This window comes from Pseudomonas sp. NPDC079367, assembly GCF_044542195.1.
In the GTDB taxonomy this organism is placed as follows: Bacteria; Pseudomonadota; Gammaproteobacteria; order Pseudomonadales; family Pseudomonadaceae; genus Aquipseudomonas.
Genome location: NZ_JBITTW010000002.1, coordinates 26835 through 83114, shown reverse-complemented (window position 1 = coordinate 83114; position 56280 = coordinate 26835). Strand labels below are relative to the sequence as shown.

The window sequence follows — 56280 nt, the reverse complement described above, 5'->3', positions numbered from 1 at the left end:
GAGCGGGCTTGGATGAAGTCAGGTGCACCATTTCGCGCCGAATATCGCCGCCTTCTCCATACATACCGCGCATTGCCATTGATTGGCACGACCGCTGCAACCCTCCCGCGTCTTCTCCCTTCCAGCAAGGACTGCCCCATGACGCAGAACACCTCCGGCAACGATTACCCGCTCAGTGAAGTCCCGATGCACGCGCGCAAAGGCCTGGCTTCGACGGCGATGGTGTTACTCGGCTTCACCTTTTTCACCGCGACCATGTTTGCCGGCGGCAAGCTGGGGGTGGCGTTCGGCTTTGCCGAGATGATGGCGGTGATCATCGTCGGCAACCTGTTGCTCGGTCTGTACGCGGCAGGCCTGGGTTACATCGCCTTCAAAAGCGGCCTCAACTCGGTGCTGATGGGCCGTTTCTGTTTTGGCGAAGTGGGCAGCAAGCTCAGCGACCTGATCCTCGGCTTCACCCAGATTGGCTGGTACGCCTGGGGCACGGCGACGGCGGCAGTGGTGATCGGCAAGTATTTCAGCCTCGATGAGGCCACGGTGCTCGGCCTGATGGTGCTGTTCGGGCTGGGCTTTTGCGCTACGGCGTACATCGGTTATCGCGGACTGGAAATTCTCTCGTACGTTGCGGTGCCAGCGATGATGTTGCTGCTGATGCTGTCGATGTGGGCAGCGACCGTGAAAGTCGGCGGCTTCGAAGGCTTGCTCAGCGTGGTGCCGAGCGGCTCGCTGGACTGGTCGACGGCGATCACGCTGGTATTCGGCACCTTTGTCAGCGGCGCAACGCAAGCCACCAACTGGACGCGATTTTCGCGCTCGGCAAAAGTGGCAGTGCTGGCCAGCCTGATCGGTTTTTTCATCGGCAACGGCCTGATGGTGCTGATCGGCGCGTACGGCGCGATCGTCTATCAGCAACCGGATGTGGTCGAAGTGCTGCTGTTGCAGGGCTTCGCCATGGCCGCGATGGCCATGCTGCTGCTGAACATCTGGAGTACGCAGGACAACACCATCTACAACTTCGCCGTCGCCGGTTGCAACCTGCTGCGCACCGGCCGGCGCAGAACCGTGACCCTGGGTGGCGCGGTGATCGGCACGGTGCTCGCCTTGCTCGGCATGTACGACATGCTGGTGCCCTATCTGATTTTGCTCGGCACGGTGATCCCGCCGATTGGCGGGGTGATCATGGCGGACTTTTTCTACCGCTGGCGCGGGCACTATCCGCGTCTGGCCGACGCACGGTTGCCGGCGTTCAACTGGCCGGGGCTCGGGGCCTACGGGGTGGGCACCATTGCTGCGTTCAGTTCGCCGTGGGTCGCGCCGCTGGTAGGGATCGCCGCTGCCGCGCTAACGTATGTCATCGTCACCGGTCTGCTCGGCGCCCGTCGCGTCAGCGCACCACTACAAGATCTATAAAAGGATTCGCCTGATGCACATCATCAACGCCCGCCTGCGCAACCAGGAAGGCCTGCACGAATTGCACCTGGAAAACGGTCTGATCCACAGCATCGCCCGGCAGACCGAAGCGCCGACCCTCGGCCCGGACGACCTCGACGCCGGTGGCAATCTGGTGGTGCCGCCCTTCGTCGAGCCGCACATTCACCTCGACGCCACCCTCACCGCCGGCGAGCCGCGCTGGAACATGAGCGGCACACTGTTCGAAGGCATCGAGTGCTGGGGCGAACGCAAGGTCACCATCACCGAAGAAGACACCAAGACCCGCGCCAAGAAGACCATTCAGGCGCTGGCCGCCCACGGCATCCAGCACGTGCGCACCCATGTCGACGTCACCGACCCGCAACTCACTGCGCTCAAGGCCATGCTTGAAGTGCGCGAGGAAAGCCGCCACCTGATCGACCTGCAAATCGTCGCGTTCCCGCAGGAAGGCATCGAGTCGTTCCGCAACGGCCGCGAGTTGATGGAAGAAGCAATCCGCATGGGCGCCGATGTGGTCGGCGGGATTCCGCATTTCGAGTACACGCGCGATCAGGGCGTCAGCTCGGTGAAGTTCCTGATGGACCTGGCCGAGCGTACCGGGTGCCTGGTCGACGTGCATTGCGATGAGACCGACGACCCACACTCGCGCTTCCTCGAAGTGCTCGCCGAAGAAGCGCGCAGCCGCGACATGGGCGCCCGCGTCACCGCCAGCCACACCACGGCGATGGGCTCTTACGACAACGCCTACTGCGCCAAACTGTTCCGCCTGCTCGGCCATTCCGGGATCAGTTTCGTCTCCTGCCCGACCGAAAGCATTCACCTGCAAGGACGCTTCGACAACTTCCCCAAACGCCGCGGCGTGACCCGCGTCAACGAACTGCTCGAAGCCGGAATGAACGTCTGTTTCGGTCAGGACTCGATCGTCGACCCGTGGTATCCGCTGGGCAACGGCAACATCCTGCGCGTGCTCGAAGCCGGCCTGCACATCTGCCACATGCTCGGCTATCGCAACCTGCAAAGTGCCCTGGACCTGGTCACCGACAACAGCGCCAAGGCCATGCACCTGGGCGAGCGTTATGGCCTTGAACAGGGCCGCCCGGCGAACCTGCTGATTCTTTCGGCGGACAGCGATTACGAAGTGATCCGCAGCCAGGGCCTGCCGCTGTACTCGATTCGTGGCGCCAAGGTGTTGATGAAACGGCAGATGCCGGTGGTGGAGTTCAGCTGAGATTTCGCGCGGGGCTGATGGCCTTATCGCTGGCAAGCCAGGCTCCGACAGGTTTTGTGTTGAACACATGATTGCGCCCGAATGCAAAACCCGTGGGAGCCTGCCTTGGCAGCGATGGCGTCGACCGAGTCAATCCATCAACCGCGCCGTGCCGAACAATTTCACTCGCAGCAACTCCCCTTCCGAAACCTCAAGCAAAACCGGTGCCGTGCCACCCGGCATGACCACCCGCACCTCCCCTGCCTCGACCCAACCCACCCGCCACGCAGCACACGCGACCGCACTGGCGCTGGTACCGGATGATGCGGTTGGTCCTTCGCCACGCTCGAATACCCGGGCGAGGACTTGCTGCGGCGACGCCAGCACAGCCCATTGAAGATTGACGCCCGCAGGGCAGGGATTTCCGGCACCGGTGGGCATGGCGTAGGCAATTGCCGTCAGCCGTTCGTTCAGGGGCGATTCACCCATCTGTTCGTTGCTCGGCAAAGCGGACGCATCGCCGAGCAGCGTTACACAGTGCGGATTGCCGATACGGACGAATTGGCTGTAGCTCCAGTCAGAATCGAGTTCCGCCAGGGGCTGGACATGGCTGACGTCGCGATTGTTGAACTGAACGTTTGCAACCGTCTGCGCACCCACAGCCTCCGGGCCGAAGCCAGGCTGACCGAGGTCGAGCCAGAAACCGCGCACGCCTTCGACTTCGGCCGGTGTCACCGCGGTTTCCAGCGCTTCGCCCTTGTCATGATGAACGCGCAGCACGGCGCCCTGCTCCGGCAGCAAGCCTTGCTCGATCAATGCCTGAGAAAAAATCGTCAGACCGTTACCGCTGCGCTCGGCTAGGCTGCCGTCGGTGTTGACGATTAGCACATCGAACGGCGCCAATGCCTGGAACGGGCCGATCAGCAGGCCATCGCTGCGGTGAGGCTTGCTGTTGGCCGGGCGCTGGCCGTCGGGCCAATGGCAGCACAGGGCGATGGCGGCTTCGCTCCATTGCTGCCGAGACCCGGCGCACTCGGCGGCGCTGACCGGCAAAGCAATCCCGGCCTCGCGCAAGGCTTGGGGTGAGACCACAGCGTAGATATTGCCGCGTGCGTCGTAGAAGCTCGTCATTGCCTGCCCTTTGCCTTCGTATGGATGAACACCACTCTAATGATTAATACACACCCTGTGGGAGCGGGCTTGCTCGCGAAAGCGGTGAGCCAGTCAAATATTCTTCGCCTGACATACCGCCTTCGCGAGCCAGCCCGCTCCCACAGGGTAGGATGTTCACCGTTACGCCCCGAAAGGCCTGAGATCGAACCTCAACGCCAGCAGAATGTCACTCGGGATGCAGTTGTTTTTTTGCCAAGGATCGATATGACCAGCCTCAACCCCCAAGACACGTTCGTCCCCGGACGTCTGCAACAGATGTCCACCCGCGTCGCTTTTTTCATCGCTGGCCTCGGCATCGCCGCGTGGGCGCCGCTGGTGCCGTATGCCAAGGCGCGGGCCGGGCTGGATGAGGGCACGCTGGGATTACTGCTGCTGTGCCTGGGTGTCGGCTCGATTCTGGCGATGCCGCTGGCGGGGATTCTCGCCACGCGTTTTGGTTGCCGACGCGTAGCCACTGGCGGCACCTTGCTGATCTGCGCGGCACTGCCGTTGCTGGCGACGGTGTCGTCGATTCCGGCGCTGATCGCCACGCTGTTCATGTTCGGCGCAGGCCTGGGCACGGTGGATTCGACGGTGAACCTGCAAGCGGTGATCGTCGAGCGCGCCAGCGGCAAGCACATGATGTCGGGGTTCCACGGTTTGTTCAGCCTGGGCGGCATCGTCGGCGCGGCAGGCGTCAGCGCCCTGCTCGGCCTCGGCCTGACTCCACTGGCGGCGATGCTGGTGGTCGTGGTGTTGCTGATCGGCGCCTTGCTCAAGTGTGTGCCGCACATGTTGCCCTATGGCAGCGAAAGCTCGGGGCCGGCGTTTGCCATCCCTCACGGCATCGTGCTGTTTATCGGCGGCATGTGCTTTATCGTTTTCCTCACCGAAGGCGCGGCGCTGGACTGGAGCGCGGTATTCCTGGCCCAGGAACGGGGCATCGACACGGCTTACGCGGGAATGGGCTACGCAGCGTTTGCCCTGACGATGACGGTGGGACGTCTGCTGGGCGACCGCATCGTGCGCAAGCTTGGGGCCACGCGGATCATTTTGTTTGGTGGTCTGTTGGCGGCGGCGGGATTGTTTCTCGCCACCTTCGCGCCGAGCTGGCAAGCGGCGCTGGTCGGGTACGCGCTGGTCGGTGCCGGTTGTTCCAACATCGTGCCGGTGCTGTACACCGCGGTGGGCAAGCAGACGGTGATGCCGGAAAGCATCGCGGTGCCGGCGATTACCACGCTCGGTTATGCCGGGATTCTCGCCGGGCCGGCGGTGATCGGTTTCGTTGCGCATGCCAGTAGCCTGAGTTTTGCCTTTGGGCTGATGGCGGTGTTGCTGGTGGCTGTGGCGATTGGCGGCAAAGTCCTCAAGGTCTAAAGCAAAAGATCGCAGCCTTCGGCAGCTCCTGCATGGGTTTGCGTTCCCCTGTAGGAGCTGCTGAAGGCTGCGATCTTTTGATCTTGTGTTTTAAAAACCGACGCTGGCCTGCACGAAGAACGTGCGTGGCGCACCGACATACATCCCTGAGTTGTTGTCGCTTGAGCGGGTGAAGTACTGCTTGTCGAAGATGTTTTTCACCCCGGCGCCGAGCTTGAGATTCGACACCTGCGCGCCGAAGTCATAGCCTCCGCGCACGTTCCAGGTCACGTAACCCGGAATGTCGCCGTACTGCCCGTCTGCCGTGCCTTCGGTAATGTAGTTGCCATTGAAGCTGCCATCCGCATTCACCCCCGTGCCCGGTGAACGCTGTTTCGATTGAGCGAAGCCGTCGATGTTGTAAGTCCAGCGATTGATGTCGTATCGCAAACCGACCGTGGCCACCTGCCGCGAATAGAACGGCAGATCGCGGCCCTTGAAGCCGGGGATCTCGCCTTCATACGTCGCGCGGGTATAAGTGAAGCCAGCGTTGGCCGTCAGGCCATCGAGGCGCGGGTCGAGGGCAGCCATGTCGTAGTGCATCGAAGCTTCGATGCCCTGGTGTTTGGTCGCGCCAAGGTTGGTCCAGCCGACGTCGTTGCTGATGTATTGCAGTTCGTCATCGAAGTCGATGTAGAACAGCGTCACTTCACCGCCCCACACATCATCGTTGTAGCGCGTGCCGATCTCGTAGGTCTTGGCCTTTTCCGGCTCCAGACCATTGGCGGTGCTGTCACCGGAACCGCCCTGGCCGAGCTGGAAATATTGCAGGCTGCCAAACGAGGTTTCGTAGTTGGCGAACAGCTTCCAGGCATCGGACAGGTGATACATCACGCTCAGCGCCGGCAGCGGTTCGTTGCTTTCGATACTGCGATTTTTTTCCGGGACCGGCCGGCCAGCCGTGTCGAGCACGGCGCGGTCATGCCAATCGGTGCTGATGTGTTCGAAGCGAATGCCCGGGGTGATGGTCCAGCTACCGACGTCGATCTTGTTGTCGACATACACCGAGTTGGCTTCAGTGCCGCCGGTGCGATCCTGGAACACATGACCGTCGGAGGTGGGCGTGGTCACCGGCTGATTGTTGACCAGCGCCAGACGGCTCGACTCCTCGTGCATGGCCTCTTTCAGATAGCGATAACCGACGCTGACTTCCTGCGTGGTCGGACCGACATCGAAAACCCGCGACACGCGCGGCTCGATGCCCAGGGTGTAGTAAGAACGGGGGTAGGAGCTGAGGGTGCGCTGATCGCGCGCGGCGATGGTACTGCCGCGAAAGCTGTCGGTGTAGTAGGTGAGGATTTCTGCTTGTGTGCGCTCGTCGATCTGACGAATCCACTTGAACGACACGTCCTTGCGTCGGCCTGTGAACTGGTCGTAGTCACGCACCGATTCGTACGGTTTGTCGTCGTACTGACGTTGGGTCAGACCGCCGGGCATGTCGGCGCTGGCGTCGTAATAGTGGAAATTGAGACTGAAATCGTCCTGATCGGTCGGCGCCCAGTGCGTCTTGAGCAGCACGTCGTCGATGTCATTGCCGTTGTTGCGCTCGCGATACCCGTGGCCGTTGACGCCGGAGTACAGCAGCGCGACGCCCATGCCGTTGTCGGCGGTACCGCCGAGGAACGCCGTGTCGATGTGTTTCCAGCCGCCGTACTGAGTCGTTTCCAGGGTGGTACCGATTTCGCCGGTGGTTTTCTCCGGGATCGCGCGGGTCACGAAGTTGATCACGCCACCCACGTTCTGCGGCCCGTAACGCACGGAACCGGCGCCACGCACCACGTCGATGCTGTCGAGGTTGCCCGAAGAAATCGGCGCCATTGACAATTGGGGCTGGCCATAGGGGGCAAACGCGGCAGGTATGCCGTCGATCAGCACGGTCGAGCGTGGCGACAGGCGCGAAGTCAGACCGCGCACGCCGACGTTGAGGGAAATATCACTGCCGCCAGTGCCATTGGCGTCCTGCACTTGCACGCCGGGCACACGTTTGAGCACGTCGCTGACGTTCATCGCGCCCTGCTCGACCATGGCTTCGCGGCGGATCACGGTTCGCGCGCCCGGGTGGTTTTGCACCACCGCTGCGTCGGCGTCACCGAGCCAGTCGCCGACCACTTTGATGTCGGTCACGCCGAGCTCCAGCGGACCATTGCCGGTTGCAGAGGTGGATGCTGGTGCAAGCGTCACCGAGCCTTCGTTGATCTGATAGTCGAGGCCGCTGCCTTGCAACAACTGGCGCAAGGCCTGCTCCGGTGAGAGGTCGCCGTCGACCGCAGACGCCTGTTTGCCGGCCACCAGCTCGGGGTTGAAGAACACCTGCAGCGAGGTTTGCTGGCCCAGTTCGCTCAGCGCCTGGCCCAGCGGTTGCGCGCGGATATGAATGGCTTCAGCGGCAAACGCCAACGGCATCGCTGCATTGACCGCGAGCGCCAGCGCCAGGGGCAACCAAGGGGATTTTTTATTGTGATGGGTGGTGATGTTCACGTCGTACGGAGTCCTGTGGATCGCAAGAGTGTGCGGCTGTTAATGCAAACCAGTTGCAGTTGACCAGGAAGACGATGAACTCGGAAAAAACCTGAATGCTATCTGGAAATTATTTCCTGACTGCCGTCGGCGAGGGTGCGCACGGCCACCGGCAAAATGGTCGGCAGGGCCTTGAGCAACGCGTCGGTGTCGTCGGTTTTGAACACGCTGGTCAGGCGCAGGCTGGCCACGTCCGGTTGGGACACGACCAGCGGCTTGTCGCGATAGCGCGATACTTCGGCCGCCACTTCGCTGAGGCTGGCGTTGTTGAACACCAGTTTGCCGTTACGCCACGCGCTCAGCTGCGCCGGGTCGACCGCGTAGGCCGGCAGGACGTTGCCTTGGGCATCAACCGCGGTGCCGAGGCCGGCGGTCAGGTTGACGAACTTGTCGTGCGGGGCATCACTCCCCTGCACTTTCACCGTACCCTGCTCCACCGCCACGCGAGTTTGATTGGCATCGCGGCGTACATCGAAACGCGTACCGGTGACCGTGACCTTGCCGCTGCCGGCCTCGACAATAAAAGGCCGCGAGGCGTCATGTGCAACGCTGAACATCGCCTCGCCCGCGCTCAACTCGATTACCCGTCGATGCTGCTCATAACGCACCTGCAAGCAGCTGCGACTGTTCAGATCGATCACCGAACCGTCCGGCAACGCCACGTGTTTGCGCTCGCCAAGCGTTGTGGCGAATTCGGCGCGGTAACCGCCCAAATGATTCAGTCCACTGAACAGGCCCAGTCCCAGCGCAACGGCGAGGACGCTCGCGGCCACGCCATAACGCAACAACGGACGGCGTTCGCGACGAGTCGGCGCAGGTACAACCATTGCTTGGAGGCGCGAGGTCGGCAGCAGATCAGCCGCCATCCACAAGCCCTGCAGCAGCTGAAACTCTTCGTGGTGCTGCGGATGCTCGTTCAGCCAGGCGTCGAAGCGCTGCTGTTCTTCGACGCTGACATTCGGCTCCTGCAAACGCACGAACCACGCCGCCGCCTCGTCACGCACCGCCGCTTGCCCACAGGCGCAATCACGAGTTTCCATCATGGAATGTCCTGTCCGGCTGAGAATGAAAAGGTGCGAGCGCTCATGATTGCAAGCCATCCAGCCGCTCACGCAGATGCCGCAGGGTGCGGATCATATACTTTTCGACCATGTTCTTGGACAGCCCCAGGCGTTCGGCAATTTCCGCCTGCGTCAGGCCTTCGATCTTCTGCCAGACAAAGATCTTGCGGCAGTTGAGCGGCAACTCGGTGAGCGCGCGTTCGATGGAATCGGCCAACTGGATCGCGTGCATGTAATGCTCCGGATCGCCCGCGAACGACGCACTGTCGTCAGCCGCCTCCGACTCCATGACGCCCCGCCGGTCCTCCCGCCGATAACCATCGACCGCGATATTACGCGCCGTCTGGTGCAGATAAGCGCGCGGCTGCTGCACCTTCGCCGAATCCGCCTCAAGTACCCGCACAAAGGTGTCGTGCGCCAGATCCTCGGCTTGCGCGCGATTGCGCAAGCGACGAGTCCAGGTACCGATCAACTCTTCGTAATGCTCGAAAAAGCCGGATCTGCGGGAGCGCATGAGGGATGGACGGCGTGGTGAGGAAAGGGCGTGAATAGTAATGCTTCGTATTAAGACCGGCAATTCATTCCTTTGGATGCAAATACAGTCAGCAACAATGCCACACCATTGCACGCGATCAACGTCGCTCCCAATGCCTGAAACCAGCCGGCCAGCATCAATCCTGCGCCTATCAGCCAGTAATACATCAAACCCAGCAAGGCGCCTGCGGTACCCAGGCGATCGGTGTAATCCACCAGCGCCTGGCCAAGAATGTTGGGGATGGCCATGCCGAACGCCAGCACGATCAGCAGCATCGGCACCACAAACGCGGCGCTGTCCTGCAGTAACCAGACGCCAATGCCACCGGCCAGCCCACACACCGCTGCGAGCCGGATCAATGGCACCGCTGCGAACCCGGCCAACAAAAGCCGCTTGTTGCACCACGCACCAACACCCGAACCCAGCGCAAGCAACACGCCGCTGTATCCGAACCAGGCCTCGCTCAAGCCCAAGCGCTGGAACATGAACGGTGCGAGGCTGTAGTAACTGAACAGCGCAATGTTGAACGAGGCAATCCACGCCGCCGAGCGCCAAATCCCGAGGTCGCGCAGCATGCGCCAGAGGGTCTCGGAAAGACTGACAACCGGGGTCTGTTGCGGGCGGGATTCCGCCAGGCCGTACCAACTCCACAGCCATAAACACGTAGCCAGCAATACCAGCGCGCCCAGCACACCGCGATAACCGAACGCCTGCACCAGGCTGGCCCCGCTGAACAATCCTATCGCCGGGCTGGCCGCCAGAGCGATGCCCACCAGTGAGAAAACCTGCGCCAGCTCGGCACCCTTGAACCGATCACGCAATACGGTTTGCGTGACCACCGAACCCACCGCCGCTCCAAACGCTGCCAGTCCTTGAACCCACAGCAAAGCGTTGAAACTGCTGACCCGCAGGCCGATCAGCATAGCAACGGCATACAGCGCCAACCCTGCCAGCATCACTGGTCGTCGTCCGAAGCGATCACACGCCCGGCCCCACACCACTACGCCAAATGCAAACGCCAGAAAGTACACCGACAAGGTCTGCGCTACCGCTTGCGGACCGACAGCAAAGACGCTTCCGATATCCCCCAACGCCGGGCTGTACAGTGTTTGGGCGATTTGTGGAAACATCAGCAAGGCGATGGCCAGCGCCAGAAAATTCCGTTTATACATCCCTCAAAACTCCTCTCCCAAAGTCGAGAAGCTTAAAATCCAACGCGTGGCGTATTATCCAGATCCCGCCAAATAATCGCTTGAATCGGACAAATCCATGGCCTGGCTCGATGCCCACTCGACGTTTGATGCGGACAGTTTTACCGCTCCGGTCATCGGCCTCGCCTCGATTTTGGCTGAACACGATTCAGGCATGCATCGCCATCGGCGCGGGCAATTGCTGTACACGCGACAGGGCTGCATCCGGATTACCCTGGCGCAGCAGTTGTGCCTGTTGCCTCCCTCGCGGGCAGCCTGGATCCCGGCCGGGATCAGCCACCGCGCGGTCATGCAGCAGAGCGTCGATTACCGTTCGATCTATCTGGTCGATGACTTATGTGATGAGTTGCCGCCGCAGGTCTGTGTCATTGAGGTCAGCCCGCTGCTGCGCGCGGTGCTCGAGCCGATGGCGACGGCGCCCTTTGACACTGACTGGCGACGAGGCAAATTTGCCCACTTGCTCGGGCTGTGTCTTAGCGAAATTCAGGATGCGGTGCAGCAACCGATGCTGTTGCCATTGCCGCAGGACAAGCGCCTGAAACCTCTCCTGGCGGTGCCAGAATGCCTGCCACCCGCACTTAATGTGTTGGAACATCAGATCGGCGCCAGCAGCCGCACCATCGGCCGCATCTTCCAGCGCGAGACCGGCTTGAGCTATCAGCAATGGCGCCAGCAGTGGCGCCTGATGCGCGCCATCGAACTGCTCGCCACCGGACGAAGCCTGAGTTACTGCGCCTTTGAGCTGGGGTTTGCCAGCGACAGCGCGTTCATCGCCTTTTTCAAATCAATGACCGGTAGCACGCCGGGCCAGTGGCTCAAGTAAGTGGACAATCAGACGCAGCACCGGCGGCACCGAGTGCGCAGGGGCATTGAAAATGCCCCTGTGATGCCGGCAGCTCAGGCCTGCGGCAGCTTACGGAAGCCTACGGCAAGGCGATTCCAGCCGTTGATGGTGTTGATCGCCACGGTCAGGTCAACCAGCTCCTTCGGTGAAAACTGCGCGGCGACCACGTCGTAGTCCTCGTCCGGGGCGTGGGTCAGGCTCAGTTGCGTCAGCGATTCGGTCCACAGCAGCGCGGCGCGCTCACGCTCGCTGAAAAACGGCGCTTCCCGCCATGCCGTCACGGCGAACAGGCGGCGTGGGGTTTCGCCGTCCTTGATCGCGTCGGCGGTGTGCATGTCGATACAGAAGGCGCAGCCATTGATCTGCGAGGCGCGCAGCTTGACCAGTTCGATGAGGCTTTTTTCCAGCGGCAGTTTCGAGACGGCATTTTCCAGCGCCATCATCGCTTTCAGGGCATCGGGGGAAGCGGTGTAGAAATCGGCACGAGGTTGCATGGTGGGACTCCGGGGTAGCGATTGAATGTGTGGCTACGTTAGTCCCCGTGGATGGTTCGGCAAATAGCCAATAGTGCCGAAGAACAGTAGGCCACTTGGCGCAGCAGCTAGACCGCTCGTCACTCGACCGGCACCAAGACTTGGGCGCGCGAGACCAATATCAGGTAATCCCCTTTATCAGGAGACGTACCATGATGACGCGCACATTCACTTCGCTGTTGTTGGCCGGCCTGCTCGCCACGGCATCCGCCGCCAGCTTCGCCGCCAATGACAGCACCGATGCCACCGGCACCAAATCCGGCGCCACCAGCGGCTCGACCATGCCACCGGATAACACCCCGGGCGCGCCGTCGGGCGGCAACAGTTCGGGAACCTCGGGCGGCAGCACGGGTAGCGGAGCTGGCGGTGGCACGGGTACCAATGGCGGCGCCAGCGGTTCGGGTTCCGGCGCGGGCGGCGGCACCGGTTCGGCCGGCGGCGGCACAGGGGGTGCGGGTGGTGGCACGGGCGGCTGAACGAACAAGAGCCATCCCAGATAAAGAAACGCTGATTAACTGTGGGAGCGAGCTGGCTCTCGAAGGCATTGTGTCAGTCGACTGATTGAGTGACTGGTGCGCTGCTTTCGCGAGCAAGCTCGCTCCCACATTTGTTCGATAGTGTGATTGAGATCAGCGATCCGAACGCATCAATTCGGCAAAGTCTTCTTGCACCGCAAACACCGCCGCGCGATTGCGTCCGGCATTTTTCGCCTGATACAACGCCGCATCGGCGCGCTGTATAAATACCTGCGGGCTGTCGTGGCCATGCGGAATAAATGAATAACAGCCCAGGCTCACGGTGAGATAACCGGTCGGCGAGCCACTGTGAATGATGTGTTTGTCGATCACGCTGCGGCGAATTTGCCCGGCGATTGCCAGTGCACCGTTGATGTCGGTGTCCGGTAACAGCACGGCGAATTCTTCACCACCGTAACGCACCGCCAGATCCGACTTGCGCTGGCAGCAGGCCTTCACCGCTTGCGCCACCTGCGCCAGGCATTGGTCGCCGGCGACGTGGCCATAAGCATCGTTGTAGCGCTTGAAGAAATCGATATCGAGCATGATCAGGCTGACCGGACTGACCTGGCGCGCGCCACGGGCAAATTCAATATCCAGCGAGCGCTCGAACAAGCGGCGATTGGCCAACCCGGTGAGGCTGTCGTGGGTGGCGATCTGTTCCAGCGCCAGTTGCGCCTTGCGCAGGTTCTTCTCGATGCGCTCGCCGTCGCGCACCTGATGAATGAATACCCAACCGAACAGGCCAATGCCGAGAATCACCAGCGCGACAATCACGCTGGACTGGAATGCGCGCTCGTGCCAGCCCTGCAGGATCGTCTCTTGCGAAGTGGCGGCGGACACCACCAGCGGATACGAGGCCAGCTGGCGATAGCCATACAGGCGGGTCACGCCATCGACCACGGAATTGAGCATCGCCGTACCCGCATTCGCGTTGGGCAACAGGGTTTGATAGATCTCGCCGTGGGCTACAGAGGTATTGATCAGCGACTCGTCGAAGGGCCGTCGCGCCAGCAAGGTGCCGTCGGTCAGCGCCATGAACATGATGCCGCTGTCATCGAGGCTGAAGCTTTTGAAGAACTGATCGAAGTACGACATTCGGATGCCGGCCATCAACACGCCCTGAAAATTGCCGAGCTGGTCGTTGACGCGTCTGGAAATCGGAATGATCCACTCGCCGTTTTCGCGGCTGCGAATCGCCGGGCCGATGTGCGCAACCGTCGAGGCATTCTGCTGGTGGAACTTGAAATATTCGCGATCGGCCACGCCGTTGCCACGGGGCAGATCGGCGAACGAAGTAATGACCCACTGCCCTTCGCGGTCAAAGAGAAAAATGCCGTGCAACTGATCCAGCTGCTGCGCGCGGCGCACGAAGATCCTTTTTAACCGGGGTCGCTGCGTCGCCCCATAGCCATCGTCCTGAATCCAGTCGACGAGGCTGGTCATCACCAGATCCGCTGCACGCACAGTGTCTTCAGCCTGCTGGGCCATGGCTCGGGTCAGGTTGCCCGAAGCCATCTTCGCCACCGCGAGGTCCTGACGCCGCGACTGCTCCAGTTGCAGGTAGAGAAGACCGCACAGGCACAGGCTCACCGCAACGATGAACAGCACCGCCGCTTTGCGAAGCGGCAGGCGCTTGAGCGTGCCGGGAGCTTGATGCGGATCGTGAACGGGAATTGGCAAAAGCATGTCCTGGGCAGGTACGACAGGGGCGCGAGCCCGAAACCCTTGTGTTCGTGAGCGTAGCCCACCGGGATGCACGGAGCAAACGCCCGCCTCCCGCCCAGTTATCGGCGCCTCGCGAGTTTGGATGATCGCTGATCGTCGATTTATTTTCGATTGCTGCTTTACGGTTAATCAGTTGTGCAGGGCCAGCCGCCGCATCGCTGGGTGGCCATGGCCAGCAGCTGCACCTGTGCGGCGCGTTCCAGGTAATACGGATCGTCCCAGGCTTCGGCAATGGTCGGCGCGACGACGATCACGCCGTGGTTCTTCAAAAAAAGGATATCGGCCTCGCCCATGACGCTGGCGATGCGGTCGTCTTCGGATACATCAGCGCGAAGCCGTTGTCATCCTCGTCCACCGCCGTGCGCCCGCAAAACTTCAGCGCGGTCTGCCCCAGCCACGGCAGCGGCGGGCCTTGCCACAGACACAATGCAGTGACGTGCGGCCTGTGCGTGTGAAATGCGACTGTTACCCGTGGCCACTGTTTATGCAGTCGCGCATGGGTGTAGAGGCGCGCAGCACGAACGAATTTTGCCAAGAACCACAAATCTTCAGGCACAAAAAGGCGCTCATGCGAGCGCCTTTTTTCATAGGCCGCTACAGATGCTTACCGTACCGGCGGCACCCGAATATCCCCCGCCCGACACTGAGTGTTAACCCCTTTGCCACACGCGCCGAACTGCAAATCCTTGTCCATGCACACCCGCACTTCCGACAACTGCGGGCCGCTGCAGACCACTGCAATGCCGTCAGCCGGAATTCGCGGATTGGCCTTGCGAAACAGATCGACGATTTCCTGCGCTTCGAAGTAGTACGACGTCGAGCCGAAAGGTTGCAGCTCCGGCGGAATCTTCACAGCGCCAAGGGCCTGATCAGACTTGTCGAGATAGCCCATTGCGCCGAGACCGCTGCAGGTGCCGTGCTTGGACCATTCGTGATCGAGCAGTTTTTTCGTTGGGAACAGTGTCAGGCCCTTCTCCGTCTGCGCAGCCGATAGCGCGACGAGCGGCGGACAGGATTGCGGCCAGCCGCCCTTGGCGTATTGCGGCCACAAGCCGTGCAGGACAAAACCATAACCCTTGCCGGTGCACTGCGCGTCGTCCTTGTGCGTCAGACAAAAAGTCGGCGACCAGGACAGCGCCAGCAGGTAGTAATCGAACACCCCCGCCACCGATTCCGCCTGGGCTTTGCTCGATGACGACTGACGCGCCGAACTCATGCCGATGCTACCGGCCGTCAGCGCGATCAGTGCCAGAATTGTAAACAGCTTTTTCATTGACCCGTTCCTTGGGACGCCTGCGTCCGTGATTTTCATTGTTGGCCAGGCTTGGCCATTGCTGATTTCGACACGCTTGTATTGCAAGCGCATGACGCAAGGCAAAGCCCTGCGTCGTTCAAAGGTCTACGCTGAACAGGCAGACATCCAACAAGGGAACCGACATGAGTAAAGCAGACGAACTCGCCGCCAGACTCAAGCAGACCCGGCACACCCAGGCTGACGACATCAGCTGCGCTGCACTTGAGATCGATTGCTGGCCCGCTCAGGTGTACGACTTGTACCACCGCATCGAGGGCTGGCTGCAGCCAGTGACGGAAGTAGGACTCAAGATTCGGCGAAATCCTACGCACGTTTGCGAAAGTTCGCCGGATGGCGAAACCCACGACTACGCCATCGACCAATTGGTGATCGAGGCCAATCATCACAGCCTGACGTTCGATCCGATTGCGCGGTTTACCGAGGATGGTTGCGGACGTGTGGAGATCAAGGTCCCGGGCCGCGATCAGTCGTTGCTGCGCACGGTTGACGAGCATGGCGAAAGCCACTGGTGGTTGCAGACTATCGAGACTGGTCAGGAGCTGGATGCGATTGCATTGACGGAAAACAACCTGCTGCAGGTGGTGCAGCAAGGGCTGGGTCTGTAGCGAATCAACGCTGACGCACACTGTCGGACTGGATCAATGGTGAGAACGTGTTTAACTTCGAACACGTCCTTTCCGTCCATCCCAGAGAAAATTCCGACAGATGCCAACGACAAAAACCACAATCCTGCTCGGTGCATTGCTCGCGTTGCCCTTTACTGCTCAGGCCGCCGACACCACAACCCACCTCGACAGCATCCAACAACAAGGCCAGTTGCGCGTCTGCACCACCGGCGACTACAAGCCCTACACCTTCAAGCGCAGCGACGGCGACTTCGAAGGCATCGACATCAGCATGGCCCGCTCCCTGGCCGACAGCCTCGGCGTCAAGGTGCAATGGGTGCAGACCACCTGGAAAACCCTGATGCCCGACATGCAGGCCGGCAAATGCGACATCGGCATGGGCGGTATCTCGGTCACGCTCGAACGGCAGAAAAAAGCCTATTTCAGCAACACTCTCGACACCGACGGCAAAATCCCGCTGGTGCGTTGCGCCGATCAAGCGAAATACCAGACCATCGACCAGATCAACCAGCCCAATGTGCGCCTGGTGGAACCTGCCGGCGGCACCAACGAAGCCTTCGTCCACGCCTTCCTGCCCAAGGCGCAACTGGCCCTGCACGACAACGTGACGATCTTCCAGCAACTGCTCGACAACAAAGCCGACGTGATGATCACCGACGCCTCGGAAGCGCTGTATCAGCAGAAACTCAAACCGGGGTTGTGCGCAGTGAATCCGCATCAGTACATGCAGTACGGTGAGAAGGCTTACTTGCTGCCACGCGATGACATCAGCTGGAAACTGTATGTCGATCAGTGGCTGCATTTGAGCAAGGTCACTGGCAAGTATCAGCAGACGTTGAGCGAATGGATTGCGGTGCCGGGGAAGTAACGGTCAATCGTCGTGCAGCGGTGACAGCGACTGTTCAGCTAACCATTTAGCCTAGCGGTGACGGATAACCGCTCCGTCACCGCTAGGTTCGCTTCAAGCCTTCACTTCAACTTTATCCAACGCCTGATTCACCGCGATCTCACCCAGCATCACTACCTGGGCGATGCCCAATAAGGTCTTGCGCTGCGAATTTTCCAGTAACGCTGCGAAGTCATTGAGCATAACGCTGGCCGAACCCAGCGATTCGCTGGCATTGGCCAACAGGGATTCGCTGTCGTACGCCGGATTGGCGAGGAACATGCGTTCGGGCTGGTTGGTGGAGGCTTTGATGTGACTGGCGGGGGGCAGGTAATAATCCAGCGCACGCTCGGCGGCGTCGTGGAGTTTTTTTGAGTCTGGGGATTTGTAAGGGGATGCGGGATCGGTGTCCGGCGGATTGGGCGTGACTTTGAACATGGATGAATCCTCTAGCGCGATTACCAAAAGGCGACATCACCCTCGCTACCAAACGAAGGGTGGCGGCCATACGCGGGTTGGTAGACCGGTCGCACTAGAACCCGGCGCCCACGAATGGGCCCCACGCATGACCACCATAAACTCGAACGCTGAGAAGCGCCTGAATCAGGTGACGCAATGCATCTAGACACGAAGCGGGCTACCAAACCCGATCACTGAGATCAGTGACCCAGGGACGATAGAGCCCGCAGGCTAGACGCACAAGCCGGCGGATTCTGTCTTAGGTGTAGGGGGAGGCGCAAGACAACGTAGGCTTCGGATGACTTTCACCGGTCAGATTTAAACAAGCGCCTGCGCAACCGTTTAAACGGATACTGAAGGACAGACAACAGGCAGAAATACACTTCCTCCCATCAGGCCGAGCGCCTCAGAGCCCTGTTCAAACCACAAACAGCGCCTCGCAAGCCTTTGCCTGTTCGCAGACCTGATAAACTCCTGACCCTTCGCCTTCTTGATCCAGATTCCTCACATGTCCCTACAGCCCACCCCACTCTCCCGCCGCTTTTCCGTCGCCCCGATGATGGATTGGACGGACCGCCATTGCCGGTACTTCCTGCGCCTGTTGTCCAAGCACGCCCTGCTCTACACCGAAATGGTCACCACTGGCGCACTGCTCAACGGCGATCACGAACGTTTCCTGCGTCACAACGAAGCCGAGCACCCTCTCGCCCTACAACTAGGCGGCAGCGTTCCACTGGATCTCGCCGCCTGCGCGCGCATGGCCGAGGAGCACGGCTACGACGAAGTGAATTTGAACGTAGGCTGCCCAAGCGATCGTGTGCAGAACAACATGATCGGGGCGTGCCTGATGGGGCACCCGCAGTTGGTCGCCGATTGTGTGAAGGCGATGCGTGATGCGGTGTCGATTCCGGTGACGGTGAAGCATCGGATCGGGATCAACGGGCGTGACAGTTATGCCGAGCTGTGTGATTTCGTCGGTACGGTGCGGGATGCCGGGTGCACGAGTTTTACCGTGCATGCGCGGATTGCGATTCTGGAGGGGTTGTCGCCGAAGGAAAATCGCGACATTCCGCCGTTGCGCTATGACGTGGCGGCGCAGCTGAAGACGGATTTTCCGACGTTGGAGATTGTGCTGAATGGCGGGATCAAGACGATGGAGGCCTGTCACGAGCATCTGCAGACGTTCGACGGTGTGATGTTGGGGCGTGAGGCTTATCACAATCCGTATTTGCTGGCGGAGGTGGATCAGCAGTTGTTTGGCAGTTCGGCGCCGGTGATCAGTCGGGCTGAGGCGTTGGCGCAGTTGCGTCCTTATATAGCCGAGCATTTGCTGGCGGGTGGTGCGATGCATCACATCACGCGGCATGTGCTGGGTTTGGGCACGGGATTCCCCGGGGCGCGCAAATTTCGGCAGCTGTTGTCGGTGGATATTCACAAGGCCAATGATCCGCTGGCGTTGCTGGATCAGGCGGCTGAGTTGCTTGCAGGTCGTTGATTGATGGTTTGAGTGTGCGGGCGACGCATGAGCGTTGCCCGTTTTTTTGATGTACTGACAGGATGTCTTTCGTTTATGCCCGCATTTACTTTTTCTCGTTTCAAGCGTTTCACCCTCCTCGCCTTGTTCAGCTTCACTTCCAACGTTTATGCGCACTGCGATGGCTTTTGCATGGGCCGTACCGATACGCCGTGGGAGGTGACGCAGTTTTCCGGCTTCACTTTGGTGTCTTTGATCCTCGCACCTATTTCGTCTAGCCAGGAAACGACCGACAGTCACAAGCGTGTTTACTCCGCCGAGGAGCAAGAAGACGCGCGACTCTATCTGGCCAGCAACGGCATGCTGCAGGCCGCGTATTTCACCTCGGCCTTGCAGCGCTTTCGTCAGGAGTCGTCGGATTCGACGTTAAACGATCTCGCCGTGGCTGCGTTGATCAGCGCTCAGTGATCAGGCTGCCGCTGCGGCGGTCCAGTTGACCCAGCCAAACAGCCACGTCGCCAGAATCAACAATCCAAAACCGATCCGGTACCACGCGAACGCGGCGTAGCTGTGGTTGGCGATAAATTTGAGCAGGCCACGCACGGCGATCATGGCGAAGATGAAGGCGGTGACGAAACCGAGGGCGAAGACAGGCAGGTCGTTGGGCTGGAACAGGTCGCGGTATTTGTAGCCGGAGTACACCGCGGCACCAACCATGGTGGGCATGGCGAGGAAGAACGAGAATTCGGTGGCGGCTTTACGTGAAAGGCCGAAGAGCAGCCCGCCGATGATGGTCGAGCCGGAGCGCGAGGTGCCGGGAATCATCGCCAGGCATTGTACGAAACCGACTTTCAGCGCGTGAGACCAGCGCATGTCATCGACATGTTCGACGCTGACTACATGGCTGCGCTGTTCGGCCCACAACATGACGATGCCGCCGACGACCAGTGCAACGGCAACGGTGACTGGATTGAACAGATACTCATGGATGGCGTCGGCGAACAACACGCCGAGGATAACGGCGGGGAAAAACGCGATCAGCAGATTAAGCGTGAAGCGTTGTGCGTTGCGCTCGGAGGGCAAGCCTTTGACGATTTCGAAGATCTTCGGACGAAACTCCCAGACCACCGCAAGAATGGCTCCCAGTTGAATAATGATGTTGAACGCCATGGCGCGCTCACCGCCGAATTCGAGCAGGTCAGCGACAATAATCTGGTGGCCGGTACTCGATATGGGCAAGAACTCGGTCAGGCCTTCTACCGCGCCTAATATCAATACCTGGAAAAGGGTCCAGAAATCCATTAATCCTCCGTCAGAGCACTCAGGGTGAGCGACCGGTTCAATAACACTCAGGGGTTGAGTATCTGAAGTAATGCATACGGCGATTCACCGATCCGGAAGCATAGGGTTTATCCAGAGTTAGACTCAAGTGCTGTTAGTAATCGTCTGCCGACGAACTAAACGGAAAAAATTTAGTTCTATTCCAACAAATATTTCATTTCAGATATGAAGTGTGATGTACTTCACACATTGCCTACGTGGCCAATCAATGGCAAAAGGACATAAAAAATCCATCGCCATACGCTCAGAATAGTGGCACCATTGCATATAGCCATCATCTACGCGTTAGTTCACAACTCCGAGAAAATCAACTAAAAGCCTGAAAAGCTTAGTTATTGTTAGAAAACTCGGGAGACGCGTCTAAAATCCGCGCAAATGTTACCAATTGTCAGTCACAGATGAGAACCGGTGCTTTAACATCCCGATGTCAGCACCTAATTCGAGTCAACGCATGATGCTCTCAGGGAACTTGGCGACTAGAAGTCCGCGCCCGACAAATGATGAATCCGGTGTTCTTGCTCTGGGTCGTACACTGGGTGTGGCTGACCATTTCAGATCGCTGATCGCAAAGCACATGCAGTCCGATATGATCCTGGAAACAGCTGCCTTCACTAGTTCGTATAAAGAACAAGGTTACATCGGTTCTTATCGCGCCATTTTCCTCATCATCGATAGCCCACAGGCCCTCGAAGACAATCTGGCTCTGGTGCAGAACCTGCGCAATGACAACTTGAAACCGCTTATTTGCGCGGTCGTCACCGGCCGCGGCGCCGTCAACAAACTCAAGTATTTTCTTGCTGGGGCGGATGCCTGTATCAAGCTCAACACACTGGGCGATGACAGCGAAGACTTGCTGGCGGAGTTCTTCAACAGCGAAGACTGGCAACGAGATATCAATCTGACGCTTGATCCGACACGGATCTGCCTGATGGACAGTCGGCGCAAACTCGATATCTCTTTCGCCGAGATGAAGATCCTCGAGGCCTTTGCGAACACCGGCAATCACATTCTGAGTCATGATGAAATCGCCGGCATCATGGGCCTCAACACCAATTTCTACGATCCTCGAGCGCTGGAAAAATCAATCAGCCGCTTGCGTGGAAAAATCAAGGACATGTATGGTACAAACGCGATTCAGAGCATCCGCGGCTACGGCTATCGCCTGATGCGGGGTCTGATATCGACTGCTTGAGTCTCGGGCAGTCTTCCCTTTTGCATACGAACGAAGGATCGTCTGATGCAGCCATATCTTTTCAGTTGCACTTCATATTTATTAAAACTCAAGCACTTGAATGAGCGCTGCAACACACCCCATAACAATAAAACGCCATAACATAGCTGCAGACCGAGTGGAATTTATCGACGGCCATTTTCGGCCCGAACCCTGCCTACGATTACTTCCGAGGAAGTCATTGCTCGCCTGCCGATTTATCTTTTAGCCAATTTTGGTGTGTATTTAGGAGAGAGACATGGAAACGAGTACAACCCTCCCCAGAAAATATTTTGTTGTTGTGACGCACAGCACAACGTCGCAACGTGAACTGGAAAGCATCTTGTCCAGTGAGCGTTTCAATTCGTTTGGCACGTCGCAGGCACAAATGTTCGTTGAAGGTGTTGCTTCGCCCTCTTCCGCCCCGATGGTCATGGAGTTCAGTTACCCAAGCCTCAGCCGAAAGAATGTTGCGCGCAGTATCGAACATGATACTCAGCGCATACTGGCCACTCTTGAAAATGAATGGCGAGCCGCGCAAACAGACAATCCGTTTCAAAGCTTCGCGACACACACTGCAGAAAGAGCTCATATCACGCATGTCAGCGAGAATACCGAGCCTTGCAGCGACACTTGGCATCTTGACGATGATCAGGGCGTATTGCTCAAGGACAATATTGCGATCAGCCTGACCGGCCTGGAAACCGCTCTGGTCAGGAAAATGCTGAGCCATGAAGAGCGCGTTGTCAGTCGTGATGACTTGATCATCAGTATTGGCCGGGAGCCCGAGCAATACCGGGGTCTGGAGATGTGCCTGAGCCGCTTGCAGGACAAATTCAAGAGCGCCAGTAATGGTGAGCGATTGTTCCGCGCCGTAAGAAATCGCGGATATTGCTTGATCCAGGAAGTCGTCGCGTAATCGCAGACGGCACTCACACCGAGACAGACAGATATAAAGTGCGACTACAACAACAAGAAGAGCACTCTGTTTGGTTTCACCTCACTGATCAATTCAAAACTTCCCTGCCTCCATCCCGCCAACAGTAACAAATACATCCCCGCCTTTTCATCCCCTGCTCCACGACCTTTTCTAACAGACTTCTATTTAAATATTAGAAAGTTGGCACAGTGCCATCTTGTTAGAACTCGTCAGACACCATTTCGGACAATAACTTAGTCTATTGGCTGACGACAGTTCGGCTCTCGATGTTGTTACCTCAAGGCACTCGCTAAAACAAAAACAATAAGTCTGCATAACAACTCGGCTTTCAACTGTTGAAACCTGAATGGACGTCTTTTGGGGATATCGTATGGATCTTTCTCTCAGTATCAATCGAAGCACGGGCCTCAAGGGACTGACCTTTTGGGGCCAATGGGCGCTGGCGCAGGCCTTTATTGTGACGCTGCTGTTCATTCTCGCGGAACAGCATACCGGCACTGTCGCGTTCTACTACCGAATGTGCGCCACCCTCGCCGTCCTGGCCTCGGTGCCGGCTTACACATTCAGCGGCGTTTATCGCAAACGCGACAACTACCTGACCGGCCTCGGCCGCTTGTTCATGGGCTGGTCGATGACCATGGCCGCGCTGGCGTGCATCGCGTTTGTCTGCCAGGCCGATGAGCTGTTTTCCCGTCAGGTGATTCTGAGCTGGGCGGTGTATGGCTTCCTCGGTCAGGCGTTCCTCTATGCGCCGCTGCATGCGTTTTCCAAGTACTACCAGCGTTCGCGTAAAAGCGAGCACCGGACGCTGATCGTCGGCACCGGCGAGCTGGCGCTGGGCCTGGCGAGGAAACTCAGTCAACTGGAAAACCTGCCACTGATCGGTCTGGTCAGTAACGGAGACAAACCTGTGCTCGCCTCGGATGCCCCGCGTGTCGTTGGCGCGCAGGACGAGTTGCTCGAGCTGATCGAAGCCCATGACATCCGTCGCTTGTACATCACCCTGCCGCTGTGCGAAGCAGCAAAAATCGAAGCGATGTATGTCGATTTGCTCGGCGCCAACGTCGATGTGGTGTGGGTGCCGGACCTGAACAGCCTGACCCTGCTCAACCACTCGGTGAAAGTCGTGGACGGTCTGCCGGCGATCTACCTCAACGAAAGCCCGCTAACCAGCCGCCCGACCGCTGCGCTGAGCAAGAGTCTGGTTGAGAAAACCGTGGCATTCCTGGCGATCATCGCGCTGAGTCCGCTGCTGTTGATCATCGCTCTGGCGGTGAAACTCAACTCGCCCGGCCCGGTGTTTTTCAAGCAGGATCGGCATGGCTGGAACGGCAAGGTAATCAAGGTCTGGAAATTCCGCTCAATGCGTGTCCACGATGACCGTGAAGTGAAACAGGCCAGCCGCAATGACTCGCGGATCACCGCCGTAGGTCGCTTTATCCGCCGCACCTCGCTGGATGAGTTGCCGCAACTGTTCAATGTCCTGCAGGGGCACATGGCGCTGGTGGGTCCGCGGCCGCATGCGGTGGCGCACAACAATTACTACTCGGGCAAGATCCTCGCTTACATGGCGCGCCACCGGATTAAACCGGGCATTACCGGCCTGGCGCAGATCAGCGGCTGCCGCGGTGAGACCGACACCCTCGACAAGATGCAGAAGCGTGTCGAGATCGACCTGCAGTACATCAACAGCTGGTCGTTGTGGCTGGATCTGAAGATCCTGGTGAAGACACCGTTTACGTTGTTGTCGAAAGATATTTACTGAGGTTCAGCGCTTCAGATCGCAAGGGGACGAAAGTCCCCTTTTTTGTGGGCGGGATTTGGCACACCGCTTTCGATTACCGGTACGAACAATGTGGGAGTGGGCTTGCTCACGAAGCGCTGGGCCAGGCTATGGGATGTTGAATGTGCCGGCGCCTTCGCGAGCAAGCCCGCTCCCACAGGGGGTTTGGCTGATGGCTGGGATGGATGGCGTGCCGACAATTTACTGTGTGAGTGGGCTTGCTCACGAATTCGCTGGGTCAGGCAGTGGGATGTTGAATGCGCCGGCGCATTCGCGAGCAAGCCCGCTCCCACAGGGGGGGTTGGGTGAAGGCCGGGATGGATGGCGTGCCGACGATCTACTGTGGGAGTGGGCTTGCTCACGAAAGCGCTGGGTCAGGCAGTGGGATGTTGAATGCGCCGGCGCCTTCGCGAGCAAGCCTGCTCCCACAGGGGGTTTGGCTGTGGCCGGGATGGGTGGCGTGCCGACGATTTACTGTGGGAGTGGGCTTGCTCACGAATTCGGTGGGTCAGGCAGTGGGATGTTGAATGTGCCGGCGCCTTCGCGAGCAAGCCTGCTCCCACAGGGGGTTTGGCTGATGGCCGGGATGGGTGGCGTGCCGACGATTTACTGTGGGAGTGGGCTTGCTCACGAATTCGGTGGGTCAGGCAGTGGGATGTTGAATGTGCCGCCGCCTTCGCGAGCAAGCCCGCTCCCACAGGGGGTTTGGCTGATGGCCGGGATGTTTGGCGTGCCGACGATCTACTGTGGGAGTGGGCTTGCTCACGAAAGCGCTGGGTCAGGCAGTGGGATGTTGAATGCGCCGCCGCCTTCGCGAGCAAGCCCGCTCCCACAGGCGCGCTTACTCGGTAATCTTCTCGAAATTGCGATAGAACATGTCCCCTTCCCGGCTATCGGTCATCGAGTGCAATTGATAGCTGCGGTTCAGTCTGGCGCCGCCATCCCGGGTCAGTGGCGCCCAGACCAGGTTGGCGCGGCGCATGGTCGACATGCTCATCATTTCGTCGAACGGGATCGACAGGTACAGGCCTTTGTCGAAACTACCTTCGCCATATTCAGCACTGCTGGCCGTGGTGATGGTCGCCCAGGCACCGACGCGCACGCCGTTGAAAAACTCGCGCGAGATGTCCACGGTGGTGCCCCAGTCCCCGGCCAGATACCGCCCGACACTGACCGCTGCCAGCGTGTCGAACGGCAAATCGGTATAGCCGGTGATGTGTCCGGTCACTACCGAGTAATCGCGCAAGGCAAAGCCCTGATCGAAATCACGCTGGCGAACCCAGTTCAAATCCGCGCCCAGCGACCAGCGCTCGCCTGTGGGGCGGAACAGCACTTCTGCGCCGACGCCAGCAAACATCGATTCCAGATAACCACCGTAAACCATGCCGTACAGATCCTTGTCCAACTGCTCGGCATGGCTGAGCTGGAACAACGGCATGGTCGTGTTTGACGTCGTCAGATACCGACGCAAATCCGTGCGCACGCGGGGCAATCCGCTCGGCGCGTCGTAGACGAATTTGTCGAAGTTGTTGACCAGGTTGGCGCTGAGCAAACCGCTCCACCAGGTGTTGCGGTTGAAGCGATATTCCGCGTCCGCATCAGCACTGAATTGATAGAGCAAACCGTCCGGGCCGCCGACGTTCTGCTTGAAGCCCAGACCCACGCCATAGCTGAAATGCTGCGGCGCTTCGCTGTAGAGGGTTGTCTCGTTGTGCGGCATCGCCGGGTTGATTTCGGTGGTGCGGTGCAGCGCCTCCAACGGCTCTTCGTTGTTGATCACTTCGCGGAAGGTCTGGCGCGGCAGGCTGGTTTCTTCCAGCGGCAAGTCATAGCGCTTGTTGACCACGGTGAACCAGTCGATGTCGTCGTTGACGCTGTTGTCGAGAATCCGGCTCGCGCGTCCGACAGCTTTGGACGAATGGAAATAGCGCTGCTGCTCGCCATAGACGATCAGCTCGGAATCACGCTGGCTGATGCGCTCGACCTTGTACCCGGCATTCTGCTGCAAACGCCGCGACACATCGGCCCAGTTGACCTGTTCCATCGAGGTCGTCGGCGCCTTCGCCGGCAGCGGTTCGGGGGTCGGATCGTAGGTCTTGGCCGGCGCCTTGCGGCTGACGAAATTGGTGTGAAAGGTCACGCCGAACATCGCCGTGTTGCCGCGTTCCCAGGCAGCGCTCAGGTCGATCGAATCGGTCACCTTGAACACCGCGCCAAGGTTGATCGGCGAGTCCTGTTTGATCTCGTTGTCCTTCGGCTCGTTCTTGTAGTCGTTGCCTTCGAATTCCAGCTTCAAACTCAGCCGATCCCACGGCGTCTGGTAGCTCACGCCACCGAACAGTGAAGGCTTGCCGCGAAAGTATGAGCCGGAGTTGACGTCACCGGTGCCTTCCAGCGCCGGGCGCGTATCGAAGCGATTGCTGACGTAGCCCAGCGGGTTGTCGAAGTCGCCGCGATTACCGATGTAGCCCCAGGCAATGCCGGCGCTGAAGTCGAAATTGTCGAAGCGCTTGTTGGCGACGAAGAATTCGCTGGAGAACAAACCGGTACCACCGATATCTCGGAAGCCCAGCGCCACTTCCGGTGCCCAGTGGCTTTCCTGCCACAGGCGCACTTTGGCGTCGACCGCCTTGTCCTTGTAGCTTTGACTGCCGCTGAGGGCCTCCGAGCCGTACGGCCGGTTGGTGATCGCGGTGTAGCGAAACGAACCTTCGAGCCAGTCCAGCGGTTGCAACGACACGCTGTAGCGGCTGTAGGGATCGGTGCGGTTGGCGTTGACGCTCAGTTCGCCGGCCGGGGCCATGCGCGCCGTCGGCGTCTGCAACAGACCGGCGCCACCGAAGTCATTCTGGGTGATGCGCGGCTCGGCGTGAGCCAGACCGCAGGGCAATAACAACACAGCTGCAAAACGTAACTTCAACGAACCACCTCGGCCAGCTGCGTGGCAATGAATTCGGCCAACTGCTGATTCAATTCAGGAAGAGGCGGATCAAGATCATCATTTTTTATCGGCACCAGAATCCGGCTGCCGGCCACCGGAAACTGCCCGGACTCGCGATTCCAGTGGGCAATGCCGACGCGCCGCGACACGCCATTGGGCTGGATCAGCCACAGATAATCGGCCTCGGCGTCGTCGAGAATCGAGCAGCCTTCAAGATATTCGCGAGCCTCCTGCAAAGGCTGATAGGGCAAGTGGCATGGCTCGCTTACAGCGCCCAGCACCTGCACTTCGTCAACCCGCTTCGGATAGATCAGCCGATCACCGTCATCGAGGCGAATGTTGCGCGCGAAACCGACTTCCACCGCCACCGGATCAAGGTCAGCGATCTGCCGGCCGGTCACTGGCATTTGCCGGACTTCTTCAGCAACGCGCTGCGCCAGCGCCGCCCGGCTCGGCCGGTCAAACAGCGTCGCCATGCGTTGCAGCACCTCGAGATCGAACAGCACGCCGACCTTGAGCCGTGTCTGTTCCTCGATCAGCGACTGGCGCAACAAGCCGCCCGCCAGCCAATAACCCTCGGCATTGGGCACGGCCTCGCTGATCACATCGAACAGCCGACCACCCGGCGGCAACGCGATCGGCCCGGGATTGGCGACATCGCCAGACACCGTGACAGCAGCCTGACTCGCCCCGGCGATCAGCAAAAGACCCGCCGCGATAAGACGTAGGCGCGTCACGGCAGGTGCCTGCGGTCAGGGGTCAGTTGCACCAGCTTGACGCGCAGTTGCGAGGTCAATTGTTGCTCACTCTGCAGAATGAACCCGTCGCGTGGGTCGACCCAGTAACGGTTGGTCGCGCTGAGGCCAATCGCCGGGGCGTCGATCTGTTCATCGACGCGCAGCACCGAGTAAGGCTTGTCGAGAATCTCCAGGGTCTCGGTGGCGCGGCGCGAGAAGCGGCTGTTGACGATAACGCCGACTTCCTGGCCCTTGTACAGATCGATCCAGCGCCGCGTGGTGAAACCATCGGCGACGTGATGCAAGCCTTGCTTGAATGGCGAATCATCGGCCAGCCGCGTGCCATCCAGATCGCCCTCCAGCCCGAGACCGACAGTGCGCACCGCGAGGCCGTCGCGCAGCAGCAACACCTGCTTGCCGGAGGCGACCCAGAATTGCAGGTCTTCGCGCTCGCGCACCAGCGCCAGCACGCCGGAGCCGGACGGCGTGGTCAGTTTCAATTGCGGGTAGTTGACCCCGGCGACTTCGGTCGCCGATACCTCAACCTCGTCGGGGCCGACGACAGCGGCCTTGAGGTTGTTCAGCGATGCGCTCATCAGCGGGTTACAGCCGCACAGCAACGAGGCCGCCATCAGGCAGACGCCCACTTTCAATAGGTTCACAGTCGCGGCCTTATTTGCTGTTGTTGCTGTATTCGCTCCAGTTCTTCGCTGCCGAAGCCCCGGTGCCGACAATCGACGCCGACGGCACCAACTGGCTGATGAAACGGTTCCAGCGAGTGACGTTGGCCGGGCCGACGTAGACGACATCCTGCGGCCGCACCTGAAAGTGCGAGGCCAAGGCCATGGCGGTCGGCGATTCGGCTTCGAGCTGATAGATCTTCGCCGGCTCGACGTCGAGGTTTTCCACCCCACGAATGACGTAGACCGCGTTGCCGTTGGAACTGGTCTGGCTGAGGCCGCCGACCGAACCGAGCACATCGGAGAGGTTCATCGTCGCGGTCTTGAAGCTCAACGCGCGCGGCTGGTTGACCTCGCCCATGACGTAGATGCGCTTGTTGTCGTTGTACGGCAGATACAGTTGATCGCCGCCCTTGAGGAAGACGTTCTGCAACTCGGAATCCTGTTGGTTGAGCGAGTCGAGATTGAGCGGATAAGTGCGCCCATTGCGCGTCAGCAACAACCCGGACAGGTCGGCGTTGTTGGTGTCGATGCCGGCCGAACCAAGGGCCTCGACCACGCTGAGCGGGTTGGTCGAAATCGCCTGCGGGCCGGCCTTCGTCACGGCGCCGGTGACCACGACTTTCTGGCTGGCAAAGCGCAGCACCGCCACGTCGACCTGTGGCTCGGCGATAAATGCCGACAAGCGCTGTTCGATGTCCGCGCGCAGTTGCTGGATGGTCCGGCCGGCGGCCTGGACTTCCTTGATGAACGGGTAATACAGCGTGCCATCGGAGCGCACCAGACGGCCGTTGGCATCGATCTGCTGTTGCGCGCCGGAGGGGGCGGTCAGCTCCGGGTGATCCCAGACGGTGATGTACAACACGTCATTGTTGCCGATGCGATATTCCGCCGGCGTCACCAGCAACTCCGCCGGCAGCGACTCACGCTTTTGTGTGGCGCGGTTCATGGCGATCAGCTTCGGGGTGATCGGAATCAGCTCGACCCGGCTGCTTTCACTGGCGCCCTGGCGGGTGATATCGCTGGTGCTCAGGTACTGGCCGGGGGCAAACATGCAACCTTGCAAAGCGAGACTTGCCAACATTAAAAGATAAACACTACGAGTCATAATGGCACTACGCTATTCAAGGGCGAATCCAAAAAACAAAGTCACCCGACTCGCGTCGGGCGACTCTGTACTGCACTAACAAATGTTCCTGTTAGTTATGCGTGCCGGTTGTACCGGTGGTACCCGTCGTACCGGTGGTACCGCCGTTGGCACTGCCACCGCTGTTGGACGCCGCTACAGCACTGGCAACCATCGCAGTACTGGCCGCGGGCGCTTGCGAAGCCGCCACACTGCCACCTACATTGGTTACCGCTGTCAGCGGCGCTTCAGCGGCGGCAGCCCAGTTGCTCAACATCGTCAACAGGGCAACTGCCATCACTTTTTTCATAACAACTCCTTTCTAACATTCGAACTGTTAAAAACAGATCTGTGTCAGAGCTGGTAGCTTTCAAGTCCGCAAAGAGCGCGAACAAGATCCGTTGTTCTTTCACAGTCATACGCAACTGCTAAAAGTCGAACGGCAGGTTTATATCTACGGACTTGCAAAAGGCATTGCCAGTGTAATTTCCCGACGTTATCTAACAACCTGACTGAAACTAACATCGCACTAAATGGCCATCACCGCGAATAACCATTGGGATGATTGGATTGCCAGCGCCACGTGTCGGCAACCATGTCCTGCAAGTTGCGCGTGGCTTTCCAGCCGAGTTCTTTAGCCGCTTTCGAAGCATCCGCAAAGCTCTCGGCGATATCACCGGCGCGGCGCGGCATCATCCGGTATGGCACCGGGCGGCCGCAGGCCTGTTCGAAGGCATGCAGCACTTGCAGCACGCTGTAGCCATCGCCGGTGCCGAGGTTCCAGGTGTGAATGCCGGCGCGCTCGCTGATCGACTGCAATGCCTTTAAATGCCCGTCTGCCAGATCGACGACATGGATATAATCGCGCACGCCGGTGCCATCGGCGGTCGGGTAATCGTTACCGAAAATAGACAGCTCGCGCAGGCTGCCGACCGCAACCTGGCTGATATACGGCACCAGATTGTTCGGAATCCCGTTGGGGTCTTCACCCATGTGCCCGCTGGCGTGGGCGCCGATCGGGTTGAAGTAGCGCAGCAGCGCGATGCTCCAGCGCGGCTCGGCGAGGCTCAGGTCGCGCAGCACGTTCTCGACGATTAGCTTGGACTGGCCGTAGGGATTGGTCGGATTACCCGTAGGAAAATCCTCGCGAATCGGCATTTCCTCCGGTTCGCCGTACACCGTCGCCGAGGAACTGAACACCAGTCGGAACACCCCCGCCGCTGCCATCGCCTGGCACAGGGTAATGCTGCCGCCAACGTTGGTTTCGTAGTATTCGAGCGGCTTGCGCACACTCTCGCCCACGGCTTTGAGCCCGGCGAAATGCAGCACGGCGTCGATCTGATGTTCACGGAAGATCCGGTCCAGCAGCGGCCGATCACAGACATCGCCGCGAATCATCCATGCACTTTTGCCGCAAATGGCTTCGACAGCGTGAAGTGCCGCATCGCTGCTGTTACAAAGATTATCCAGAACAACAACTTCATAACCTGCTTCAAGCAATGCAAGTGTGGTATGCGAGCCGATATAGCCGGCGCCACCCGTTACCAGAATCTTCATAGCGTGATCCGTCATCGAATAAGTACCCGGTAGCGTGTCAAGCCATGCCTGGTAAATATGCGGAGCAATTCACACAAACAGGGCGACAACAACCTCAAACAAATTTAGTTCAACCACTGGCAATAATTATTTTTACCGGTCAAACTGTTTGACGAGTACTTATTAGCACTCCCTGGCTACATATCACTATCGACAGATACCGACTAAAAATAACTTATAACAAAGTAGTCGACATCTCATAACATTAGCGCTTTTTAACAGCGCAACTAATTGCCAGCAACAACCTGACTCGGGTATTAAAGTAAGCCTTCAATAATCATTGAAACTTGCCGCCACTTTGTGGTGCGCAACCGTCGCCTGTGTTCCATGACTGTCCAGGATACTTTTATGATTCGTAAATGTTTGTTCCCCGCTGCCGGCTACGGCACGCGTTTCTTGCCGGCGACCAAAGCCATGCCGAAAGAAATGCTGCCGATCGTCAACAAGCCGTTGATCGAATATGCCGTTGAAGAAGCACGGGACGCCGGCCTGCAACACATGGCCATTGTTACCGGCCGGGGCAAGCGCGCGCTGGAAGACCACTTCGACATCAGCTACGAACTCGAGCACCAGATTCGTGGCACCGAGAAAGAGAAATTCCTCGCCGGCACCCGCGAGCTCATCGACACCTGCACCTTTTCCTACACCCGTCAGGTGGAAATGAAGGGCTTGGGTCATGCGATTCTCAGCGGCCGTCCATTGATCGGCGACGAGCCGTTTGCCGTGGTGCTGGCCGACGACCTGTGCCTGAACCTCGAAGGCGACGGTGTGCTGTCGCAGATGATTGAGCTGTACAGGAAATTCCGCTGCTCGATCGTCGCCATCCAGGAAGTTCCGGCCGACCAGACCCACAAGTACGGGGTGATCGCCGGCGAGCTGATTTCCGACGGCATCTACCGAGTCAACCACATGGTGGAAAAACCGGCACCGCAGGACGCACCATCGAACCTGGCGATCATCGGCCGCTACATTCTCACGCCGGACATCTTCGACCTGATTGCCGACACACAACCGGGCAAGGGCGGCGAAATCCAGATCACCGACGCACTGATGAAACAGGCGCAGAACGGCTGCGTGCTGGCCTACAAATTCAAAGGCCTGCGCTTCGACTGCGGAGATGCCGAGGGTTATCTGCAGGCGACCAACTTCTGCTACGACAACGTGTACCTCAAGGGCCGCTGAGACGGCTTTCCACTTCCCACAGGCAGGCAACCATGAACATTGCACAGCATTCGACAGAGATTGAACGTGAGGTGGGCAACCTCGGGGTGATGAGCTGGTTGTCGCGCCATCAACCGCTGCCCAGCGCCAACGAAACCTGGCTGGGCACGATTCTGCTGGTGGAGCGGATCGGCGTGTTTCCAGCGTCGGGGGATATTCGCCGGTCGCTGCGCGATCCGTATCCGCTAGTCGCGCATCTGAAAGCGTTGTATGGCGAACAGGCGCTGGAAATGGATGACCGCGATGGCCTGAAAGTGATCTTCAGCGACTGGCGCTTTCGCGTGCGCATCTGCTGCAACGACCCGGCGATCATCATTAATGTCGAGACCCGCTGTGATGCGCGGCTGATGCCGCGCAAGCTTGCGGAGTTACTCGAACAAGTCGACAGTTTCGCATCGGCATGATCAACCTGTAGGAGCTGTCGAGTGAAACGAGGCTGCGATCTGTTCGGATCGCAATGAAGATCAAGATCAAGAGATCGCAGCCTCGTTTCACTCCTCAGCTCCTACAACGGGGGTTTGTCGCAACGGTCGTTGGCGCCCATGATCCAGCCATAAAAATAATCGGCAATCACCTTCCCGCCCGTGGCCGGCAATGGATGAATCTTGTCCGGGCCGATCATCGCGCTGGCGTAGCGTTTGACGTCCGGGCCGAAGGCGCATTGCAGGTTGATGAAGCCCAGATGCTGCTCGCGCGCCCACGGTTCGAGCACCTGCGCATAAGCGGACATTGGATAAGCGCTGGAGCGCGTGGTGTCCTGACGCATGATCAGGCTGATGCTCGCCGCCGGCTGAATCTCGCGCAGCATGCTCACCAGGCCCTGAACGTTTTGTAGATACTGCGCAGGCTTCACGCCAAACCCCTGGTCGTTACCACCGAGCATGATCAGGTAAACATCGGCCGGAATCTTCGACACCACGGTTTTCCACTGCGTCTGCCATTGCGGATCCGTGTGATAGAAGTCAGCGGACGCCGCCCCGGAAGCCGCCAGTTTCGACACCCGCACGCCTTGCTGATCATTCGTCATCCACAGGCCGAACAGCGTCGGCGCGCCCTTTACCACTTCCAGTTTGAATGCCCAGTCAGCGGCTGATGGAGCGCCGGTTAGCGCGACTTCCTGAACACCTGAGCCTGCGAGCTTCAACGGTTGCCAGTCTTGCGCGGGCGACCAGCGATAGCGCAGCTCGTCGGCTTCGCCGCTGCCCAGATACAACAGTTTCGCCTGAGTGACCGTGGTATCGATGCGCGGTGAAGGGCTGGCATCGACTTGCAACCAGGCGCCCGGTTTGCCAGAGATCGTGCGACTGTCCGGGCTGGCCTGGCCCAGCTCGGAAACCTTCCAGCCGCCACCGAAATATTTGTCGCTGCTGCGGGTGTATTTGAAGTGCGTGCCGCCCAGCGCCGCGCCGTGGTTGAAACCGACGTAACCAGGGCCGGCGAAACCCACCTCGGCGGCCACTCGCTGTACCAGTTTGTTGAGATAGAAATCCTGCCCGGCGGTGTAGCTGTCACCGATCACCGAAACCGCCAGCACCTTGCCGGCCTTGCCCTCGCGCCATTGCGCAAAACGCTGGCGGGCATCGTCTACGGTGATGGCTGAGATGGCGACTGGTTGAGGGGCGTCTACTGGCATCATTCAATATTTCCTTTGTCCGGGGTGGCGGCTTCGCGAGCAGGCTCGCTCCCACAAGGATGGTGTGACTTACACGGGTCCACTGTAGGAGCTGACGAGTGGAACGAGGCTGCGATCTTTTGATCTTTGCAAACCACGACAAAAGATCAAAAGATCGCAGCCTCGTTTCACTCGTCAGCTCCTACAGGGAGGATTGCGTCTGTACCACCGGGGTGATGGGCGCCAACGGTTTCCGCTTCGCCGCCCGCTCGCCGAGGAACAACACCGAGGTGAAATTGAACCGACTGAACACCCTCGCCAACAGCACCGGCCCGAGCAATCCGCAACTCAGACCACCGAGCACCAGCAAGCTCTCATCCTTCACGCCCAAGCGCCCGAGGACAAACCGCGAGGTCGCCGCGAACAACACATGAAAGAGGAAAATCGCATAGGAATATCCGCCCAGCCAGGTCAGCGCTTTCGAACGCATGTCACTGGACAGCAACGCGATGCAAGACACACAACCCACCGTCAAACCGATCACACTGCGACGATCAACAATCAGCTCACGATCGATCGCCGCGACATACAACAGCGTCAGCGAAATCAGCACAAACAGCAGCGGTCCGATCACTTTGAAACGCTGCTTCAACACCTCGACATTTTCCTGCCCGATCATCCCCGCAACAAAAAACGGCAGCAGGTAGATCGCACCGTTGATACCAAACGCATCCAGCGGCAACGGCGGCAGCAGAAACAACAGCGCGGCGAAGGCAAACAAGCCATACAGCCGCGCAGCCGAATGCAACAAACCGCGCCACTCCAGCAAGCCGACGCAGATGAAAATGATGAACACCGCCTGCAGGAACCAGAAGTGGTTGATCGGCACCCAGAACGACAGCAACGCGTCGATCACGCCGACATCCTTGTTCACCCCCGGCCCCACCGCTTGCAGCACCGAGAACGGCACGCCGACGCAGAACAGCGGCACGATCAGCCGTCGCACCTTGCCGGCAAAGAACGCGGAAAAGTCATTGCCGCGAATCTTGTAGATCGAATAGATGTAGCCGGAGATAAAGGTGAACAGCGGCATGCGCACGTACACCATCGAGTCGGCGATGACCCGGAACGGCGAGCCGATGTCGATCTTCAAGCCGCCGCCCAGCGGGCCGATGACGTGATAGAGCACCAGCAGCAGGCACGCCAGGCCGCGCAGGGTTTCGATTTCCAGGGATTTGTTCTTGCTCGACATAGAGCACCTGCCTTAAGTGAGAATTCTTGATTCGACCTGCACCGGTTTGTTCGCGCGCAGCATCAAGCCCAGGCCGACGAACAACACCGGCACCACCATCGAGAAATGCCGGGCGAAGGAGCCGAAGTCCGGCTCGAACAAGCCTTGCACCAACAGAAACGCCAGCGGAATCGCGATCAGTTCCTTGGGTTTGGTCTGGATCGGCGCGCCTTTGTAATCGGTCGAGGTGATGACCTTGAACAGCAGCAACGCGGTCATGATCATCAGCGCAACGAAGATCACCTGCCCCGGCCCGGACAGCAGAATCAGCTCAACCGGGAACGACAGGCGGAAGAAAATGATCATCGAATCCAGTGCCTGAGAGACGAAGTCGCTGCCGCTGAGCCACGAGACGATCAGCGACTTCGAGCCCTCCTCCCCAGCCGTGCGCAGTTCGTTGTTGCTGGCGCGAATCGACGACACCGGAAAGCCCAGCGCAATCTGAATGGCCATGGCCACCGCCAAATAGAACAGAAACAGCATCAGAAAGAAGGTGAAGCGCGATACGTACTTCTTCATCACGCAGACGCCGACCCACGACAGCGAAAACAGAATCCAGTACGGACGGATCAGCACGCCGTAGATCACCGCCGAGAGGAAAAAACCGCCGCGATATTTGCGTGTCAACGCGCTGAGCAAAATGCTCAACACCGCCACCGAGACGATGATTTCCTTGGTGAGGTTTTCAAGAAAAAACGAACGCACGATGCCCCACAGACACAAGGTGCCGAAGATCGTCAGCGGCATGCGCCGAAACACCACCACCGGAATCGCCGTGAGAAAGAAATTGCAGAACATGCCGTAGGCCCAGGCATTGGTCAGGTTGATCCCGGTGGGCCGCAGCAGGAACGCCGAACATTCGTAGGACGAGCGATCCGGCGAGAACGGGTTCCAGAAATTGCAGTTATCGGCACGTGCGTATGACGACCACAAGGTCATTGCATCCGGCCCCGGATCGCGCGGCACCAACAGCGGCATCGCCACTGACAGAAACAGCCCGGTGAACAGGATCAGAAAGGAAATCGACGAATCGAATGTGCGCCCGCGAAATTCAATGCGCGGCAGCTTCAGGCCCATGACAGCGCAGCCTTCTTTGCGCCGGTGACACGGGTCAACAACGCGATCACGCCAAGTTGCACGACGATGGCGAAGACGTTGCCCCACGCCGCGCCATAGATCGAGTAATGCTTGATCAGCACATAGCTGACCGGCACTGAAATCAGTAGACAGATCGCCGCGCTGGCCAGCGACACCCGGCTGTTTTTCGAGGCAATCAGACCGCCCCAGACGATGTCGCCAATCGCCCGCAAGGCGAAGGAAAAAATCAGCACCGCGAGGAGCGCGTTATCCGGACGCGGCACGCTGGCGGTGACGTAATCGAGCAACACATTGAAAAACACATAGATCGCCACGGCCACAACCGCAGAGACCACCAGCGAGCGCATCACCCATTTATTGACGAACAGTTGCCTGACCGTAAATGCCTGCTGATCGGCCTGAAACCGTTTGGCCAACACCGGAATGCCGACCACCGCCACCACCGCATACGACAACGCCTGCAAAGTATTGGCCGCTGACCACGCGTACACATATTTACCGAGGCTGGCGTAGGGTTCCAGATCGATGATCAGAAAGCGCTCGGCGTACTGACTCAGGGCGATCAGACCGGTGCCGAGATAGAACGGCAACCCGGCCTTCCACACCGTCGCGGCGTCCAGTGCCGCTGCGTCGCGGCCCTTGTGCACGTTCACCACGATCAGATAACCAGCGCCGATCACCAGCACGTTGGCAGCGACCCACAGCCACAACACACTGGCGATGCCCGCGACCCAGCCGAGCATCATGCCGCCCACCGCCAACACCGCCCACAGGCCGGTCTTGATGAAGAACAGCAAGGCGCCGGCGGTGGCTTTCTGCGCGGAAAACACGAAGGAATTGATTTCGAACGACAGGTGCTCGGTGAGCAGCACCAGAGTCACGCAAAGGATCAGGGTGGCGGTTGCTTCAACCGACTGAAACAGCGAATAGACCAGCACGGTCAGCACCGACAACACCAGCCCGACCGCCAGGTACAGCAGCAAGACCTTGTCGACGACTCGCCGCGAACTGCCGCCGACGCTGATCAGTCGGTTGATTTCGGAACTGAAGCCGACGCTGTAGAACTTCGACGCGATCAACGACGCTGCGACCACCACACCGTAAAAACCCAGCGCCTCGTATCCGAGGTAATGGGTGATGGCCAGCACCAGCAAGAACTTCGCGCCCAAGGCTCCGCCGCGAAGCAACAGCCGAAACATCATCGAACGACACCCTTGATGATTTCGTCCATGGCCACGGTTTTCGCCTCGATCTCGCGGCACGTGTCGGTCAGGCGCTTGCCGAAATCCGCCAAGGCATTGGGCGCGTAAACGGTGTTGATGATGGTGTCGACGTCGATGTCGCCGCCGTTGATCACCCAGTCCTCGACGCCCATGTCCTGATAAGCGCCAAAGCCTTTGCGCTCGTAGCTGATGTGATACGCCGGCACGCCGGAGAGCAGCGATTCGATGGCGCCGTGCAGACGCACCGAGATCACCAGGTCTGGCTGGTATTTGGCGATGGTTGCCTTCAGTGACAGCAGGTCTTCGTTGATGCCCAGCTCACGGTAGAACGCGCCGTCATCGTTGCCACGCACGGCGCTTTGCACGGCGCAGACCACTTTGCTTTTGTTCTTCAGACGCTGCAGCAGCAGTTTCAGGTTGGCCACATAAGCGACCTTCTTTTCTTTGCTCCACTCCGGTGGCTTGCGCAGCACCACGCACACGGTCGCCGGCGAAGCGGCGCAGCGGGTGAACTTCGGTTGCTGCAGAATCTTGCTGGCCAGCGACTGCACCGCCAGATCCGGCGCGCGATAGACGTTTTCGCAAGCATCGAAGATTGCCGAGGAGCGATTGTCGCGCACGAACACCGCATCAGCGCTGGCGTAATGCTCGACAATCTTGCTGCTCTCGCCGTGGAACGGGCCGATGCTCTGCGGCAGGTACACCGACGGCACTTTGCTGAGGATCGCGGTTTCCAGTTGCTTGGCGTGGCCGAGCTTCAGTTTGATGTGCTCGAAGGCGCTCTTCGAACGCATGTAACCGCCGCCAACACCGACGATCAGATCGGTTTTCTTCAGCAGATCAGCGAGCCCGGCATAGGACTGATTGAGAAACACCGCCTGCTTGACCCGGCCCAGACCTTTGGCCGCCATGACCGGCGCATCGAAACGCGGGTGCGGCAGATAATTGAACGACTCGGGATCGGACGCCACGACACTGATCGCGGTGTCTGCGCCGAAATTACGCTGCACCAGAGCAATGGCCAGATCGACGAGCAGACCGTCACCGGAGTTGGACGCACTGTAGCCATGCAAAATCGTTACGTTCATAAGCTTGAGTTCTACTTAATAAGTGGGAGCGTGATACAGGTCGTAGGTCTGGCGGATCATCAACGCGGCGCTGAAGCGTTCGCGGACAATGCTCCGGCCTTCGTTGCCGAGGTCGAGCAGGCGCGGTCTCTGGATGATCGTCAAAACATCGGCCAGCGCCTGGTGATCGCCGGACGGAAAGACGTAGCCGGACACTTCGTTGGTGACAAGCTCCGGCAGCGACGTGCAGTTGCTGGCAATCACCGGCAGCCCCATGGCCATGCCTTCCAGCGGCACCATGGCAAAGCCTTCCCAGCGACTCGGCACGATCAGCGCATCGGCTTTCTGATACAGCGCCTGCACTTCACTCGGCGTCACCCAGGGCAGGTATTCGACCGAATCCATCGGCGGACAGTCCACCGAATCCTCGTTGACCGCACTGCCAACCACGGTCAATTTCAAGTCGTTGCGCTTGACCTTGGCATAAGCCTTGAGCAGCACGTCGAAACCTTTCTGGTAATCCAGACGCCCGACGAACAGCAGATGAATCGGCTCGGCGCCAGCGCTCTTCGGCGCGTCGTCCTTGTGAGGGATGCCGTTGTAGATCAGCTTCATGCGCTTGCGATCGATGCCGAAGCGCGCGGCTTTATCCAACTCGTACTGGCTGACGCAAATGATCACGTCGGTGACTTTCTGCAGCACGCGCTCGATCCACGCATAGACCTTCTGCTTGGTCGGCGAGCTTTCCATCAGGAACGAAAACGCGTGCGGGCAATAAACGATTTTCGGCTTGCGCCATGGCCGCAACAGCACGCACACAACGCGGCCGATCACTCCGGAAAAGGTGCTGTGCAAATGCACGACATCGGGTTTTTCCTTGAGCAGCACCTGGCTCAGGCGCCAGGCGAACCGCAGCAGCGACGGCACGTTGCGGCCGCTGCGCGGGAATGTGCGCACTTGCTGCGGCGCGATGCCGTGCAGCTCCTTGGCCTGATCCTCGGGCACCAGATAGACCAGCTGATAATTCGCCGCGTCGTCTTCGGGCGATGCCGAAATCGTGCGGATCACCGTCGCCACGCCACCTTTGATCGTCTCTGCCACGTGCAGTATTTTTTTCACAACTCACCCACTTCAAACAGGAATGAACAATCGGCAACCATCAGGATTTGTCGGACGCGTATTCGTAGTTGTAATAGCCAGTGCCGCCGTAATAGCTGGCCGCACGCTTCTCGACGCCGTTGAACACCGCGCCTTTCAACTCGATACCGTTCTGGGCGAAGCGGCGAATGGTCAGTTCGATCTCTTTGGCCGGGTTCACCCCGAAGCGGGTGACGATCAGGCTGATGCCGGCCTCGCGACCGACAATGGCGGCATCGGTCACCGCCAGCAGCGGCGGCGTGTCGATGATGACCAGGTCGTACAGCTCGCTGAGCTGCGCCAACAGCTCGCGGAAGTTGGCGTGCATCAGCAACTCGGAAGGATTGGGCGGTACCTGCCCGCGACTGATGAAATGCAGGTTGTCGATCTCGACTTTGTTGATGGCCTGTTCGAGGGTGCAGCGCTTGACCAGCAGGTCGGACAGACCGTTGCTGATCGGTGTGTTAAGGGTTTTGTGCAGGTGCCCTTTGCGCATGTCGGCATCGATCAGCACCACGCGCTGGCCGCTCAGGGCCATGACCGCCGCGAGGTTGGACGAGACAAACGTCTTGCCGACCTGCGGGCTGGGCCCGGAAATCATGATGCGGTTGTTGGTCGAATCGAGGCCGGCGAAGTGCAGGCACGTGCGCAGGCTGCGGATCGATTCGATCGACAGATCTGTCGGGTTGCGCAGCGCCAGCAGGTAGGCCGGCTTGTCGACGCCATCGCGGGCGCGACCCTTTTTGCTGTCCTCTTCTTCCTGCAAGGCGCTGTAGGGAATCGACGCATACACCGGCAGGCCCAACTGCTCGATGCCTTCGGGGCCTTCGAGGCCACGGCTGAGGGATTTGCGCAGCAGCACCAGCGCCACACCGACAAACGCGCCGAGCAGCGTCGCGATCAACACGATCAGCGCTTTCTTCGGTTTGATCGGGTTGGTCAGGTCGACATCGGCGGTGTCGATCAGGCGTACATTGCCAACGGCCCCGGCGCGGACGATGTCGAGCTCTTGGGATTTGTTCAGCAACTGCGTGTAGATCTGCGAAGCCACTTCGACGTCCCGGGTCAGGTTGAGCAATTCCTGCTGCGTGGCCGGCAGGTCCTGGACCTTGCCTTCGAGCGATTTCTGCTGCTGGGTCAACTCGCCAATCTGCGTCATCAAAGCGCGATAGGCCGGGTGCTGTTTGGTGAACTTGCGATCAAGCTCGGCCTGCTGCATTTTCAGTTCGGAAATGCGCGTTTCCAGCGCCACCGACTGGCCCAGCACCGACTGGGTTTCCAGCGAGATATTCACGGTCTTGCCGTGGGTCTGGTAGGCATTCAAGGCGTCGCTGGCCTTGGCCAGATCACGCTTGACCTGGGGCAACTGGCTTTGCAAAAAGGCCAGGCTTTGCGCGGCTTCCGCCGAGGTGCGACGCACGTTTTGCTCGACGTAGAGCGAGGCGATCTTGTTCAGTATCTTCACCGCCTCGGCGGCGTCTGAGCTGGCCAGCGCCAAGCGGATGATCCCCGACTCCTTGCCCTGTTCGGAGATATCCAGCGCATCCTGATAGCCCTGGATGGTCACGATCCGTGGATTGCGCACCACTTGAAAATGCGTGCCGGGGTTAGCTGCCAGTTGCGAGATCTGCCCTTCTACACCGTCGTTGGCAAACGCTTCGCCAGCCACACCTTCGGCGAGCAGATTGTCGTTTTCATCGAACAGTTGGAAGCGCTGCTGCTCGCCGGCAATCAGCGTGAGTTTCTTGCCGAGCAGATCTTTCGGCAAGTCCAGCCGAGAGAACTCCAAGCGCTCACCGCCCCAGGCATAACTGTTCAAACCGAAACGCGGCGGCGCAACGCCGGTTTCGCTGTCACCGCGATAACGCCGCGAAAGGAAGCCGCCGATCAGCGGGAAAGTGTTGGGGGTGACGTCGATGTCCAGGCGCAGGTCGTCGACCGTTTTGCCGATCACCGCGCGGGATTTGATAATGCCGATTTCGGTCACCGACGGCGATTGCCCGCCAAGCATGCTGTTGAGGTCGGAGAAACCGAGCATGTCGTTCTTTTTCGGTTCGACCTGCACCAGCGCGTTCGCCAGGTACACCGGCGTTGCCAGAACCGCATAGGCGACGCCGGTGACCATGAAGGCACCGGTCAGCGCACCGATCAGCCACTTCTGGTCGATCAGGCTGCCGAAGATGCCGAGCAGATCAATACTGTCTTGATCATTGTCGCGAGTGCCGATTACGGACGGTAACTGCATAAGTCTGTTCTTACCATTCACTGTTCTGAAGAATATTCATCAATGTCCGAGACGCTTTACCCATGAACTAACTGCATCTTCAATCAATGCGTGGGCATGAATGAAAGCGGCCTTGCCTTGACGATACGGATCATGTATTTCGCGCTCGCTCTGCCATTTGCCGAGCAGAAACACTTTGCCTCTGGCGTGCGAGGCAATCTTCAGCACTTGATTGACGTGGGCCTTTTCCATCACCAGGATCAGGTCCGAGTCATTGACGATGTCCGAAGTCAGTTGCCGCGCCTTGAACGCCTCGGCGCAATGCCCGTGCTCTTCAAGAACCTGCCGCGCCGAGGCTTCCACCCCCTCGCCTACGCGGGCGGACAGGCCGGCGGAGGACACCTTGATGGCGGACGCGCCCAGTGCATTGCGCAGCAGCAGTTCAGCCGTCGGACTTCGGCATATATTGCCCACGCAGACAACGAGGATCTTTTTGAACAAGTCTTGCTTTCCTGTGTAATATCAAACAGCCAACATGCCGTAAAAAGTTAATGAACCCTCACGACTTTCCTGCACTCAGAAATAGCTTCGCCCTGTTAGTACAGGAACATTAAGTACCACAGCGTTTTAAGCCGCCCCAACCACAATTAGCGGACTAAAAATAACTGTGATTTTCAGTTGCTGTTTTCCTGACAAAAAATAACATTCGCGCACTTAGTGCTATCACCGTTATCGGAAATTGTGTGACGGGATAAATATTCGTAGTTGTCATTCTCTTCAGGAGAGCAGACATGAAAACAGCACAGCGCAATAAACTCGCCGCCCTCGCCCTGATGGCGCTCGGTGCCACCAGCCAGGTTCACGCCAGTGAGCTGTTCCCCAGCCTTCCGGCGAAAACCATCGGCGTGCAGGTGAAGATCCAGAGCTTCACCGCCGCCGATGCCGCGCAAATCAAAGCGGCCGGCTTCAGCTTTGTGCGCTTCGGCGTGTGGAGCGACAGCCTCACCGCGAAGACTTATCAGAAACAGGTTAGCGATGCCTTCGCCGCCGCCGCTTCCGCCGGGCTGCCAGTGCTGCTGACGGTGCGCGCAATCAAGGCTCTGCCGGCCACTTCGCCGGAGGAACTGAACGCCGCCGGCGGTAAGTTCGCCAACACCGTGACCGGGCTGGAAAAAACCTGGAGTTCGCAATTGGTGGCGATCGAAATCTGGAACGAGCCAGATCTGGAAACCTATTGGCCGACGCGCAATTTCGACACCACGTTCGTGCCGTTCATGGCCGGTATGTGCAAGAACCTCGAAGGTCAGCCGCAGACGACACCACGCGTCGGCTTCGGCTTTGCCCGGCCGCCAAGCGCGGGCTCGGCGTCGACGGTGGCGCTGGAAAGCATCGTCAGCGATTACCCCAAGTGCTTGAACGCCGTGTCCTATCACCCTTACGGCATGACCGCCACGCAGATCAGCAACGCGCAGACGTTCATTCAGCAGAACTTCAATCTGCCGGGTGTCATCAGCGAATGGGGAGTTTCGGCCCTCGCCTCCAACGGTGGTCCTGAGGGGCAAGCGACCAAAATCAACGCGTTTATTACCGACGTTAAACGCCTGAATATTCCCCTGACCTCTATCTATGAATGGCGGAACAGTGATTCAGGTAGTAACGATCGTGAGAAGAACTTCGGCTTTCTCACCTCTGACGGCCAGCCAAAACCGGCACGGTTGTCCGTGGAAGGTCTGTTGAACGCTGAGTGAGCCTTGGGCAACCGGTCTGTTCACAGGTCGGTTGCTTTGAACCTGTGGGCTGTTTTGGCATCGTATTCAGCGACACCGCGCCCCGCCTTTCAAACAATCGTTTTCAGGTTGTTGCCGCAGGGGCCTTCGATGCACGAATGCACCCTTGAGTGCCTGTCAGCGCTCGGGTAATGTCTTCAGACCCATAGGATAGAGCACGCCCATGACTTCCAAGCTGGAACAACTCAAACAGTTCACCACCGTGGTTGCCGACACTGGCGACTTCGAAGCGATCGCCCGAGTCAAACCGGTCGACGCCACTACCAACCCTTCCCTGCTGCTCAAGGCTTCGGCCATTCACGGCTATGCCGAACTGCTGAACGATTGCGTCCGCGACTGCAAGGGCGATGTCGGCCTGGCCAGCGACCGTTTCGGTGTCGCAGTGGGCAAGGAAATTCTCAACGTGGTTCCGGGCCGCATCTCCACCGAAGTGGATGCGCGTCTGTCCTTCGACCAGGATGCAATCCTCAAGCGTGCGCATCGCCTGATCGAGCTGTACGACAAGGCCGGCGTCGGCCGCGACCGCGTGCTGATCAAGATCGCCTCGACCTGGGAAGGCATCCGCGCTGCCGAGATCCTCGAGAAGGAAGGCATTCAGACCAACCTGACCCTGCTGTTCTCCTTCGCCCAGGCCGCCGCCTGCGCCGATGCCGGGGTGTTCCTGATCTCGCCGTTCGTGGGCCGTATCTACGACTGGTACAAGAAGGCCAACGGCAACGACTACACCGGCGCCGATGATCCCGGCGTGCAGTCGGTGACGCGCATCTACAACTACTACAAGGCCAATGACTACAAGACCGTGGTCATGGGCGCCAGCTTCCGCAACATCAACCAGATCGAACAACTGGCCGGCTGCGATCGTTTGACCATCAGCCCGGAACTGCTGGAGAAGCTGGCCGCCGACACCGGCAAGCTGGAACGCAAACTGGCGCCGGGCAATGCCGGTGAAGCGCGTCTGAGCCTCAATGAAGCGCAATTCCGCTGGTTGTCCAACGAAGACGCGATGGCCACCGAGAAACTGGCTGAAGGCATCCGTCAGTTCGCCCGCGATCAGGAGAAGCTCGAAGCGCTGTTGCAGGCCAAGCTGTGATTTGAGTTTGTAGAATGCAAAAAGGGCGAACCTGTGAGGGTTCGCCCTTTTTCATTCTGCATTGAGAGGCGCGTTGACCGAACTGAAGCCTTCGCGAGCAAGCCCGGACACCATCAAATTCACGAGATCAATGTCTTTCCAGCGCATTCACCAGATCATGAAACGCTTCACGATTGGAATCGTTAAGGCCCATGAGAATCTTGTGCGCTTCCAGCACTTTGATCCGCACCACTTCTTCGGATTGGTCCTGGTCCGGCAAATCGTCCAGGCACTCCGGGCAAGGCACCGGGTGATTGACGATGTTGAACACCTGCTCGAAACCCATCGACTGCAACAGCCGAGTAATGTCTTCGTGGGTGGTGACAACCGTCGGCAACAGGCCGACCTTCTGCCGCGACAGGATCGACAGTTTGGCCAGCAGGCCCAACGTCGTGCTGTCGATGCTGCGGGTTTCGGTCAAATCGATCACGATCGCGTTGAAATTCAGCGCGGTGAAGATTTTCTCAATAGTCGCATCCAACGCCGAACACAGGGTCAGGCGAACTTCACCGACGAACTTCAGGACGAACGTGCCGTCCTGCTCGGCGAACTGGATTCTACCGGTACTCATTGAAGATTCCTGCTCAACACCAACAGGGCGATATCATCCGGCATCTCCCCTAGCGTGGCCAAACCAAACACTTGCCGCAGACCATCCAGGCTGCCGCCCGCCAACTTCACCCGCTCGGGCAAAGCAGCTTCTTTTTCTTTGAGCGTTGCTTCTGGCAAAAGGTCCAGAATGCCATCAGACATCAGCGTCAGGCTGAACGTCGGTGGCAGCTCGAGCACGTGGTCTTCGTAGGTGGCTTCATTGAACAGCCCCACCGGCAGACCACGGCCTTCGAGATAACGAACACTGTCAGGCGTGTACAACACAGGCAAAGGCAGATGGCCGCCAATGCTATAGGTCAACAAACCGGTCTCCTCGTCGATGACTCCACCGACCATTGTGACGTGTTTACCCAGCTTACAACTGATCAGCCCCCGGTTGATATGACCGAGCACTTCCGAAGGCTTGAACTCCGGCAAGGTACCGCTGCGTTTCGACTCGAAGAGCAAACGCGTGGTCATGAATTTCAACAGCACGGTGACGAAGGCTGATGACGCGCCGTGACCGGAAACATCCGCCAGGTAAAACGCAACCCGGCGCTCATCGACGCGGAAATAGTCGACAAAATCACCCGACAGGTACAACGACGGGATGATCTGGTGGGCAAAGTGGAATTCGTCAATGCTCCACGGACTTTCCGGCAGCATGTTCATCTGCACCTGGCGACCGGCGTTCTGGTCTTCCTGAAGCAGGTTCAGGCTGGCTTCCAGCTCCCGGTTGGCCTTCTCCAGCTTCTCGCGGTAACGCTGGTTTTCCAGCAACAGCCGCGCACGATCCAGGGCCCGGCGCACGGAGTGCTCGAGCACAGCCAGATCTTCGAGAGGCTTGATCAGGTAATCCGCCGCGCCCAGGCGCAGGGCCTCGACCGCGTCGTTCATCACCCCGGCACCGGAGACGACGATCACCGGTGTCTCTGGCGAGCGCTCGGTGACCTGACGGATCAGTTCCAGACCGCCCATCTGCGGCATGCGCAGATCGCAGATGACCAGATCGGGCTCGTCTTGCTCGAATACCTGAAGACCCTGTTGACCGTTGCCGGCCTGCAGGACGCTGAAACCACTGTCTTCCAGATAGGCCGCGAGACTCGCGCGCACTACCTCGTCATCATCGATTATCAGCAGCGTGGCACTGGTTTTTGGCATGTGGGCAAACGGCGCCAGAATTAGGTTGGCGTAGTGAGCGGGGCAACGGCCCTGCGCAGACTACTGGATTCGCTTTCTAGCCTCTCTGCTGCAACGCTTTCAAGCATTCGCCTGGCGCGCGGTTTTAAACAGAGGTGCCCTTCTAAGGCGCAGACGGTACTCCCATCCGCAGAGCGTTTCAAGCATGCGCCGATTGTCGCTTGACGACTTTGTTTGTCAAATCACCGGGAGTTATAAGAACAGCTCCAACCGTAACCCGATGGAAGGTAGCGGCCGTTGCAGGCGACGCTCTGGCGCGGACAAAAAAGGCGACCCGAGGGTCGCCTTTCTGTCACCGGTCGAAATCAGAAATCGTCTTCGACCTGACCGTCCTTCACCTTGAACTCGCGGTTCTGCAGGTAAGCGTTGCGGATGAAGGTGTATTTGTCGCCGCTGATCAGCTTCTCGCTCGACAGCAGGCTGGCGCGGGTGTCGACGATGTTCAGGCCGAAGATCGAGTTACGCGTCGGCACGTGATCGATGTAGCGGTACATGCCAGTGTAGCTGTCGACGTACTTGGACGGCGCGTCCCGCAGGGTGCTCGGGCCCATCAGCGGCAACATCACGTAGGGACCGCTGCCCACGCCCCAGTAGCCGAGGGTCTGGCCGAAATCTTCGTCGCTGCGGTTCAGGCCCATTTTGGTGCCGACGTCGAAGAAGCCGAGCAGACCGAAGGTAGTGTTGAAAATCAATCGGGCGGTATCAACGCCCGCGGCAGCCGGTTTGGCCTGCAGAATGTTGTTCGCCAGGTTGGTGACGTCACCGACGTTGCGGAACATGTTGTGGATGCCGTCTTCGACAAACTGCGGGGTGACGAACTCATAACCTTGCGCCAAAGGCTTCAGCGCGTAGGTGTCAACGAAGTCGTTGAACTGGAAAATCGGCCGGTTGACGCTTTCCCAAGGGTCTTCTTCGGTGGCCGCCTGGGTGGCGAACGGCGCCAGCAACAGGCTGGCACATACACTTAGCTGAGTGAGCGAAGGGCTCCAGCGCATAGAAAAACTCCTTGGATTTGATACTGGCGCAGACCTCTCGGCCCGGGCATTAAGGCCGCTAGTATAAGCGCAAACGGCGATTTGGGCAGTGCGCCGCTGCAAGGATATGCAGGAAGTTTCCTCCGTCGACTTTCACAGGGCTGTCATGCAACTGTCACCCCCGCACCCTAGTCTTGGCGTTATTTCAGGGACGTTGCCATGACTCACGCCGAAACCTTGCCCGTCGCCGCGCCCAGTCTGACTGCCGTACTGTTCGGCCTGAGCGGTTGCCTGGTGGATTTCGGCGCCCGCGCCGCGCAAGAGCTCGACGCCCAGCCGGAACATGCCAAAACTACGCCCGGCGCACTCGATAGCCTGAAAAGTTTGCAGCGCCAGGGAATTCCCTGCGCGTGGCTCGACGAACTGCCCGCTGCCCTCGCTCGGTCACTGGCCGCCGCGCTGCCGGACTGGATCAAACCGACGCAACATTCAGCAACAATGAATCCGTGGCCAGCCCCCAATGCGTGCTGGCAAGCGTTGATGGATCTGAACATCGACCGCCTCGACGGTTGCGTGCTGGTCAGCGGTGAGCCGCGTCTGTTACAGGCCGGCCTGAACGCAGGGCTATGGACGATTGGCCTGGCGTCCTGTGGATCACTGTGCGGCCTGAGCCCACGCGAATGGCAGGCCCTCTCGCAAAAGGAACGCGAACAGTTGCGCGGCAGGGCCACCGTGCAGTTGTTCAGCCTGGGTGTGCATTCGGTGATCGATCACCTCGGCGAACTCGATGCCTGTCTCGCCGACATCAGCCTGCGCCGTGCCAAAGGCGAAAAGCCCTGACCGGCGTCATGCAGGTTTACCGAGAGTGGATTAATCTAAAGGTCAGCCATAGACCTTTGGCGCGCGGCTGCGGTCAATGCCAGTGCCTATTGATAAAAGGAAACCACCATGCCCGCCCAAGAACTGCAAAAACAGCTCGATACCCTGCGCGAGCAGCTGGAACACAATCCACCGCTGTCGGAAGCCGAACGTGAAGATCTGCATGCGCTGATGGCGCAGATCGAATCGGAAATCCAGTTGGAAACTGCCACTCAGGACGCGAGCATCGCCGACGGCGTGAACCTGGCGGTCGAGCGCTTCGAAGTCGAACACCCGGCGATCGCCGGCACCCTGCGCAATATCATGAATACGCTGGGCAGCATGGGCATCTGAGCCCCGCCGGAAAAAAGCCCTGCCAGCGATGGCAGGGCTTTTTCATTTTGAACGCGGTCAAATGTGGGAGCGGGCTTGCTCGCGAATGCGGGGTTTCATTTAACAATGATGTCGACTGACACAACGCTTTCGCGAGCAAGCCCGCTCCCACATTGGGTAGTTTATTGGCGTACGAGGCGGTGGTTCGGCAGCTGTACGCTTTCGGTACTGCGATACGGATTGATATCCAGCCCACCCCGCCGCACATAGCGCGCAAACACCGTGAGTTTCTCCGGCTTCAACAACCGCTGCAGATCAAGAAAGATCCGCTCCACGCACTGCTCATGGAAGTCAGAGTGCTGGCGGAAGCTGACGATGTATTCGAGCAGGCTGGCGTGATCCAGCGCTGCGCCGCGATAGTCCACTACCACGCTGCCCCAGTCCGGCTGGCTGGTCACCGGACAGTTGGATTTGAGCAGATGGCTGTGCACGCTCTCTTCAACAATTCGCGAATCGTCGCAACGCAGCAGCTCCGGGCGTGGGTGTTCGTAGTTGCTGACGCTGATATCCAGATCGTCGATGCACACACCCGGCAATGCCACAACGCCTTCAGCTTCCACGTCTTTCAAACTGCGCACCCGCACGCCCACCGGTTTGCCGGCAGCGGCGGACAGATCCTTGACCAGCGTCGCTTCCAATGTCGCGACGTCGGCGAACGGCGTTTGGTTCAGCGAGTTGAGGTAGAGCTTGAACGACTTCGATTCGATGATGTTCGGCGAGTCCGCCGGGATGCTGAATTCAGCGATCGCCACCACCGGTTTGCCCGAGGGCAGCAGCCACGACAGTTCGAAGCAGTTCCAGAAATCCACACCTTTATAAGGCAGGGTTTCGGCGGTCAGGCCCAGCTCGGCCCATTTCGCGGTGCGCGGAATCGGGAACAACAGGGACGGCGTGTAAGTGGCGATGTATTCGCTGGATTTGCCCAGCGGCGAATGTTCGGCTGCGGGATGCATGGCGGAAACCTGACTGAAGAATCAGCGGATTCTACCAGCCTTTGCCCGCGCCTTTGAGTGCTTACTGACTGACTGTCAATTTGCCGACCATCCCCGCCTGATAATGCCCGGGAATATTGCAGGCAAACTCGAGCGCCGTGGCCTTGCTGAAAGTCCAGGTCAGCTCGGCGGTTTTACCCGGCTCGACCAACACGCTGTTGGGGTCGTCATGCTGCATGCCATGGCCCATCGCTGCGTGATCCATGCCTGCCACGTCGTGGGACATTTCCTTAATTCCAGTAGGCGTGAGCATGCCGCTTTGCTGCATCTGCAACATTTCCTGCTGGTGACTGGCATGCATCGCCGCATCACCGAGGTTGAATTCATGCAGCAACTGGCCTTTATTCACCAGCACAAAGCGAACCGTCTCACCGGCCTTGATCTGTATGGTTTTCGGATCGAAGTTCATGTCGCCCATGACGATCTCGATACTGCGTGAGGCCTGACTCGCGGCAGCCGGCTGGCCGAAGGCGAAGGCGTGCGCCGGTGTCGCCGAGACGGGCGAGCTCAATGCGAGCAGACAGGCGGCTAACGTCAGGGATAAACGAAAAAACATGGTCAGGCTCCAACAAGAGGAAGTTCAGCTTGTGGGAAACTCTAACCACCCTGCACTGGCATCGACCTGACAGGCAGATTACAACTTTGTCAGCTTGGCGCTTATTGCTCGCTCTCAAGGTATAACGCCCTCGCCCGTTATTCATCCCGAACCAGCCCCGAGTCGCCCATGAAACTGTTGATCGTCGAAGACCAAGCGAAAACCGGCCAATACCTGCGCCAGGGCCTGACCGAGGCCGGGTTCAATACCGAGCTGGTGGCCGACGGCAACAGCGGCCAGCAATTGGCCTTGAGCGGCGAGTACGCGCTGCTGATCCTCGATGTGATGCTGCCCGGGCGCAGTGGCTGGCAGATTGTCCAGGCGGTACGCAGTGCCGGGCTGGACACACCGGTACTTTTTCTGACCGCCAAAGACGCGGTGGAGGACAGGGTTCACGGCCTTGAACTGGGCGCCGATGATTATCTGGTCAAGCCCTTCGCCTTTTCCGAACTGCTTGCGCGGGTGCGTAGTCTGTTGCGCCGCGGCAGCGCCACGCCGCAGGAAACCAGCCTGCAACTGGCTGATCTGCGTCTTGACCTGATCCGCCGCCGCGTCGAACGCAGTGGCCAGCGCATCGACCTGACCGCCAAAGAGTTCGCCCTGCTGGAAATGCTCTTGCGCCGTCAGGGCGAAGTGTTGCCGAAGTCGCTGATCGCTTCGCAGGTCTGGGACATGAATTTCGACAGCGACACCAATGTCATCGAAGTAGCGATTCGTCGGTTGCGCCTGAAGGTCGACGACGATTTCCCCAACAAGCTGATCCACACCGTGCGCGGCATGGGTTACGTGCTCGAGGAGCGCGCGCTGTGATGCGTCGATTGTCCTTGAGCACACGTCTCGCCCTGCTGTTTGCCGCCTGCACCGCGGTGGTTTCGCTGCTCGCCGGGGTCCTGTTCGACCGCGCCAGCGAGGCGCACTTCATCGAACTCGACCAACAGCAACTGGAAGCTCAGCTGATCGGCCTGCGCCGCGCTTTGCAGGATCTGCAGCCTGCTCAGCGCGAAGCGCGGCTGGCCGATGAGCTCAGCCGTCAGGCGGATCTGTCGCTGCGCATTACCAGCGGCGACGGTCAGCACTGGTACGACAGCTCGGTTCAAATCCCGAAGAATCTGCCGCTGCTAACCGGACTGTCGACCATCAGCCATGAAGGGACCGACTACCGCGTACTTCGCGCCCCACTCTACCCGGAGACCATGGATTCGCCGCAGCTGACGTTGCTCCTGGACATCACCCATCACCAGCATTTTCTTGAGCGCATGCAGCATCTGATCTGGCTCACCGTCGGCCTGTCAGCGCTAGCCACGGCCCTGCTCGGTGCCTGGGCCGCGCGCAGCGGTCTGCGCCCGTTGCGACGAATGAGCGCGGTGGCCCGTGGGATTTCTGCGCAATCGCTGAATGCCCGACTGCCTGAAGAGAAGATGCCGCCAGAGCTTGCGGAAATGGCCCACAGCTTCAACGCCATGCTCGCACGCCTCGACGACTCGTTTCAGCGTCTTTCGGCGTTCTCTGCCGACATAGCCCATGAACTGCGCACGCCACTGTCGAACCTGCTGACACACACTCAGGTCACCCTCACCCGCCCTCGCCCGCTCGAAGACTATCGCGAAGCGCTGCACAGCAACCTCGAAGAACTGCAATGGATGGCGCAACTGGTCAACGACATGCTCTATCTGGCCAAGGCTGACCACGGTTTGCTGATGCCCACCCGCGAACCGCTGGAATTGGCGGATGAGGCGGACATGTTGCTGGAGTTTTTTGCACCATTGGCCGAAGACGTCGGCGTGAGTTTGAGTCGTGAGGGCGAGGCGCACATCGAAGGTGATCGCGGCATGTTGCGCCGGGCCTTGTCGAATCTGCTGGATAACGCGCTGCGGTTTACCCCGCCTCAAGGTTATGTGCGGTTGAGCATCGTCGATCAGGCGAACGCTGTTTGCGTCTGCGTCGAGAACAGTGGTCAGGGAATTTCAGCGCAGGTGTTGCCACGTTTGTTTGACCGGTTCTATCGAGCGGATCCGGCGCGGCAGGAAGGCAGTAGTGAGCATGCCGGGTTGGGCTTGGCGATCACTCAGTCGATCGTGCGGGCCCATGGCGGGACGATTCATTGCGAATCTGGAGCGGGTTGGACGCGGTTTGTAATCGAGTTGCCTCGGACCTGATCGTTCCCACGCTCTGCGTGGGTATGCAGCCCGGGACGCTCCGCGTCCCTTCAAGAGCCGAACGCAGAGCGTCCGTTGAGGCATTCCCACGCAGAGCGTGGGAACGAGCATGGAGTCGCTTACGAATATCTCAAGGCATGCGCCGGTTCGATCTTCGCCGCTCGCCATGCCGGATACACCGTCGCCAGAAAGCTCAGAATGAAACCCGCCGAGCAGATCAACAGCACATCGCCGCCCTGCAGTTCCGAAGGCAGGTTGCTGACGAAGTACACGTCCGAACTGAAGATGTGCTGGCCTGTCACGCGCTCGACCCAGCCGACCATCTCGCTGACATTGAGCGCGGCAATCACGCCCAGCACACCGCCAATGATGGTGCCGACAATACCGATCACCGTGCCCTGCACCATGAAGATCGCCATGATCTGCCGCGGCGTAGCGCCGATGGTGCGCAGGATCGCGATGTCGGCGCCTTTGTCGTTCACCACCATGATCAACGTCGCGATGATGTTGAACGCCGCTACCGCGACGATCATCAGCAACAGCAGGCCGATCATGGTTTTTTCCATCTTCATCGCGCTGAACAGGCTGCCCTGGGTGTGGGTCCAGTCGTCAGCCTTGAAGTCGGCACCGAGGCCACCGGCAATGTCCGCAGACACCTTCGGCGCGGCGTACAGATCCTTGACCGCCAACCGCACGCTCTGCACCTGATTCGGCTGCCAATGCTGCATGGCCGCAGCGTCGGCAACGTGGATCAGGCCCATCGAGCCGTCCAGCTCGGCGCCGACCTTGAACACGCCAACCACATTCAGGCGCTGCATGCGCGGGGTGATACCGCCCGGCGCGGTACTGACTTCCGGAACGATTAGGGTGATCTTGTCGCCAACATTGAGGCGAAAACGCCGCGCGGTGATTTCACCGATCACCACACCGAATTCGCCCGGCTTCAAGGCATCCAGACGCCCTTGGACGATGTGCTGAGCAACGATCGAGACCTTGCCTTCCTGCGCCGGATCGACGCCGCTGATCTGGATCGGCTGCATCGAACCCTTGTAGGAAAGCATGCCTTCCATTTCAGTGAACGGCACGGCGGCGGTCACTTCGGGGTTTTTCATCGCGGCGGCGGCCACCGGCTGCCAGTCGTCGATCGGCTTGACGCCGACGATGGTCGCGTGCGGCACCATGCCGAGGATGCGCGAGCTCATTTCGCGCTGGAAGCCGTTCATCACCGACAGCACCACGATCATCGCCAGGACGCCGAGGGCGAGGCCGATCATCGAGGTCATCGAAATGAACGAAACAAAGCGATTGCGGCGCTTGGCGCGGGTATAGCGCGTGCCGATAAAGATCGATAACGGTCTGAACATTCGCTGGGGCACCGTATAGAAATAAAAGACCCGGCGCCCTTACGGGCGCCGGGTTTCAGCCAGTCAGATGGGAGTCAGGCAACCTTCCTGCAATTGCAGGACGCGGTCCATCTGGCGAGCCAGGTTCATGTCATGCGTCACCACCAGGAACGCCGTGCGCATCGACGTGCTCAGCTCCAGCATCAGATCCTGAATGCCTTCGGCGGTGTGCAGGTCGAGGTTGCCGGTTGGCTCGTCGAGCATCACCAGCCCCGGGTTGTTGACCAGGGCGCGGGCGATGGCCACACGCTGACGTTCGCCGCCGGACAGTTCCGCCGGCTTGTGTTCCAGACGATGGCCGAGACCGACACGCTCGAGCAACGCCGTGGCACGCTGACGCGCCTCCGGGATTGGCGTCTTGCCGATCAACAGCGGCATGCAGACGTTTTCCAGCGCGGTGAATTCCGGCAGCAAATGGTGGAACTGGTAAACGAAACCAAGGGCGCGGTTACGCAGCAAACCGCGCTTCTTCTCGCTCAGGGCCGAAAGCTCTTCGCCATCGAGCCAGACGCTGCCCTTGCTCGGCGTATCGAGACCGCCGAGCAGGTTGAGCAAGGTACTCTTGCCGGAGCCGGATTTGCCCACGATCGCTACACGCTCGCCCGGGTGCAACTCCAGTTGCAGGCCGGCCAGCACTTGTACCGACTCAGGCCCCTCCTCGTAGGATTTGCCCAGGTTACGGCAGCTCAGAATTGCTTGTTCGCTCATGCCCGACTCACTCATAACGTAACGCCTCCGCCGGCTGGGTGCGCGCGGCACGCCAGGCGGGATACAGGGTGGCGAGGAAACTCAGGACCAACGCAGCGGCGCAGACCATGACGACGTCCTGGCTTTGCACCTGCGAAGGAAGATAATCGATGAAATACACGTCAGCATTAAGGAATTTGTGGCCGATCAACCCTTCAAGCGCCGAAATGGCCGCACTGACATTCAGTGCCGCAAGGATCCCGACCACCGCGCCGATGGCCGTGCCGACCACGCCGATCACCGTGCCCTGAACCATGAACGTGCGCATGATGGTGCCCGGCGTCGCGCCGAGGGTACGCAGAATGGCGATGTCACCCTTCTTGTCGTTCACCACCATCACCAGCGTGGAAATGATGTTGAACGCGGCGACGGCGACGATCAGCAGCAACAGCAGGCCGATCATGGCTTTTTCCATGCGGATCGCCTGATACAGGTTGCCGTGAGTGCGAGTCCAGTCGCGGGCGTAATAACGATCTTCGCCGAGCTGCTGGGCGATGTTCCACGCCTCGCGCGGGGCCTGGAACAGATCGTCGAACTTCAGCCGCAGGCCCTGCACCTGATCGGCTTTCCAGCGGTGCATCTTGGCCAGGTCCTGCAGGTTGGTCACGCCCAGGTAGCCGTCGAGCTCGCCGGCACCGACGTGGAAAATCCCGACCACGGTGAAACGCTTCATGCGCGGGAACATGCCTGCCGGGGTGACGCTGACTTCGGGCGCGACGAAGGTGATCTTGTCACCGATACCAACGCCGAGCTTGGTCGCGGCCTTGTCGCCGATGACGATGCCGAAGCTACCCGGTGTCAGGTCGTCGAGTTTGCCCTGCTTCATGAAGTTGTCGATGATCGACACATTGCGCTCGAGCGCAGGATCAATGGCATTGAGCAGCACTTTGGAGACCTGACCGTTGTTGGTCAGCAAACCCTGCATCTGGGTGAACGGCGCTACTGCCGTCACCTGCCGGTTCTGCTTGACCTTGTCGGCCAGGCTCTGCCAGTCGTTGATCGGCTCGCCGGTCTCAAGGGTGGCGTGGGGCACCATGCCCAGCACGCGGGTGCGCATCTCATGATCGAAGCCATTCATCACCGACAACACGACAATCATCACGACCACGCCAAGGGCGAGTCCGATCATCGAAGTCAGGGAAATGAAGGACACAAAATGATTGCGACGCTTTGCACGGGTATAACGCGTGCCGATAAATACGAAGAGAGGTCTGAACATGTCGGGTCTTGTTCGGAGGGAAAAGGAACGTCCTTGTGGCGGGGGTCGAAAACCAGCTGTACACTCAGACCACCGCCGCTACCATGGGTTCGCCATGCC

The 56280-nt window shown here is 59.3% G+C and carries 52 protein-coding genes and 1 pseudogene; 20 read left to right on the top strand and 33 right to left on the bottom strand.

The genetic code is table 11. The annotated features are described in order from the left end of the window. Nucleotides 1-138: 138 nt before the first annotated feature. Together codB and codA are read left to right on the top strand one after the other, a co-directional pair. A complete protein-coding gene (gene codB, locus ACIGDJ_RS05090) occupies nucleotides 139-1410 on the top strand; it encodes a cytosine permease (protein WP_313006070.1) in 1272 nt (423 codons plus the stop codon). Between the two features lie 13 nt (nucleotides 1411-1423). Next, a complete protein-coding gene (codA, locus tag ACIGDJ_RS05085) occupies nucleotides 1424-2659 on the top strand; it encodes a cytosine deaminase (protein WP_397478734.1) in 1236 nt (411 codons plus the stop codon). A gap of 129 nt (nucleotides 2660-2788) precedes the next feature. Here codA and ACIGDJ_RS05080 read toward each other — a convergent pair whose 3' ends face one another. Further along, entirely contained in the window at nucleotides 2789-3769 is a 981-nt protein-coding gene (locus ACIGDJ_RS05080; RefSeq protein ID WP_397478733.1) for a diaminopimelate epimerase, read from the bottom strand. A gap of 246 nt (nucleotides 3770-4015) precedes the next feature. Here ACIGDJ_RS05080 and ACIGDJ_RS05075 point away from each other — a divergent pair, with 246 nt between their 5' ends. Next, a complete protein-coding gene (locus ACIGDJ_RS05075; RefSeq protein ID WP_101158826.1) occupies nucleotides 4016-5167 on the top strand; it encodes an MFS transporter in 1152 nt (383 codons plus the stop codon). Nucleotides 5168-5257: 90 nt separating this feature from the next. Here the strand turns inward: ACIGDJ_RS05075 and ACIGDJ_RS05070 are convergent, their stop codons facing one another. From ACIGDJ_RS05070 to ACIGDJ_RS05055, 4 genes are all read right to left on the bottom strand, one after another. After that, nucleotides 5258-7684, bottom strand: coding sequence for a TonB-dependent siderophore receptor (locus ACIGDJ_RS05070; RefSeq protein ID WP_397478732.1), 2427 nt, complete (start codon nucleotides 7682-7684; stop codon nucleotides 5258-5260). A 98-nt stretch (nucleotides 7685-7782) separates the two neighbouring features. Beyond that, on the bottom strand, nucleotides 7783-8766 hold the full coding sequence (locus tag ACIGDJ_RS05065; protein WP_397478731.1) for a FecR family protein: 984 nt from the start codon (nucleotides 8764-8766) through the stop codon (nucleotides 7783-7785). Between the two features lie 40 nt (nucleotides 8767-8806). Beyond that, the gene (locus tag ACIGDJ_RS05060) at nucleotides 8807-9298 is read right to left on the bottom strand and encodes a sigma-70 family RNA polymerase sigma factor (RefSeq protein ID WP_101158829.1); all 492 of its coding nucleotides are present in this window, start codon (nucleotides 9296-9298) and stop codon (nucleotides 8807-8809) included. Between the two features lie 50 nt (nucleotides 9299-9348). Further along, complete coding sequence (locus ACIGDJ_RS05055; RefSeq protein WP_397478730.1) at nucleotides 9349-10491, bottom strand: MFS transporter; 1143 nt, start codon at nucleotides 10489-10491, stop codon at nucleotides 9349-9351. A gap of 97 nt (nucleotides 10492-10588) precedes the next feature. Between ACIGDJ_RS05055 and ACIGDJ_RS05050 the strand changes: the two genes are divergently transcribed. Next, nucleotides 10589-11353 (top strand): helix-turn-helix transcriptional regulator, encoded by a 765-nt coding sequence (locus ACIGDJ_RS05050; protein ID WP_101158831.1) that lies wholly within the window; start codon nucleotides 10589-10591, stop codon nucleotides 11351-11353. Nucleotides 11354-11427: 74 nt separating this feature from the next. On the opposite strand, the gene ACIGDJ_RS05045 is transcribed toward ACIGDJ_RS05050, so the two are convergent. Beyond that, a complete protein-coding gene (locus tag ACIGDJ_RS05045; protein WP_042609087.1) occupies nucleotides 11428-11868 on the bottom strand; it encodes a carboxymuconolactone decarboxylase family protein in 441 nt (146 codons plus the stop codon). A gap of 191 nt (nucleotides 11869-12059) precedes the next feature. On the opposite strand from ACIGDJ_RS05045, the gene ACIGDJ_RS05040 reads away from it, so the two are divergent. Next, a complete protein-coding gene (locus ACIGDJ_RS05040) occupies nucleotides 12060-12383 on the top strand; it encodes a hypothetical protein (RefSeq protein WP_313006051.1) in 324 nt (107 codons plus the stop codon). Nucleotides 12384-12536: 153 nt separating this feature from the next. On the opposite strand, the gene ACIGDJ_RS05035 is transcribed toward ACIGDJ_RS05040, so the two are convergent. From ACIGDJ_RS05035 to ACIGDJ_RS05025, 3 genes and pseudogenes are all read right to left on the bottom strand, one after another. Next, complete coding sequence (locus tag ACIGDJ_RS05035; RefSeq protein ID WP_397478729.1) at nucleotides 12537-14105, bottom strand: diguanylate cyclase; 1569 nt, start codon at nucleotides 14103-14105, stop codon at nucleotides 12537-12539. Nucleotides 14106-14305: 200 nt separating this feature from the next. Then, a pseudogene (locus ACIGDJ_RS05030) lies at nucleotides 14306-14667 on the bottom strand (class II aldolase/adducin family protein); the annotation flags it as partial. Between the two features lie 87 nt (nucleotides 14668-14754). Further along, on the bottom strand, nucleotides 14755-15423 hold the full coding sequence (locus ACIGDJ_RS05025) for a ribonuclease T2 (RefSeq protein ID WP_397478728.1): 669 nt from the start codon (nucleotides 15421-15423) through the stop codon (nucleotides 14755-14757). A 164-nt stretch (nucleotides 15424-15587) separates the two neighbouring features. On the opposite strand from ACIGDJ_RS05025, the gene ACIGDJ_RS05020 reads away from it, so the two are divergent. Both ACIGDJ_RS05020 and ACIGDJ_RS05015 read left to right on the top strand, forming a co-directional pair. Beyond that, nucleotides 15588-16070 (top strand): hypothetical protein, encoded by a 483-nt coding sequence (locus tag ACIGDJ_RS05020; protein ID WP_101158834.1) that lies wholly within the window; start codon nucleotides 15588-15590, stop codon nucleotides 16068-16070. A gap of 100 nt (nucleotides 16071-16170) precedes the next feature. Then, the gene (locus ACIGDJ_RS05015) at nucleotides 16171-16959 is read left to right on the top strand and encodes a transporter substrate-binding domain-containing protein (protein ID WP_397478727.1); all 789 of its coding nucleotides are present in this window, start codon (nucleotides 16171-16173) and stop codon (nucleotides 16957-16959) included. 93 nt (nucleotides 16960-17052) lie between these two features. Here the strand turns inward: ACIGDJ_RS05015 and ACIGDJ_RS05010 are convergent, their stop codons facing one another. Continuing rightward, nucleotides 17053-17415 carry a DUF6124 family protein gene (locus ACIGDJ_RS05010; protein WP_101158836.1) on the bottom strand — a complete coding sequence of 121 codons (363 nt, stop codon included), beginning with the start codon at nucleotides 17413-17415 and terminating at the stop codon, nucleotides 17053-17055. Between the two features lie 529 nt (nucleotides 17416-17944). Here ACIGDJ_RS05010 and dusA point away from each other — a divergent pair. Together dusA and ACIGDJ_RS05000 are read left to right on the top strand one after the other, a co-directional pair. Next, nucleotides 17945-18931, top strand: a complete 987-nt coding sequence (gene dusA, locus ACIGDJ_RS05005) for a tRNA dihydrouridine(20/20a) synthase DusA (RefSeq protein ID WP_397478726.1) — start codon at nucleotides 17945-17947, stop codon at nucleotides 18929-18931. A 27-nt stretch (nucleotides 18932-18958) separates the two neighbouring features. Beyond that, nucleotides 18959-19378, top strand: coding sequence for a DUF2388 domain-containing protein (locus ACIGDJ_RS05000; protein ID WP_397478725.1), 420 nt, complete (start codon nucleotides 18959-18961; stop codon nucleotides 19376-19378). On the opposite strand, the gene ACIGDJ_RS04995 is transcribed toward ACIGDJ_RS05000, so the two are convergent. After that, nucleotides 19379-20212, bottom strand: coding sequence for an undecaprenyl-diphosphate phosphatase (locus tag ACIGDJ_RS04995; protein WP_397478724.1), 834 nt, complete (start codon nucleotides 20210-20212; stop codon nucleotides 19379-19381). A 490-nt stretch (nucleotides 20213-20702) separates the two neighbouring features. On the opposite strand from ACIGDJ_RS04995, the gene ACIGDJ_RS04990 reads away from it, so the two are divergent. From ACIGDJ_RS04990 to ACIGDJ_RS04980, 3 genes are all read left to right on the top strand, one after another. Further along, nucleotides 20703-21443: a winged helix-turn-helix domain-containing protein gene (locus ACIGDJ_RS04990; RefSeq protein WP_101158840.1), complete on the top strand. Its 741-nt coding sequence runs from the start codon at nucleotides 20703-20705 to the stop codon at nucleotides 21441-21443. A gap of 277 nt (nucleotides 21444-21720) precedes the next feature. Beyond that, nucleotides 21721-22380, top strand: coding sequence for a helix-turn-helix domain-containing protein (locus ACIGDJ_RS04985; RefSeq protein ID WP_101158841.1), 660 nt, complete (start codon nucleotides 21721-21723; stop codon nucleotides 22378-22380). Nucleotides 22381-22771: 391 nt separating this feature from the next. Then, entirely contained in the window at nucleotides 22772-24166 is a 1395-nt protein-coding gene (locus ACIGDJ_RS04980; protein WP_101158842.1) for an undecaprenyl-phosphate glucose phosphotransferase, read from the top strand. Nucleotides 24167-25025: 859 nt separating this feature from the next. Here ACIGDJ_RS04980 and ACIGDJ_RS04975 read toward each other — a convergent pair. The 6 genes from ACIGDJ_RS04975 to galE all read right to left on the bottom strand — a co-directional run bounded on the left by ACIGDJ_RS04975 (nucleotide 25026) and on the right by galE (nucleotide 31225). Continuing rightward, on the bottom strand, nucleotides 25026-27104 hold the full coding sequence (locus tag ACIGDJ_RS04975; protein ID WP_397478723.1) for a YjbH domain-containing protein: 2079 nt from the start codon (nucleotides 27102-27104) through the stop codon (nucleotides 25026-25028). After that, nucleotides 27101-27862 (bottom strand): capsule biosynthesis GfcC family protein, encoded by a 762-nt coding sequence (locus ACIGDJ_RS04970; RefSeq protein ID WP_397478722.1) that lies wholly within the window; start codon nucleotides 27860-27862, stop codon nucleotides 27101-27103. The genes ACIGDJ_RS04975 and ACIGDJ_RS04970 overlap by 4 nt, the downstream gene beginning before the upstream one ends. Then, a complete protein-coding gene (locus ACIGDJ_RS04965) occupies nucleotides 27859-28524 on the bottom strand; it encodes a YjbF family lipoprotein (protein ID WP_101158845.1) in 666 nt (221 codons plus the stop codon). Before ACIGDJ_RS04965 ends, ACIGDJ_RS04970 begins: the two co-directional genes overlap by 4 nt. 10 nt (nucleotides 28525-28534) lie before the next feature. Beyond that, on the bottom strand, nucleotides 28535-29596 hold the full coding sequence (locus ACIGDJ_RS04960; RefSeq protein ID WP_397478721.1) for a polysaccharide biosynthesis/export family protein: 1062 nt from the start codon (nucleotides 29594-29596) through the stop codon (nucleotides 28535-28537). 145 nt (nucleotides 29597-29741) lie between these two features. After that, the gene (locus ACIGDJ_RS04955) at nucleotides 29742-29978 is read right to left on the bottom strand and encodes a hypothetical protein (protein WP_016775457.1); all 237 of its coding nucleotides are present in this window, start codon (nucleotides 29976-29978) and stop codon (nucleotides 29742-29744) included. A 230-nt stretch (nucleotides 29979-30208) separates the two neighbouring features. After that, nucleotides 30209-31225 (bottom strand): UDP-glucose 4-epimerase GalE, encoded by a 1017-nt coding sequence (galE, locus tag ACIGDJ_RS04950; protein WP_101158847.1) that lies wholly within the window; start codon nucleotides 31223-31225, stop codon nucleotides 30209-30211. A gap of 387 nt (nucleotides 31226-31612) precedes the next feature. Here galE and galU point away from each other — a divergent pair, with 387 nt between their 5' ends. Beyond that, the gene (galU, locus tag ACIGDJ_RS04945; RefSeq protein WP_101158848.1) at nucleotides 31613-32446 is read left to right on the top strand and encodes a UTP--glucose-1-phosphate uridylyltransferase GalU; all 834 of its coding nucleotides are present in this window, start codon (nucleotides 31613-31615) and stop codon (nucleotides 32444-32446) included. 32 nt (nucleotides 32447-32478) lie between these two features. Next, the gene (locus ACIGDJ_RS04940; RefSeq protein ID WP_397478720.1) at nucleotides 32479-32889 is read left to right on the top strand and encodes a mannose-1-phosphate guanylyltransferase; all 411 of its coding nucleotides are present in this window, start codon (nucleotides 32479-32481) and stop codon (nucleotides 32887-32889) included. Between the two features lie 101 nt (nucleotides 32890-32990). On the opposite strand, the gene ACIGDJ_RS04935 is transcribed toward ACIGDJ_RS04940, so the two are convergent. The 8 genes from ACIGDJ_RS04935 to ACIGDJ_RS04900 all read right to left on the bottom strand — a co-directional run bounded on the left by ACIGDJ_RS04935 (nucleotide 32991) and on the right by ACIGDJ_RS04900 (nucleotide 42638). Then, the gene (locus ACIGDJ_RS04935; protein WP_397478719.1) at nucleotides 32991-34121 is read right to left on the bottom strand and encodes an SGNH/GDSL hydrolase family protein; all 1131 of its coding nucleotides are present in this window, start codon (nucleotides 34119-34121) and stop codon (nucleotides 32991-32993) included. A gap of 178 nt (nucleotides 34122-34299) precedes the next feature. Further along, the gene (locus ACIGDJ_RS04930; RefSeq protein ID WP_313005709.1) at nucleotides 34300-35349 is read right to left on the bottom strand and encodes an acyltransferase; all 1050 of its coding nucleotides are present in this window, start codon (nucleotides 35347-35349) and stop codon (nucleotides 34300-34302) included. A gap of 12 nt (nucleotides 35350-35361) precedes the next feature. Then, a complete protein-coding gene (locus tag ACIGDJ_RS04925; RefSeq protein ID WP_101158852.1) occupies nucleotides 35362-36465 on the bottom strand; it encodes a hypothetical protein in 1104 nt (367 codons plus the stop codon). Continuing rightward, complete coding sequence (locus ACIGDJ_RS04920; protein WP_397478718.1) at nucleotides 36456-37688, bottom strand: phosphoribosylaminoimidazole carboxylase; 1233 nt, start codon at nucleotides 37686-37688, stop codon at nucleotides 36456-36458. The genes ACIGDJ_RS04925 and ACIGDJ_RS04920 overlap by 10 nt, the downstream gene beginning before the upstream one ends. Continuing rightward, nucleotides 37685-38797 carry a polysaccharide pyruvyl transferase family protein gene (locus ACIGDJ_RS04915; protein WP_397478717.1) on the bottom strand — a complete coding sequence of 371 codons (1113 nt, stop codon included), beginning with the start codon at nucleotides 38795-38797 and terminating at the stop codon, nucleotides 37685-37687. The genes ACIGDJ_RS04920 and ACIGDJ_RS04915 overlap by 4 nt, the downstream gene beginning before the upstream one ends. Nucleotides 38798-38812: 15 nt before the next feature. After that, on the bottom strand, nucleotides 38813-39895 hold the full coding sequence (locus tag ACIGDJ_RS04910; protein ID WP_101158855.1) for a glycosyltransferase: 1083 nt from the start codon (nucleotides 39893-39895) through the stop codon (nucleotides 38813-38815). A gap of 40 nt (nucleotides 39896-39935) precedes the next feature. Then, nucleotides 39936-42158 (bottom strand): polysaccharide biosynthesis tyrosine autokinase, encoded by a 2223-nt coding sequence (locus tag ACIGDJ_RS04905; RefSeq protein WP_101158856.1) that lies wholly within the window; start codon nucleotides 42156-42158, stop codon nucleotides 39936-39938. Nucleotides 42159-42197: 39 nt separating this feature from the next. After that, nucleotides 42198-42638, bottom strand: a complete 441-nt coding sequence (locus tag ACIGDJ_RS04900) for a low molecular weight protein-tyrosine-phosphatase (RefSeq protein ID WP_101158857.1) — start codon at nucleotides 42636-42638, stop codon at nucleotides 42198-42200. Nucleotides 42639-42928: 290 nt separating this feature from the next. On the opposite strand from ACIGDJ_RS04900, the gene ACIGDJ_RS04895 reads away from it, so the two are divergent. Together ACIGDJ_RS04895 and tal are read left to right on the top strand one after the other, a co-directional pair. Next, a complete protein-coding gene (locus tag ACIGDJ_RS04895; RefSeq protein ID WP_397478716.1) occupies nucleotides 42929-43885 on the top strand; it encodes a glycosyl hydrolase family 5 in 957 nt (318 codons plus the stop codon). Nucleotides 43886-44087: 202 nt separating this feature from the next. Next, entirely contained in the window at nucleotides 44088-45014 is a 927-nt protein-coding gene (tal, locus tag ACIGDJ_RS04890; protein ID WP_041477315.1) for a transaldolase, read from the top strand. Nucleotides 45015-45141: 127 nt separating this feature from the next. Here tal and rssC read toward each other — a convergent pair whose 3' ends face one another. From rssC to ACIGDJ_RS04875, 3 genes are all read right to left on the bottom strand, one after another. After that, nucleotides 45142-45624: an anti-sigma factor antagonist RssC gene (gene rssC, locus ACIGDJ_RS04885; RefSeq protein ID WP_003226553.1), complete on the bottom strand. Its 483-nt coding sequence runs from the start codon at nucleotides 45622-45624 to the stop codon at nucleotides 45142-45144. Further along, nucleotides 45621-46805 (bottom strand): two-component system response regulator RssB, encoded by a 1185-nt coding sequence (rssB, locus tag ACIGDJ_RS04880; RefSeq protein WP_101158859.1) that lies wholly within the window; start codon nucleotides 46803-46805, stop codon nucleotides 45621-45623. The genes rssC and rssB overlap by 4 nt, the downstream gene beginning before the upstream one ends. Before the next feature lie 344 nt (nucleotides 46806-47149). Then, nucleotides 47150-47839 (bottom strand): VacJ family lipoprotein, encoded by a 690-nt coding sequence (locus ACIGDJ_RS04875; RefSeq protein ID WP_101158860.1) that lies wholly within the window; start codon nucleotides 47837-47839, stop codon nucleotides 47150-47152. A 198-nt stretch (nucleotides 47840-48037) separates the two neighbouring features. On the opposite strand from ACIGDJ_RS04875, the gene ACIGDJ_RS04870 reads away from it, so the two are divergent. Continuing rightward, nucleotides 48038-48658, top strand: coding sequence for a phosphatase (locus tag ACIGDJ_RS04870; protein ID WP_101158861.1), 621 nt, complete (start codon nucleotides 48038-48040; stop codon nucleotides 48656-48658). Between the two features lie 108 nt (nucleotides 48659-48766). Next, the gene (locus ACIGDJ_RS04865; RefSeq protein ID WP_016775472.1) at nucleotides 48767-49030 is read left to right on the top strand and encodes a DUF4404 family protein; all 264 of its coding nucleotides are present in this window, start codon (nucleotides 48767-48769) and stop codon (nucleotides 49028-49030) included. A 161-nt stretch (nucleotides 49031-49191) separates the two neighbouring features. Here the strand turns inward: ACIGDJ_RS04865 and queF are convergent, their stop codons facing one another. Both queF and ACIGDJ_RS04855 read right to left on the bottom strand, forming a co-directional pair. Next, nucleotides 49192-50022 carry an NADPH-dependent 7-cyano-7-deazaguanine reductase QueF gene (gene queF, locus ACIGDJ_RS04860; protein WP_101158750.1) on the bottom strand — a complete coding sequence of 277 codons (831 nt, stop codon included), beginning with the start codon at nucleotides 50020-50022 and terminating at the stop codon, nucleotides 49192-49194. Between the two features lie 61 nt (nucleotides 50023-50083). Then, a complete protein-coding gene (locus tag ACIGDJ_RS04855; RefSeq protein WP_101158751.1) occupies nucleotides 50084-50617 on the bottom strand; it encodes a plastocyanin/azurin family copper-binding protein in 534 nt (177 codons plus the stop codon). Between the two features lie 168 nt (nucleotides 50618-50785). Between ACIGDJ_RS04855 and ACIGDJ_RS04850 the strand changes: the two genes are divergently transcribed. Both ACIGDJ_RS04850 and ACIGDJ_RS04845 read left to right on the top strand, forming a co-directional pair. Continuing rightward, complete coding sequence (locus ACIGDJ_RS04850; protein WP_313005745.1) at nucleotides 50786-51466, top strand: heavy metal response regulator transcription factor; 681 nt, start codon at nucleotides 50786-50788, stop codon at nucleotides 51464-51466. Next, entirely contained in the window at nucleotides 51466-52812 is a 1347-nt protein-coding gene (locus tag ACIGDJ_RS04845; protein WP_313005748.1) for a heavy metal sensor histidine kinase, read from the top strand. The genes ACIGDJ_RS04850 and ACIGDJ_RS04845 overlap by 1 nt, the downstream gene beginning before the upstream one ends. A 119-nt stretch (nucleotides 52813-52931) precedes the next feature. On the opposite strand, the gene ACIGDJ_RS04840 is transcribed toward ACIGDJ_RS04845, so the two are convergent. From ACIGDJ_RS04840 to ACIGDJ_RS04830, 3 genes are all read right to left on the bottom strand, one after another. After that, nucleotides 52932-54176: a lipoprotein-releasing ABC transporter permease subunit gene (locus ACIGDJ_RS04840; protein WP_313005751.1), complete on the bottom strand. Its 1245-nt coding sequence runs from the start codon at nucleotides 54174-54176 to the stop codon at nucleotides 52932-52934. Nucleotides 54177-54239: 63 nt separating this feature from the next. Beyond that, nucleotides 54240-54938 carry a lipoprotein-releasing ABC transporter ATP-binding protein LolD gene (gene lolD / locus ACIGDJ_RS04835; RefSeq protein WP_101158755.1) on the bottom strand — a complete coding sequence of 233 codons (699 nt, stop codon included), beginning with the start codon at nucleotides 54936-54938 and terminating at the stop codon, nucleotides 54240-54242. Further along, nucleotides 54931-56181 carry a lipoprotein-releasing ABC transporter permease subunit gene (locus tag ACIGDJ_RS04830; RefSeq protein ID WP_101158756.1) on the bottom strand — a complete coding sequence of 417 codons (1251 nt, stop codon included), beginning with the start codon at nucleotides 56179-56181 and terminating at the stop codon, nucleotides 54931-54933. The genes lolD and ACIGDJ_RS04830 overlap by 8 nt, the downstream gene beginning before the upstream one ends. Nucleotides 56182-56280: the final 99 nt, after the last annotated feature.

What these genes read in the sequence shown, in the direction of transcription:
- queF (WP_101158750.1), bottom strand. Translation starts at nt 50,022, where the DNA reads ATGCATCCCGCAGCCGAACATTCGCCGCTGGGCAAATCCAGCGAATAC.
- codB (WP_313006070.1), top strand. Translation starts at nt 139, where the DNA reads ATGACGCAGAACACCTCCGGCAACGATTACCCGCTCAGTGAAGTCCCG.
- ACIGDJ_RS04980 (WP_101158842.1), top strand. Translation starts at nt 22,772, where the DNA reads ATGGATCTTTCTCTCAGTATCAATCGAAGCACGGGCCTCAAGGGACTG.
- ACIGDJ_RS04990 (WP_101158840.1), top strand. Translation starts at nt 20,703, where the DNA reads ATGATGCTCTCAGGGAACTTGGCGACTAGAAGTCCGCGCCCGACAAAT.
- ACIGDJ_RS04865 (WP_016775472.1), top strand. Translation starts at nt 48,767, where the DNA reads ATGCCCGCCCAAGAACTGCAAAAACAGCTCGATACCCTGCGCGAGCAG.
- galU (WP_101158848.1), top strand. Translation starts at nt 31,613, where the DNA reads ATGATTCGTAAATGTTTGTTCCCCGCTGCCGGCTACGGCACGCGTTTC.
- lolD (WP_101158755.1), bottom strand. Translation starts at nt 54,938, where the DNA reads ATGAGTGAGTCGGGCATGAGCGAACAAGCAATTCTGAGCTGCCGTAAC.
- ACIGDJ_RS05075 (WP_101158826.1), top strand. Translation starts at nt 4,016, where the DNA reads ATGACCAGCCTCAACCCCCAAGACACGTTCGTCCCCGGACGTCTGCAA.
- ACIGDJ_RS04855 (WP_101158751.1), bottom strand. Translation starts at nt 50,617, where the DNA reads ATGTTTTTTCGTTTATCCCTGACGTTAGCCGCCTGTCTGCTCGCATTG.
- ACIGDJ_RS04915 (WP_397478717.1), bottom strand. Translation starts at nt 38,797, where the DNA reads ATGAACGTAACGATTTTGCATGGCTACAGTGCGTCCAACTCCGGTGAC.
- ACIGDJ_RS05065 (WP_397478731.1), bottom strand. Translation starts at nt 8,766, where the DNA reads ATGATGGAAACTCGTGATTGCGCCTGTGGGCAAGCGGCGGTGCGTGAC.
- rssB (WP_101158859.1), bottom strand. Translation starts at nt 46,805, where the DNA reads ATGCCAAAAACCAGTGCCACGCTGCTGATAATCGATGATGACGAGGTA.
- dusA (WP_397478726.1), top strand. Translation starts at nt 17,945, where the DNA reads ATGTCCCTACAGCCCACCCCACTCTCCCGCCGCTTTTCCGTCGCCCCG.
- ACIGDJ_RS04840 (WP_313005751.1), bottom strand. Translation starts at nt 54,176, where the DNA reads ATGTTCAGACCGTTATCGATCTTTATCGGCACGCGCTATACCCGCGCC.
- ACIGDJ_RS04925 (WP_101158852.1), bottom strand. Translation starts at nt 36,465, where the DNA reads ATGGGCCTGAAGCTGCCGCGCATTGAATTTCGCGGGCGCACATTCGAT.
- ACIGDJ_RS04940 (WP_397478720.1), top strand. Translation starts at nt 32,479, where the DNA reads ATGAACATTGCACAGCATTCGACAGAGATTGAACGTGAGGTGGGCAAC.
- ACIGDJ_RS05060 (WP_101158829.1), bottom strand. Translation starts at nt 9,298, where the DNA reads ATGCGCTCCCGCAGATCCGGCTTTTTCGAGCATTACGAAGAGTTGATC.
- ACIGDJ_RS04955 (WP_016775457.1), bottom strand. Translation starts at nt 29,978, where the DNA reads ATGAAAAAAGTGATGGCAGTTGCCCTGTTGACGATGTTGAGCAACTGG.
- ACIGDJ_RS04930 (WP_313005709.1), bottom strand. Translation starts at nt 35,349, where the DNA reads ATGTCGAGCAAGAACAAATCCCTGGAAATCGAAACCCTGCGCGGCCTG.
- ACIGDJ_RS05010 (WP_101158836.1), bottom strand. Translation starts at nt 17,415, where the DNA reads ATGTTCAAAGTCACGCCCAATCCGCCGGACACCGATCCCGCATCCCCT.
- ACIGDJ_RS04850 (WP_313005745.1), top strand. Translation starts at nt 50,786, where the DNA reads ATGAAACTGTTGATCGTCGAAGACCAAGCGAAAACCGGCCAATACCTG.
- ACIGDJ_RS04830 (WP_101158756.1), bottom strand. Translation starts at nt 56,181, where the DNA reads ATGTTCAGACCTCTCTTCGTATTTATCGGCACGCGTTATACCCGTGCA.
- ACIGDJ_RS04960 (WP_397478721.1), bottom strand. Translation starts at nt 29,596, where the DNA reads ATGTTTGCCCCCGGCCAGTACCTGAGCACCAGCGATATCACCCGCCAG.
- codA (WP_397478734.1), top strand. Translation starts at nt 1,424, where the DNA reads ATGCACATCATCAACGCCCGCCTGCGCAACCAGGAAGGCCTGCACGAA.
- ACIGDJ_RS04870 (WP_101158861.1), top strand. Translation starts at nt 48,038, where the DNA reads ATGACTCACGCCGAAACCTTGCCCGTCGCCGCGCCCAGTCTGACTGCC.
- ACIGDJ_RS05080 (WP_397478733.1), bottom strand. Translation starts at nt 3,769, where the DNA reads ATGACGAGCTTCTACGACGCACGCGGCAATATCTACGCTGTGGTCTCA.
- tal (WP_041477315.1), top strand. Translation starts at nt 44,088, where the DNA reads ATGACTTCCAAGCTGGAACAACTCAAACAGTTCACCACCGTGGTTGCC.
- ACIGDJ_RS04995 (WP_397478724.1), bottom strand. Translation starts at nt 20,212, where the DNA reads ATGGATTTCTGGACCCTTTTCCAGGTATTGATATTAGGCGCGGTAGAA.
- ACIGDJ_RS04875 (WP_101158860.1), bottom strand. Translation starts at nt 47,839, where the DNA reads ATGCGCTGGAGCCCTTCGCTCACTCAGCTAAGTGTATGTGCCAGCCTG.
- ACIGDJ_RS05025 (WP_397478728.1), bottom strand. Translation starts at nt 15,423, where the DNA reads ATGAAAAAGCTGTTTACAATTCTGGCACTGATCGCGCTGACGGCCGGT.
- ACIGDJ_RS04905 (WP_101158856.1), bottom strand. Translation starts at nt 42,158, where the DNA reads ATGCAGTTACCGTCCGTAATCGGCACTCGCGACAATGATCAAGACAGT.
- ACIGDJ_RS04920 (WP_397478718.1), bottom strand. Translation starts at nt 37,688, where the DNA reads ATGATGTTTCGGCTGTTGCTTCGCGGCGGAGCCTTGGGCGCGAAGTTC.
- ACIGDJ_RS05040 (WP_313006051.1), top strand. Translation starts at nt 12,060, where the DNA reads ATGATGACGCGCACATTCACTTCGCTGTTGTTGGCCGGCCTGCTCGCC.
- rssC (WP_003226553.1), bottom strand. Translation starts at nt 45,624, where the DNA reads ATGAGTACCGGTAGAATCCAGTTCGCCGAGCAGGACGGCACGTTCGTC.
- ACIGDJ_RS05045 (WP_042609087.1), bottom strand. Translation starts at nt 11,868, where the DNA reads ATGCAACCTCGTGCCGATTTCTACACCGCTTCCCCCGATGCCCTGAAA.
- ACIGDJ_RS04845 (WP_313005748.1), top strand. Translation starts at nt 51,466, where the DNA reads ATGCGTCGATTGTCCTTGAGCACACGTCTCGCCCTGCTGTTTGCCGCC.
- ACIGDJ_RS05050 (WP_101158831.1), top strand. Translation starts at nt 10,589, where the DNA reads ATGGCCTGGCTCGATGCCCACTCGACGTTTGATGCGGACAGTTTTACC.
- ACIGDJ_RS04985 (WP_101158841.1), top strand. Translation starts at nt 21,721, where the DNA reads ATGGAAACGAGTACAACCCTCCCCAGAAAATATTTTGTTGTTGTGACG.
- galE (WP_101158847.1), bottom strand. Translation starts at nt 31,225, where the DNA reads ATGAAGATTCTGGTAACGGGTGGCGCCGGCTATATCGGCTCGCATACC.
- ACIGDJ_RS05000 (WP_397478725.1), top strand. Translation starts at nt 18,959, where the DNA reads ATGAGCGTTGCCCGTTTTTTTGATGTACTGACAGGATGTCTTTCGTTT.
- ACIGDJ_RS05020 (WP_101158834.1), top strand. Translation starts at nt 15,588, where the DNA reads ATGAGTAAAGCAGACGAACTCGCCGCCAGACTCAAGCAGACCCGGCAC.
- ACIGDJ_RS04935 (WP_397478719.1), bottom strand. Translation starts at nt 34,121, where the DNA reads ATGATGCCAGTAGACGCCCCTCAACCAGTCGCCATCTCAGCCATCACC.
- ACIGDJ_RS05015 (WP_397478727.1), top strand. Translation starts at nt 16,171, where the DNA reads ATGCCAACGACAAAAACCACAATCCTGCTCGGTGCATTGCTCGCGTTG.
- ACIGDJ_RS05055 (WP_397478730.1), bottom strand. Translation starts at nt 10,491, where the DNA reads ATGTATAAACGGAATTTTCTGGCGCTGGCCATCGCCTTGCTGATGTTT.
- ACIGDJ_RS04895 (WP_397478716.1), top strand. Translation starts at nt 42,929, where the DNA reads ATGAAAACAGCACAGCGCAATAAACTCGCCGCCCTCGCCCTGATGGCG.